General features: G+C 60.0%; 55 protein-coding genes (1 of these 55 only partly in view). 17 read left to right on the top strand and 38 right to left on the bottom strand.

Going from position 1 to position 55,939, the window contains the following annotated elements; all coding sequences use genetic code 11:
• The 4 genes from J5Y17_RS07640 to J5Y17_RS07625 form a co-directional block, all read left to right on the top strand.
• Positions 1–361 carry the 3' end of a LysR family transcriptional regulator gene (locus J5Y17_RS07640; protein WP_219784646.1) on the top strand. Its footprint begins 557 nt before the window's first position, so only the last 361 of its 918 coding nucleotides appear in the window; its start codon lies off the left edge, out of view; its stop codon occupies positions 359–361.
• Between the two features lie 140 nt (positions 362–501).
• The gene (locus J5Y17_RS07635; RefSeq protein ID WP_219784645.1) at positions 502–1,197 is read left to right on the top strand and encodes a response regulator transcription factor; all 696 of its coding nucleotides are present in this window, start codon (positions 502–504) and stop codon (positions 1,195–1,197) included.
• A gap of 36 nt (positions 1,198–1,233) precedes the next feature.
• Entirely contained in the window at positions 1,234–2,490 is a 1,257-nt protein-coding gene (locus J5Y17_RS07630) for an FIST N-terminal domain-containing protein (RefSeq protein WP_219784644.1), read from the top strand.
• A complete protein-coding gene (locus J5Y17_RS07625) occupies positions 2,487–4,709 on the top strand; it encodes a PAS-domain containing protein (RefSeq protein ID WP_219784643.1) in 2,223 nt (740 codons plus the stop codon). Before J5Y17_RS07630 ends, J5Y17_RS07625 begins: the two co-directional genes overlap by 4 nt.
• On the opposite strand, the gene J5Y17_RS07620 is transcribed toward J5Y17_RS07625, so the two are convergent.
• On the bottom strand, positions 4,684–5,490 hold the full coding sequence (locus tag J5Y17_RS07620) for an ABC transporter permease (protein ID WP_219784642.1): 807 nt from the start codon (positions 5,488–5,490) through the stop codon (positions 4,684–4,686). The two genes, J5Y17_RS07625 and J5Y17_RS07620, sit on opposite strands and share 26 nt — an antisense overlap.
• A gap of 98 nt (positions 5,491–5,588) precedes the next feature.
• Here J5Y17_RS07620 and J5Y17_RS07615 point away from each other — a divergent pair, with 98 nt between their 5' ends.
• The gene (locus J5Y17_RS07615; RefSeq protein ID WP_219784641.1) at positions 5,589–7,697 is read left to right on the top strand and encodes a 4Fe-4S binding protein; all 2,109 of its coding nucleotides are present in this window, start codon (positions 5,589–5,591) and stop codon (positions 7,695–7,697) included.
• A complete protein-coding gene (locus tag J5Y17_RS07610) occupies positions 7,694–8,578 on the top strand; it encodes an FAD:protein FMN transferase (protein WP_219784640.1) in 885 nt (294 codons plus the stop codon). Before J5Y17_RS07615 ends, J5Y17_RS07610 begins: the two co-directional genes overlap by 4 nt.
• 3 nt (positions 8,579–8,581) lie before the next feature.
• Here the strand turns inward: J5Y17_RS07610 and J5Y17_RS07605 are convergent, their stop codons facing one another.
• Together J5Y17_RS07605 and pedF are read right to left on the bottom strand one after the other, a co-directional pair.
• Positions 8,582–9,487 (bottom strand): ABC transporter substrate-binding protein, encoded by a 906-nt coding sequence (locus J5Y17_RS07605; protein ID WP_219784639.1) that lies wholly within the window; start codon positions 9,485–9,487, stop codon positions 8,582–8,584.
• Between the two features lie 3 nt (positions 9,488–9,490).
• A complete protein-coding gene (gene pedF, locus J5Y17_RS07600; protein ID WP_219784638.1) occupies positions 9,491–10,189 on the bottom strand; it encodes a cytochrome c-550 PedF in 699 nt (232 codons plus the stop codon).
• 149 nt (positions 10,190–10,338) lie between these two features.
• Here pedF and J5Y17_RS07595 point away from each other — a divergent pair, with 149 nt between their 5' ends.
• The 7 genes from J5Y17_RS07595 (at position 10,339) to J5Y17_RS07565 (ending at position 15,666) form a co-directional block, all read left to right on the top strand.
• Positions 10,339–11,517: an ABC transporter substrate-binding protein gene (locus tag J5Y17_RS07595; protein ID WP_219784637.1), complete on the top strand. Its 1,179-nt coding sequence runs from the start codon at positions 10,339–10,341 to the stop codon at positions 11,515–11,517.
• Positions 11,501–12,478 carry a YVTN family beta-propeller repeat protein gene (locus J5Y17_RS07590; RefSeq protein WP_255571956.1) on the top strand — a complete coding sequence of 326 codons (978 nt, stop codon included), beginning with the start codon at positions 11,501–11,503 and terminating at the stop codon, positions 12,476–12,478. The genes J5Y17_RS07595 and J5Y17_RS07590 overlap by 17 nt, the downstream gene beginning before the upstream one ends.
• Before the next feature lie 46 nt (positions 12,479–12,524).
• On the top strand, positions 12,525–12,965 hold the full coding sequence (locus J5Y17_RS07585) for a hypothetical protein (RefSeq protein ID WP_219784636.1): 441 nt from the start codon (positions 12,525–12,527) through the stop codon (positions 12,963–12,965).
• A gap of 20 nt (positions 12,966–12,985) precedes the next feature.
• Positions 12,986–13,702 (top strand): ABC transporter ATP-binding protein, encoded by a 717-nt coding sequence (locus tag J5Y17_RS07580; RefSeq protein ID WP_219784635.1) that lies wholly within the window; start codon positions 12,986–12,988, stop codon positions 13,700–13,702.
• Entirely contained in the window at positions 13,699–14,490 is a 792-nt protein-coding gene (locus tag J5Y17_RS07575) for an ABC transporter permease (protein ID WP_219784634.1), read from the top strand. The genes J5Y17_RS07580 and J5Y17_RS07575 overlap by 4 nt, the downstream gene beginning before the upstream one ends.
• Before the next feature lie 91 nt (positions 14,491–14,581).
• The gene (locus tag J5Y17_RS07570) at positions 14,582–15,151 is read left to right on the top strand and encodes a tetratricopeptide repeat protein (protein ID WP_219784633.1); all 570 of its coding nucleotides are present in this window, start codon (positions 14,582–14,584) and stop codon (positions 15,149–15,151) included.
• Between the two features lie 128 nt (positions 15,152–15,279).
• Complete coding sequence (locus J5Y17_RS07565) at positions 15,280–15,666, top strand: cytochrome c family protein (RefSeq protein ID WP_219784632.1); 387 nt, start codon at positions 15,280–15,282, stop codon at positions 15,664–15,666.
• 1 nt (position 15,667) lies between these two features.
• On the opposite strand, the gene J5Y17_RS07560 is transcribed toward J5Y17_RS07565, so the two are convergent.
• Positions 15,668–16,315 carry an ATP-binding cassette domain-containing protein gene (locus J5Y17_RS07560; RefSeq protein ID WP_219784631.1) on the bottom strand — a complete coding sequence of 216 codons (648 nt, stop codon included), beginning with the start codon at positions 16,313–16,315 and terminating at the stop codon, positions 15,668–15,670.
• 12 nt (positions 16,316–16,327) lie between these two features.
• Complete coding sequence (locus J5Y17_RS07555; RefSeq protein WP_219784630.1) at positions 16,328–17,311, bottom strand: ABC transporter substrate-binding protein; 984 nt, start codon at positions 17,309–17,311, stop codon at positions 16,328–16,330.
• Between the two features lie 214 nt (positions 17,312–17,525).
• On the opposite strand from J5Y17_RS07555, the gene J5Y17_RS07550 reads away from it, so the two are divergent.
• Positions 17,526–19,292 (top strand): PQQ-dependent methanol/ethanol family dehydrogenase, encoded by a 1,767-nt coding sequence (locus tag J5Y17_RS07550; RefSeq protein WP_219784629.1) that lies wholly within the window; start codon positions 17,526–17,528, stop codon positions 19,290–19,292.
• 98 nt (positions 19,293–19,390) lie between these two features.
• Here J5Y17_RS07550 and J5Y17_RS07545 read toward each other — a convergent pair whose 3' ends face one another.
• The 7 genes from J5Y17_RS07545 to J5Y17_RS07515 all read right to left on the bottom strand — a co-directional run bounded on the left by J5Y17_RS07545 (position 19,391) and on the right by J5Y17_RS07515 (position 27,154).
• Positions 19,391–20,089, bottom strand: coding sequence for an ABC transporter ATP-binding protein (locus J5Y17_RS07545; protein ID WP_219784628.1), 699 nt, complete (start codon positions 20,087–20,089; stop codon positions 19,391–19,393).
• Entirely contained in the window at positions 20,082–20,807 is a 726-nt protein-coding gene (locus J5Y17_RS07540; RefSeq protein ID WP_219784837.1) for an ABC transporter ATP-binding protein, read from the bottom strand. The genes J5Y17_RS07545 and J5Y17_RS07540 overlap by 8 nt, the downstream gene beginning before the upstream one ends.
• Positions 20,804–21,808, bottom strand: coding sequence for a branched-chain amino acid ABC transporter permease (locus tag J5Y17_RS07535; protein ID WP_219784627.1), 1,005 nt, complete (start codon positions 21,806–21,808; stop codon positions 20,804–20,806). Before J5Y17_RS07535 ends, J5Y17_RS07540 begins: the two co-directional genes overlap by 4 nt.
• A complete protein-coding gene (locus J5Y17_RS07530; RefSeq protein WP_219784626.1) occupies positions 21,808–22,761 on the bottom strand; it encodes a branched-chain amino acid ABC transporter permease in 954 nt (317 codons plus the stop codon). The genes J5Y17_RS07535 and J5Y17_RS07530 overlap by 1 nt, the downstream gene beginning before the upstream one ends.
• 90 nt (positions 22,762–22,851) lie before the next feature.
• On the bottom strand, positions 22,852–24,102 hold the full coding sequence (locus J5Y17_RS07525; RefSeq protein WP_219784625.1) for an ABC transporter substrate-binding protein: 1,251 nt from the start codon (positions 24,100–24,102) through the stop codon (positions 22,852–22,854).
• A 30-nt stretch (positions 24,103–24,132) separates the two neighbouring features.
• Positions 24,133–25,737: a GMC family oxidoreductase gene (locus J5Y17_RS07520; protein WP_219784624.1), complete on the bottom strand. Its 1,605-nt coding sequence runs from the start codon at positions 25,735–25,737 to the stop codon at positions 24,133–24,135.
• A 10-nt stretch (positions 25,738–25,747) separates the two neighbouring features.
• Positions 25,748–27,154, bottom strand: coding sequence for an aldehyde dehydrogenase family protein (locus J5Y17_RS07515; RefSeq protein WP_255571955.1), 1,407 nt, complete (start codon positions 27,152–27,154; stop codon positions 25,748–25,750).
• A 157-nt stretch (positions 27,155–27,311) separates the two neighbouring features.
• Between J5Y17_RS07515 and J5Y17_RS07510 the strand changes: the two genes are divergently transcribed.
• Positions 27,312–28,280 carry a helix-turn-helix domain-containing protein gene (locus J5Y17_RS07510; RefSeq protein WP_219784623.1) on the top strand — a complete coding sequence of 323 codons (969 nt, stop codon included), beginning with the start codon at positions 27,312–27,314 and terminating at the stop codon, positions 28,278–28,280.
• A 67-nt stretch (positions 28,281–28,347) separates the two neighbouring features.
• Here the strand turns inward: J5Y17_RS07510 and hpaD (J5Y17_RS07505) are convergent, their stop codons facing one another.
• The 11 genes from hpaD (J5Y17_RS07505) to J5Y17_RS07455 form a co-directional block, all read right to left on the bottom strand.
• Positions 28,348–29,205 (bottom strand): 3,4-dihydroxyphenylacetate 2,3-dioxygenase, encoded by an 858-nt coding sequence (hpaD, locus tag J5Y17_RS07505; protein WP_219784622.1) that lies wholly within the window; start codon positions 29,203–29,205, stop codon positions 28,348–28,350.
• Between the two features lie 116 nt (positions 29,206–29,321).
• Positions 29,322–30,635 carry a TRAP transporter large permease gene (locus J5Y17_RS07500; protein WP_219784621.1) on the bottom strand — a complete coding sequence of 438 codons (1,314 nt, stop codon included), beginning with the start codon at positions 30,633–30,635 and terminating at the stop codon, positions 29,322–29,324.
• 1 nt (position 30,636) lies between these two features.
• Positions 30,637–31,137: a TRAP transporter small permease gene (locus J5Y17_RS07495; RefSeq protein WP_219784620.1), complete on the bottom strand. Its 501-nt coding sequence runs from the start codon at positions 31,135–31,137 to the stop codon at positions 30,637–30,639.
• Positions 31,134–32,156: a TRAP transporter substrate-binding protein gene (locus J5Y17_RS07490; protein WP_219784619.1), complete on the bottom strand. Its 1,023-nt coding sequence runs from the start codon at positions 32,154–32,156 to the stop codon at positions 31,134–31,136. The genes J5Y17_RS07495 and J5Y17_RS07490 overlap by 4 nt, the downstream gene beginning before the upstream one ends.
• 169 nt (positions 32,157–32,325) lie before the next feature.
• On the bottom strand, positions 32,326–33,087 hold the full coding sequence (locus J5Y17_RS07485) for an aldolase/citrate lyase family protein (protein ID WP_219784618.1): 762 nt from the start codon (positions 33,085–33,087) through the stop codon (positions 32,326–32,328).
• 11 nt (positions 33,088–33,098) lie between these two features.
• Positions 33,099–33,899 carry a 2-oxo-hept-4-ene-1,7-dioate hydratase gene (hpaH, locus tag J5Y17_RS07480; protein WP_219784617.1) on the bottom strand — a complete coding sequence of 267 codons (801 nt, stop codon included), beginning with the start codon at positions 33,897–33,899 and terminating at the stop codon, positions 33,099–33,101.
• A complete protein-coding gene (locus J5Y17_RS07475; protein WP_219784616.1) occupies positions 33,899–34,774 on the bottom strand; it encodes a fumarylacetoacetate hydrolase family protein in 876 nt (291 codons plus the stop codon). The genes hpaH and J5Y17_RS07475 overlap by 1 nt, the downstream gene beginning before the upstream one ends.
• A gap of 12 nt (positions 34,775–34,786) precedes the next feature.
• Complete coding sequence (locus tag J5Y17_RS07470) at positions 34,787–36,235, bottom strand: NAD-dependent succinate-semialdehyde dehydrogenase (RefSeq protein ID WP_219784615.1); 1,449 nt, start codon at positions 36,233–36,235, stop codon at positions 34,787–34,789.
• A gap of 75 nt (positions 36,236–36,310) precedes the next feature.
• The gene (hpaD, locus tag J5Y17_RS07465; protein WP_219784614.1) at positions 36,311–37,291 is read right to left on the bottom strand and encodes a 3,4-dihydroxyphenylacetate 2,3-dioxygenase; all 981 of its coding nucleotides are present in this window, start codon (positions 37,289–37,291) and stop codon (positions 36,311–36,313) included.
• A gap of 87 nt (positions 37,292–37,378) precedes the next feature.
• Complete coding sequence (gene hpaE, locus J5Y17_RS07460) at positions 37,379–38,890, bottom strand: 5-carboxymethyl-2-hydroxymuconate semialdehyde dehydrogenase (protein WP_219784613.1); 1,512 nt, start codon at positions 38,888–38,890, stop codon at positions 37,379–37,381.
• A 10-nt stretch (positions 38,891–38,900) separates the two neighbouring features.
• On the bottom strand, positions 38,901–39,290 hold the full coding sequence (locus tag J5Y17_RS07455) for a 5-carboxymethyl-2-hydroxymuconate Delta-isomerase (protein ID WP_219784612.1): 390 nt from the start codon (positions 39,288–39,290) through the stop codon (positions 38,901–38,903).
• Between the two features lie 105 nt (positions 39,291–39,395).
• Here J5Y17_RS07455 and hpaR point away from each other — a divergent pair, with 105 nt between their 5' ends.
• Positions 39,396–39,878, top strand: coding sequence for a homoprotocatechuate degradation operon regulator HpaR (hpaR, locus tag J5Y17_RS07450; protein WP_219784611.1), 483 nt, complete (start codon positions 39,396–39,398; stop codon positions 39,876–39,878).
• A 106-nt stretch (positions 39,879–39,984) separates the two neighbouring features.
• On the opposite strand, the gene J5Y17_RS07445 is transcribed toward hpaR, so the two are convergent.
• From J5Y17_RS07445 to J5Y17_RS07375, 15 genes are all read right to left on the bottom strand, one after another.
• On the bottom strand, positions 39,985–40,710 hold the full coding sequence (locus J5Y17_RS07445) for an SURF1 family protein (RefSeq protein ID WP_219784610.1): 726 nt from the start codon (positions 40,708–40,710) through the stop codon (positions 39,985–39,987).
• 68 nt (positions 40,711–40,778) lie between these two features.
• On the bottom strand, positions 40,779–41,180 hold the full coding sequence (gene cyoD, locus J5Y17_RS07440) for a cytochrome o ubiquinol oxidase subunit IV (protein WP_219784609.1): 402 nt from the start codon (positions 41,178–41,180) through the stop codon (positions 40,779–40,781).
• On the bottom strand, positions 41,180–41,785 hold the full coding sequence (gene cyoC / locus J5Y17_RS07435) for a cytochrome o ubiquinol oxidase subunit III (protein ID WP_219784608.1): 606 nt from the start codon (positions 41,783–41,785) through the stop codon (positions 41,180–41,182). The genes cyoD and cyoC overlap by 1 nt, the downstream gene beginning before the upstream one ends.
• Positions 41,782–43,773 (bottom strand): cytochrome o ubiquinol oxidase subunit I, encoded by a 1,992-nt coding sequence (gene cyoB / locus J5Y17_RS07430; RefSeq protein ID WP_219784607.1) that lies wholly within the window; start codon positions 43,771–43,773, stop codon positions 41,782–41,784. The genes cyoC and cyoB overlap by 4 nt, the downstream gene beginning before the upstream one ends.
• Positions 43,766–44,842: a ubiquinol oxidase subunit II gene (cyoA, locus tag J5Y17_RS07425; RefSeq protein WP_255571954.1), complete on the bottom strand. Its 1,077-nt coding sequence runs from the start codon at positions 44,840–44,842 to the stop codon at positions 43,766–43,768. Before cyoA ends, cyoB begins: the two co-directional genes overlap by 8 nt.
• Positions 44,843–45,384: 542 nt before the next feature.
• On the bottom strand, positions 45,385–45,687 hold the full coding sequence (locus tag J5Y17_RS07420) for a hypothetical protein (RefSeq protein ID WP_219784605.1): 303 nt from the start codon (positions 45,685–45,687) through the stop codon (positions 45,385–45,387).
• Between the two features lie 98 nt (positions 45,688–45,785).
• Complete coding sequence (locus J5Y17_RS07415) at positions 45,786–46,172, bottom strand: response regulator (protein WP_219784604.1); 387 nt, start codon at positions 46,170–46,172, stop codon at positions 45,786–45,788.
• Complete coding sequence (locus J5Y17_RS07410) at positions 46,172–47,089, bottom strand: protein-glutamate O-methyltransferase CheR (protein ID WP_255571953.1); 918 nt, start codon at positions 47,087–47,089, stop codon at positions 46,172–46,174. The genes J5Y17_RS07415 and J5Y17_RS07410 overlap by 1 nt, the downstream gene beginning before the upstream one ends.
• Positions 47,086–47,553, bottom strand: a complete 468-nt coding sequence (locus J5Y17_RS07405; RefSeq protein WP_219784603.1) for a chemotaxis protein CheW — start codon at positions 47,551–47,553, stop codon at positions 47,086–47,088. The genes J5Y17_RS07410 and J5Y17_RS07405 overlap by 4 nt, the downstream gene beginning before the upstream one ends.
• A gap of 4 nt (positions 47,554–47,557) precedes the next feature.
• Positions 47,558–49,897, bottom strand: a complete 2,340-nt coding sequence (locus J5Y17_RS07400) for a chemotaxis protein CheA (RefSeq protein WP_219784602.1) — start codon at positions 49,895–49,897, stop codon at positions 47,558–47,560.
• Between the two features lie 10 nt (positions 49,898–49,907).
• Positions 49,908–50,273: a response regulator gene (locus J5Y17_RS07395; protein ID WP_219784601.1), complete on the bottom strand. Its 366-nt coding sequence runs from the start codon at positions 50,271–50,273 to the stop codon at positions 49,908–49,910.
• Entirely contained in the window at positions 50,270–50,551 is a 282-nt protein-coding gene (locus tag J5Y17_RS07390; protein ID WP_219784600.1) for an STAS domain-containing protein, read from the bottom strand. The genes J5Y17_RS07395 and J5Y17_RS07390 overlap by 4 nt, the downstream gene beginning before the upstream one ends.
• A 185-nt stretch (positions 50,552–50,736) precedes the next feature.
• Positions 50,737–51,711 carry a glucokinase gene (locus J5Y17_RS07385; protein ID WP_219784599.1) on the bottom strand — a complete coding sequence of 325 codons (975 nt, stop codon included), beginning with the start codon at positions 51,709–51,711 and terminating at the stop codon, positions 50,737–50,739.
• Positions 51,712–51,713: 2 nt separating this feature from the next.
• Positions 51,714–53,069, bottom strand: a complete 1,356-nt coding sequence (locus J5Y17_RS07380) for a GH1 family beta-glucosidase (protein WP_219784598.1) — start codon at positions 53,067–53,069, stop codon at positions 51,714–51,716.
• 207 nt (positions 53,070–53,276) lie between these two features.
• Complete coding sequence (locus J5Y17_RS07375) at positions 53,277–54,308, bottom strand: substrate-binding domain-containing protein (RefSeq protein WP_219784597.1); 1,032 nt, start codon at positions 54,306–54,308, stop codon at positions 53,277–53,279.
• Positions 54,309–54,631: 323 nt separating this feature from the next.
• Here J5Y17_RS07375 and J5Y17_RS07370 point away from each other — a divergent pair, with 323 nt between their 5' ends.
• A complete protein-coding gene (locus J5Y17_RS07370; protein ID WP_219784596.1) occupies positions 54,632–55,900 on the top strand; it encodes an ABC transporter substrate-binding protein in 1,269 nt (422 codons plus the stop codon).
• Positions 55,901–55,939: the final 39 nt, after the last annotated feature.

Genomic DNA, 55,939 nt, shown 5'->3' with positions numbered 1-55,939 from the left:
CGCCGAAGAGGATTACATCATGCTGACCGTCGACGAGGCGGCACATACCTCGATGAAATATTGGGGGCCAACAGGATTGGTGCCCAAGGTCAAACTTCGGACCTCTTCGACCGAGGCTGTGCGCTCCATGGTTGCCAACGGGCAGGGCGTGACGATCCTCTCCGATATGGTGCACCGGCCATGGTCACTCGAAGGGCGCCGGATCGGCACCGTGGTGGTGGACCGTGACATCCCGTCGATGGACGTCGGTCTGGCCTGGCGCAAGGGGCAGGAGTGGAGCGAGGCGACGCGCATGTTCTTTGACTATTTCAGCGAGGTGTTTCAAGCGCCACAGATGGGGCATTTGGGGGTGAGAGGCTAAGCGCGCAGACCGCGCAGGCGTCCAAAGCGGCGCCTATTCAACCAGAAAGCCTCGGCAATAAAATATAGACTTTTCGCCAATGTCCGGCAACGCTGCTCTCTGTTAGGCTGAGATAGAGACAGTTGAGAAATGGTTTTCCTATGAACGATAAGCCCTCCATCCGCGTCGAAGGTGCGCTGCAAAATGCCCTGATCATTGATGATCACCCGCTCTTTTGTGATGCCTTGTCGATGACCCTGAAAGCGGGGTTGGGGATTGAGCGTGTGCAGACCGCTGGCGCGCTCGAAGAGGCTTTGACGGTGCTGGAAGACGGGCTTGAGCCGGATGTGATCCTTCTCGATCTCAATTTGCCGGATGTGAACGGGCTCGATGGCTTGGTGCGTTTGGTCAAAATTTGCCCACGCACGCCGGTTGTAATCGTCTCCTCTATGGCGGAGCCGCGCGTGGTGCGCTCGGCCATTCGTGTGGGGGCGGCGGGTTTTGTGCCGAAACATTCGCCGCGCGATGTGTTCCGCAAAGCCTTTGAGCATATCGCCAATGGCGAAATCTACGCCCCCGAAGGTGCATACTCTGAAGGCGACGCCAATATGCCGTTGAGTTCCGGCGAAGAGGCGCTCATCCGTCTGTCACATCTGACCAAACAACAGGCGCGGATCTTGCAGCTGATCTGCGAGGGGCAGATGAACAAGCAAATCGCCTATGAACTCTCGATCGCCGAGACCACGGTCAAGGCGCATGTGACGGCCATCATGCGCAAACTGGGGGTGCAAAGCCGGACACAAGCCGTGCTCATCGCCCAAGAAGCCAATTTCAACAGCCTCTTGCCTGACACCTGACTTTCCGTCACCCTCTCATGAGGGACGGAGGACAGCATGAAACAACAGAACGCAGCTTTCGGTGCGACCTTTGGCGCAGGGAGCGGCTCGGGATTTGGCGCGGGCGCCCCCGTGGTGCACTCGGCCGAGGTCGAGGCAGATGATCCGGAGGCGATCCGGAAGTTGGTGCAAAAGCTCGGCAAGGGTCCGTTTTCTATCGTCCTGATGTTCATCGCGCCCAGTGTGGATCGCGTGGCTCTGGCGCGCCAGATCAAGGCAGAGGTGCCTTGGGGGCGGGTGATGGGCTGTTCGACGGCGGGCGAATTGACCGCGCAGGGCTATGACGAGGACAAGATCCTCGCAGTCGGCTTTCCGGTCGAACATTTCGGCGTCGAAACCATCCTTGTGCCTGATCTCAAGGCTTGCACGTCTCAAGACCTGATGAGCGGCCTGGTCCGGGCGCGGCAAATCCTGTCGCAACGCTACCCGCATTTCGAGCATGAATTCGCGATGCTCCTGGTCGATGGCCTCTCGGAGCGCGAAGACGCGTTGACCGCCGCCTTGGCCTCTGGGCTGGGGCCTGTGCCTTTGTTTGGCGGCTCCGCGGGCGATGGGGTGCGGTTCAAGGAAACCTTTCTGCTCAATGGCCGCCAGATCACCGAAAACGCGGCGATGCTGACGTTCTTCCGCACCCATTGCCCGGTGCGGGTGTTTTCTTACGATCATTTTCAGGTCACCGAAAAGCGCATGGTCGTCACCGAGGCCGAGCCGGACACCCGTGTCGTTAAGGAGATCAACGCGGAACCCGCTGCGGTGGAATATGCGCGCCTGATCGGGCAGGACCCGGCAGCTTTGAATGACCGCGTATTCGCTGCGAACCCCGTGGTGGTGCAGGTCGGCGGCAAACACCATGTACGGGCGATCAAATCGGCGGAGCCGAATGGCGATATGTCGTTCTTTGCCGCGATTGATCAGGGGCTGGTTCTGACTTTGGCGGAACCCAAGGACATGGTTGGCCATTTGAGCAACACGCTTGAAACCCTCTCAAAGCCTGCGGCGCCGGAAATGGTTCTGGCCTTTGACTGTATCTTTCGCCGCGTCGAGGCCGAGCAAACGCAGAAGAAATCCGAGGTTTCCGCGTTGTTGCGAAAACACAAAGTGCGGGGCTTCTCCACCTACGGCGAACAGATCGGTGCGATTCATGTGAACCAGACCTTCACCGGCGTTGCAATCTATCCCCCTAACTCCGAAATGACCGGAGGCGAATTGTCGGCCTGTTCAGGTGCCTCTCCTGCTGAGGAGACGAGCGCATGAGCCGTCCGTCCGATTTTGTCCTGAATCCGGCGGATACCCCGGAACGCTCCCGCGAAAAGCTGTTGAAGATTGTCGATGTGCTGATGAGTCAGACGGAACAGCGCTCGAACGAACATAGCGCCGCCTATGCCCAGTTTCAGCGCGCCGCCATGTTCGAGGAGCAGGTCCGGCAACGCACAGTCGATCTGGAGTATGCGCTCGATCTGCTCAATGTGTCGAACGCCCGGCTGGCGGAGGCGAACCGCGATCTCGACACCGCGCGGCGCAACCTCGCCAATGCGATCGAGACGGTGCAGGACGGCTTTGCGCTGTTCGATTCAGACGACGTATTGGTCATGTATAACTCGCGTTTTGCGAGTTTTTTGCCGGATGTGCGCGCAGCGCTTCATGAGGGGATCAGCTTTTCAGACTATGCCGAACTGGTCGGCAAATCCAAGCATCTCGATCTGACCGAAACGGACACGGCTTATGCCTGGGCGGAGCGTCGGGTCGAGCGGCACAGGGACCGGCATGTGGTGTTCAATATCCATGTGGAGGGCGACCGCTGGATACAGATTTCCGAACATCGCACCCCTGACGATGGCACCGTGATCTTGCAGACCGATGTTTCTGATCTGGTGCTGACCGAACGCGAAACACGGGGGCGGATGCTGGACGATCAGGCCCAGATGATCCGCGCCACCTTAGAGCACGTCTCCTTGGGGGTTTGCATCTTTGACAAAGAGGCGCGGCTTGCGGGCTTTAATCAACGTCTTGGCTATCTGATGGGCTTGCCGATGTCCTTTATGCGGATCGGTGCGCGGTTCGACACGATGTATCAGCGCGCTGAGACGGCCCTGAGCCTGAATGACGGGATGACGCCCGAGGCGCTGTTGAAATGGGTCTACGGTCAGGCGCCGCGCGTGCCGATCAGTTTTGAACTCAAACATGTCGACAACCGGGTGCTGGTGGTCTCCGCCGAAGATCTGCCGGATGGCGGGTTCGTGATGTCGGTGATGGATGTCACCGCCGAACGGCAAGCGTTAGAAGAGCTGACGCAGGCCAATGAGACGCTCGAGGCGAGGGTGATGAGCCGGACGCTGGACCTCGAAGATGCGTTGGGGCGGGCGGAACGCGCCAACGCCGCGCGCTCACGCTTTGTCGCCGCCGCAAGCCACGACCTGCTGCAACCCCTGTCCGCCGCCAAGCTCTTTGTAGCCTCTGCGGAGGATGATGTGACCAGCCCGCTGGCGCAAGAGACGCTGGCGAAGGCGCAAAACGCACTGGCCAGTGTCGAGAACATCCTCTCTGCGCTGCTCGACATTTCTAAACTGGAGGCCGGGCGGTCCGCGCTCGACATTATGCCGGTGCCTTTGGCGCCAATGTTGCTGCAGCTGCGCGAGGAATATCTTCCGGCGGCGCGCGCCAAGGGCATTGATCTGCGCGTCTTGCGCACGGATAAGATCGTCGAAAGCGACCCGACCTATCTGCGGCGGATTTTACAGAACCTGTTGTCCAATGCGATCCGCTACACAGACGAGGGGCGGGTGCTGGTGGGCGCGCGGCACAAAGCGAACGGGCGCGTGCGTCTTGAAGTGCGCGACACAGGGCCCGGCATTCCTGAAGTCTCCCAACAGGCGATTTTCCAGGAATTTCATCGCCTTGGCACCTCCGCCTCAGCCTCGGTCGGTATGGGACTTGGGCTCGCCATTGTGGATCGTGCCTGCGCACAATTAGGTCATCCGATCCATCTTCACAGCGAGGTGGGCAAAGGCACGGTGTTTGGCATTGATCTCGCCGAGGCGCGGCATGTCGCGGCGCAAAATCTTGCGAGTTTTCAATCTGCCCCCACCGCCCCGGATCAGGTTTTTGGGCTGATCGCGCTCTTGGTCGAAAACGACGAGGATGTGCGCCGTGCGATGACGCTTTTGCTTGAAAAATGGGGGCTGGCGGTTGTGGCAGTGGAAAGCGGAGAAGAGGCTTTGTCTCTGGTCGCCGAACTCGATGTGGTGCCCGATCTTATGCTGGTCGATTACCAGTTGGGCGACGGGATGGACGGGATCGAGGTCATCCGCCAGATGCGCGATCTCTACGGTCCCATTCCGGCGCGTCTTGTGACCGCAAACCGCTCGCCGGAGGTGGTGCAGCACAGTTTTGGCGCAGGTGTGAAAATCCTCTACAAACCCATCGCGCCGCAAGACCTTGAGCGCTTTGTCATGGCGCCGCAGTCCGAGGTTTGACGCTGCCCGTGCCGCTACCTGTGTCGCCGCGCCAGCGTCCCGCGGCGCGCTCCCACGGCTGGATGACTGCGAACTCGATCAAAAGCATCACGGCCACGAAACTGAGCGCATAGGCCAGCACATGTGCGGTTTGGAAGTTCTGGAAATGCAGGTGAATTTTGAAGCCTATCCCATTGGAACGGCCTAGAAATTCCACGACGAGCACGATCTTCCAGATCATCGCCAAACCGTTGCGTCCCGCGATGGCGAGATAGGGCGAGAGCTGCGGCAGAACGACGTGGCGTAGATAGCGCGTGCGGGGCATTTCGTAGAGGCCCGCCATCTCATCAAGCCGTTTGTCCCGCGCGCCTGTGCCATCGCGCAGCGTCACTGTCACTTGCGCCAGTTTGTTGAGCGTGACGGCGGTGATCGCGGCCACCTCATTGAGGCCGATCCAGAGATAACAGAGCACGATGACCACCAGTGCAGGCAGGTTCAGAAACACCGTCACCCAAGGGTCAAAGAGGCGATTGAGACGCGGAGACAGCCCGAGCAGAATTCCAAGGCCGGTGCCAAGGATCATCGCGGCGGAAAAGGACAGCAGCACGCGGATGAGCGTCGCCTGCATCTGTGGCCAGAGCGTGCCCTTCGCAATCAGATCGGCCAGCACCGCCAGCACGGCCATGGGCGAAGGCAGAGTTTCCGGATCGGCTTTCACCCAAGCCGCGAACGCCCATAGCGCGACCAGCCCCGCCAAGGACAGGGCAGTGTAGCCCGCCGAATATCTCCGCGTTTTCTGCATGAACTCCTCCGACCATGACTGTAGCGCGGGCAGGGTCGCAGGGCGTGCTGGACTTTGGTCGTATTCGCTGCGTGCACGGGCATTGTTAGCGTGATCAAATGCGCAGCCTCTTTGTCTCACTGCGGGCACTGATTTGGATCGTGCTCACCTCTTTTCCCCTGTCGGTCGCGGCCGCCGGACCTGAGCCGTTGCCGCGTGACGAAATCGCGAGCCTCATTGTCCCACCCTACGCCTTGGGCGAGGAAATCGACGCGCGAGGCGTCTATCATCTTTTGAATTCCGGCGGGGCCGAGGTGGGCTATGTGTTCGAAACCGGCCCGCTTGCGCCTTTGCCTGGCTTCTCAGGAAAGCCGATTAACGCATTGGTTCTTTTGGATAAAAGTGGCACATTTATTGATGTGCGCTTGTTGTCGCAATATGAACCGGTCTTTGTCTCGGGCCTTGGCGAGGCGCCGTTTCGCGAATTTCTGGCGCAATATCCCGGCCTCTCGATCACCCAGAGCCTTGTCGTCGGCGTGCCCTATGGTGCGGGCGGTGGCGGGTCCGATCTGGTCTACCTCGACGGGGTGAGCAAGGCGACAGCGAGCGTGCGGATCGCGCATGAAAGCATCCTCGCCGCTGCGCTGATCGTGGCTCGCGACAAGATGCAGGGGCTCGCAACAAGTACGCCCGCTCGACCGGATCCCGACTTCGATGAGGCGCTGACCTGGGCCGATCTCGTGGATCAGGGCATCGCGCGTCATCTCCATGTCACCAACGCCGAACTGGACGCCGGCTTTGCCGGTACGATTTGGGCCAATGACGACCCGGAGGCACAGGCCGATCCCGAGGGCAGCTACCTCGATCTCTGGCTCATCGACATCGGCGCGCCCTCGGTGGCGCGGGCGGTCCTGTCCCCCGGCACCTATGCCGAGGTGCAGCGGTTTCTCGAGGTCTCGCCCGAGGCAGAGCCTTTGTTGGTCATGGACTCCGGGCGGCACGGGTTGGTGTCGGAGGAGTTCGTGCGCAACACCGCGCCGGATCGGCTGTCGGCGGAGCAGGGCGGCTTTCCCGTCGCGCTGCGCGATGCCGACATATGGGTCGAGCTGGCCTCTGATGTGCCAGAACCCGAGACCGCAATGATCCTGCGCGCCGACCGGCGGCTGGGGTTCGATCCGATCTCGGAGTGGGTGTTGCGGGTGCAGGCCGTGCGCGAACATGGCATGTTCCAGCCAGAGATCGGCGACACGCATTTCGAACTGACTTACAAAGCGCCAGAGCGGCTTTACATCGTGCCCGAGGTCCACAAACCGCTGCCCGGCTGGCTTGAGGCGGCGTTCAATCGCAAAGCCGATCTGATCGCTCTCGCGCTGTTCCTGACCACGCTTTTGGTGCTTGTCGGCCCCTTGATGCACCGCTTTGCCGCTCAGCGGTATTTCACCGCGATGCGGCTCGGCATCCTCTGCGTGGTGATCGGGTTCATCGGTTGGTGGGGACAGGGGCAACTCTCCGTTGTCACGGTCTTGGCCGTTCTGCGCGCCGCCGTGGGGGATGGTAGCCTCTCTGTGCTCTTGTATGACCCGTTTTCGCTGATGATCTGGGCGGTCAGTATCCTCGGCTTTGTGCTCTGGGGGCGAGGGCTGTTTTGTGGCTGGCTTTGTCCGTTCGGCGCGATGCAGGAGGTGTTGCACCATCTCGGCAAGGCTTTGAGGCTGCGCCAACGCGAGGCGACGCCGCTCTGGGATCGTCGGCTCAAGAAAGGGAAATACGTCGCGCTGGCGGGGCTGATCATGGTGGCCTTCGTGGCCCCGGATCACGCCGAAAAAGCCGCTGAGATCGAGCCGTTCAAAACTGCCGTAACGGTCTACTTTCAGCGCGAGTGGATTTACGTCGCCTATGCGGTGTTTCTCTTGGCCACCAGCCTCGTCTTTTTCAAAGGATTCTGCCGCTATGTTTGCCCCTTGGGCGCGGTCATGGCGATCGGAGGGTTGCTCCGGGGCCGTGACTGGATCGCGCGACGCGAGGACTGTGGAAGCCCTTGCCAGCTTTGCCGCGTGAAATGCCGTTACGGGGCGATCAAGAAGACCGGAGAAATCCAATATGATGAATGTTTCCAATGTCTTGATTGCGTGAAAATCCATGATGATCCGACCCAATGCGTGCCACTTGTTCTGGCGGCGAAGCGGCAGGTCAAACCACAGGCCAAAGAAGAGGAATTTGCGGCATGAGACTTTCCCGGCGTCGGTTTCTGACCCTGTCCGCCTGTGCCTTGGCATCGCCTGCGCAGGCCACAACAGAACGTTGGACAGGCTCTGCCTTCGGCGCGGAGGTTTCGCTTGATTTGCGGGGAGCGAACGGGCTGATTGAGGCGGATTTACAGGCGGTGATCGCGGAAATCCGTGCCTTGGAACGGCGCTTTTCGCTCTATGATCCGGCCTCCGATCTGTCGAAGTTGAATGCGTCTGGGCAGGGGGCTTTGTCGCCCCAACTGCGCGAGATTTTAGCGCTCTCACATCAGGTCCATGCCGCCACGCAAGGCCTGTTTGATCCAACAATCCAGCCGCTCTGGGAGGCTCTTGCACAGGGTGAAGATGTCACAGCCGCCCGCGATTTGATCGGTCTGGATCGGGTCACGCGTGAGGTGGATCACATAAATCTGGGTGTGGGGCAAAAGCTCAGTTTCAACGGCATCGCGCAGGGCTATGCGACGGACCGGATCGCCGCTCTTTTAGCTGCGCGCGGCTATGGTGAGGCGCTGATCAATATGGGGGAATTCACCGCTTTGGGCGGGTCGTTCCGGCTTGGCCTGGAAGACCCCGAAGCCGGGCGCCTGGGCGCGCTTCACCTGAGCTCGGGGGCGATGGCGACCTCCAGTCCCGCGGCGATGACGGTGGGCGGTGAGACCCATATCCTGCACCCCAAAGGCGGCGCGCCCATGTGGTCGACCGTGACCGTGGTTGCAAAAGGTGCCGGCAAGGCGGCACTGGCGGACGCAGCCTCGACCGCCTTTTGCCTCATGTCTCTCTCTGAGATCGAGATGGCCAAGCAAAAGCTCGGCCTGTCTCGGGTCTATCTGGTGGATGTTGAGGGCAACCTGACCTCGCTGTAATCCTCACCGCTCGGGCGGCAGAAAGCTCAGGCCATGTTCGACAAAAATGGCTTCTATCCGACCATCCGCCAGCGCCTTTTCAATCGCGTAATCGACCGCATAACCCAGATCGCGGTGCTGCTGATTGACGGCCACGCCCACGGTCCAGCTGTTGCGCACCAGACCGGGCAGGGGCGGTTGATGGACGCCGAACCCCTCTTCAAGTCCAGCCTCGATCACCGCGAGGGGCGCCATGACGGCCATGGTTTCGCCCGAGGTCATGCCCTCGACGGCCGCATCCGAAGAGCGGTAGCGATGGATCGCGTCCCCGATCGCGCCGCGCCCGACAGAGGTCAGATAGAAATCCGACAGGCTGTCATTTTCTACCGCCACCGTGTCGAACCGAAAATAGGCAGGCGTCGGTTTAGCGTCGGGATAGTCGGCCTCGTTATAGCCGATGGCCAAGGCTTCGCCCGCATATTGCCCCGTGAAAACAACCTGTTCGATGCGACAGGTCAACTCGCTGTCATAGGGCACATGCAGCATGACGTCAGAGACGCGTCCGCCCACCGTGGCGCCTTTCCAGACGTAATTGCGCAGATCCGCATCGAGGGTTTCGTCGGCCTGCACGAGGCGGAACCGAGGCGTGACCCCCAAATCTTCGGCGATGATCCGACCGATTTCGACGTCGATGCCTTTGGCTTTCCCGCCCTCTTCATAGGACCAGGGCGGGAAATCTTCGTAGAGGGCGAACTCGATCCAGCCTTCGTCTATGATGCGGTCGAATTCGCGGCCCACATCCTGCGCGAAGGTGTTCTGTGGTTTCGGGCCGGGGACATAGTCCTCACAACGCGCCAAGGCCGGCCCCGCAAATGCGAGACCGGCGATGAGACCCAGAAGAGGACCAACTGCTCTATGCGGTGTGCCCATGGCTCACTCCGCAGCGGAGAGGCCAACCGTCAAAAGATCGGCCGTGTGTTTCCACGTTGCGGGATCGTCCGTCATATTGCGCGAGGCTTCGAACGCCACGCTGTCGGCGACCGGCGCGCCAGAGCCGGTTTCGACCTCGGCGGCGATGCTGGCGAGCTCTTCTTGCACGGAGGTCGGGTTTTCCACATCACCGGCCAGAAGGTGGTCGCGAATTTCCGTCAGACGAGCCATGTGGTCGTCGAGCGCACCATCGTCGGGGCGGGTTTCGACATAGGTTCTGATCGCCCAGGCGGCTTTCTGGCCGAGTAACTCGCCAAAGGCGGGCATCTTGGTGACGCCGTTCTGGGTCATGCCATGCTGAAAGCGTTCCACGAACCATTCGTCGCCATATTCCTCGGCCTCAAGATAACGCAGATCGGGGGCGAGACCGCCCGATACACCGCCCAGACCGTGACACCGCGCGCAGTTCTGGTTGTAGCCGGAGGAGCCGATCTCGATGGCCTTGAGCCAGACCTCCTCACCGGCGGCATCCACTCGGTAGGGGTTTTCGGTCAGCCACTCTTCACCGACATCGGGGAGCGCGTCTGTGTTCACCGCCTGCGGGGTCACATCGCCATGGGCGAAAGCGACAGTCGCAATGGCGGCGGCCAGAGTGGCGGTCAGTGTCGTAAGCGAAGCGGTGCGTTTCACAGTGCGGATCATAGGGTCCTCCCATCGTTTTCCAATCCATATCCCCGCCGCGAAGGCGGGCGCCATTAGACCTTGGTGCCACTGTCCGAATGGGCATGCGACTTTGGTCGTGGTTCGCCTCCGACTTTGCGCAGCATAGGATTTTTGGAGGGAGGACGACGATGATAAGGACCTGGTGTGCCATAGGTTTTATGGCCTGCGTCTCTGTGGTGCCCGGCGGTCTTCGGGCGGAAGAGATCGACATTTCAATCGGCTATCTGCGGCTTGAGATGCCGCCACGTCCGGTGTTGTCGGGCCTAGATCCGATACCGCCCGAGCGGGGGATCGAGGGGGCAAAACTTGCGCTCGCGGACAATCGGACGACGGGCGGGTTTCTCGGTCATCGCTATTCCTTGGATGTGGTCTCTGTCGCGCCGGAGGGGGATCTGATCGCGGAGGCGCAGGCGATGTTTGAGGGGTATGATCTCTTGCTGCTCGACATGGGGGCGGAGACCCTGTTGCAGGTGGCCGATCTGCCTGCGGCGGGGGCGTCCTTGATGTTCAATGTGTCGGAAAAGGCGCCCAGCCTGCGCAGTTCTGACTGTCGCGCCAACCTGTTTCACACCGTGCCGGAACTGGGCATGGAGGCGGATGCCTTGATGCAGGTTTTGATGGAGAAACGCTGGACCAAGCTGGCACTGATCGAGGGTCCAAGCGCGGAAGATGCGGCTTTGGCACAAAGTTACCGTGACGCCGCGCAAAAGTTTGGACTCAAGATCGTCTCGGAAGCGAGTTGGTCTTTTGACACTGACCTGAGGCGCGCGGCGGCACGCGAAGTGCCTTTGTTTACCCAAAAATTCAAGGCACATGACGTGGTGCTGGTCGCCGATGCGCATGACGATTTCGCCCGCTACATCGAGCACAACACATGGGAGCCGCGCCCGGTCGCAGGCGCTGTGGGCCTGATAGCAGAGGCCTGGGCGTCCGTCGTCGAACAATGGGGCGCGGCGCAGTTGCAAAGCCGGTTTGAAGACCTCGCGCAGCGCGACATGACGGCAGAAGATTATGCCGCTTGGGCTGCTGTTCGGGTGATCGGCGAGGCGGTGACGCGGACCGGATCGGCGGAGCCTGCGGTGTTGCGCGACTACATTTTGTCAGACGGATTTGAACTGGCGGCCTTTCAGGGCAGACCTTTGAGTTTTCGCAATTGGAACGGCCAGATGCGCCAACCGATCCCGGTGGTGAATGCCCATGCTCAGGTGGCCTCTGCGCCGCCGGAAGGGTTCGAACATGCCCGCAATCCGCTCGACACTTTGGGATTGGATCAAATGGAAAGTGAGTGCCATGCCTTTGAAAACTAAGATGTCTGCAAGCCTTCTGGCGCTGGCTTTTGCGTTGCCAGCGACGGCTTCCGAAATTTGGGTCAGCAATGAAAAGGACGACACGCTGTCCGTGATCGACATCGACACCTTGGAGGTCGTGCGTACGATTGAGGTGGGCGAACGCCCGCGCGGCATCACCTTTAATTCGGATCATACGCGGCTCTATATCTGTGCCTCCGACAGCGATGCGGTGCAGGTGATGGACCCAGAGACGGGCGAGATTCTGCACGATTTGCCCTCGGGGGAGGACCCGGAGCAATTCGTGCTGCATCCCGATGATCGTCACCTCTGGATCGCCAATGAGGATGACGCGGTGACCACGGTCGTGGATGTGGAGACGCGCAAAGTGGTGGCCCAGATCAACGTCGGTATCGAGCCTGAAGGCATGGCCGTGTCGCCCGATGGCAAGACGGTCATCACCACCTCCGAGACCACGAATATGGCGCATTGGATCGACACCGAGACGCACAAGATCTACGCCAACACGCTGGTCGATGCGCGGCCCCGACATGCGGAATTTGTGAAGGACGGCAGCGAGCTTTGGGTGTCGTCGGAAATTGGCGGCACGATCACGGTGTTTGACACGGCAGATCAAAGCGAGACCGGCAAAATCCACTTTGAAATTCAAGGCGTGCACCCCGACCTGATACAACCCGTGGGGTTCGAGCTGACGCCGGATCACAAGACCGCTTTCGTGGCGCTGGGGCCGTCGAACCATGTCGCGGTTGTTAACACCCAGACGCTAGAGGTCGAGGACTACATCCTCGTAGGCCGCCGGGTCTGGCACATGGCCTTTTCTCCGGATCACAGCCAGCTGTTCACCACCAATGGGGTGAGCGGTGATGTCACGGTGATTGATGTCGCCTCCCGCAAGCCGACTAAGACCGTCAAAGTGGGTCGCTTCCCCTGGGGCGCAGCTATGCGCCCCTCACAAATGTAATGGACGCGGCGGTCCGCCCATGACGTTCTATAAAGAGGGTTTTTCAATGCGTTACGCACCTTTCCTTGCGGCACTTCTTGCCGCCACATCCGCGGTTGCCGATGATCATGAGTCCCCGAGTTTCGGCCTCGCGGGCATCTTGTCGGCCACCAATTCCGAAGACCTGCCGCCGATCCTGCTTTCCGCCGGGCAGCCGTTGGCCGAAGCGCCGCTTCGCCTCAAATCCGGCACCTATTACGAGATCGAGATCGAGGCCGATGGCTCGCAGGAACTGGCGCTCGAAGGAGCAGGGTTCTTTCGCGCGATCTGGATCGATGAGATTGTGATCGAAGGGTTGGAAATCCGGCCTCTCGGCATCGACAGCGTCGAGTTCGACGAGGCGGGAACGATGGAGATTGGCTTTGTCGCGATCAAACCGGGCAGCTACGAGTTGCGTGTGCCGCAATCTTCGGGCGATCTGCAACGGCTTGAGATCACGATCGAATAAGTGAGCGCATGAGCGGGCGAATGACCGGATTAAACGTCGAAAATATCACCCACGATTGGGGCGCGAAACGCGCGCTGGATGGCGTGAGCTTTTCAGTTGCACCGGGTCAGTTTTGCGCGCTTTTGGGACCGAACGGGGCGGGGAAATCGACGCTCTTTGGGCTTCTCACCCGGCTGTTCACGCCTCGGTCCGGGCGGATTGAGATTGCGGGACATGATGTTTCCCGTGATCCGCTGGGCGCGCTTTCGAAAACCGGCGTGGTGTTTCAACAGCCGACGCTCGATCTAGACCTCTCAGTTTGGCGCAATATGCTCTATTTCGCGGGGTTGCATGGCATTACGGGTCGCGCTGCACGTGTCGCGGCCTCAGAAGCCTTGGACCGTTTGGGTATGGAGGAACGCGCGCGCGAGCGGGTGCGTGATCTCAATGGCGGGCACCGGCGGCGGCTTGAGATTGCGCGCGCGCTCATGCATCGCCCCGAGGTGTTGCTGTTGGATGAGCCGACCGTGGGGCTCGACGCGCAGACCCGCAGCGATCTGGTCGCGCATGTTCACGGGCTGGCGACAGACACCGGTCTGGCGGTGCTTTGGGCAACGCATTTGACCGATGAGATCTGGTCGGGTGATCGGCTTGTGGTCTTGCACAAAGGACGCGTGTTGGAGCAGGGGCCTGTGCCGGTCACGGGCGCGGCATTGACGGAGCATTTCCTGAACTTGACCGAAAGCGAGGGCGCATGAGACATGCCATGGCCGCACTTTGGGTGATCTGCCACCGAGAGGCGTTGCGCTTTCTGGGCCAGCGCGCGCGGATGCTGGCGGCGTTGGTGCGACCGCTGGTGTGGCTCTTTGTCTTCGCCGCAGGCTTTCGCGCCGCTCTGGGCCTCTCGATCACGCCGCCCTATCAGACCTATATCACCTATGAGACCTACATCGTGCCGGGGCTTTGTGGCATGATTTTGCTGTTCAACGGCATGCAATCCTCTCTCTCTTTGGTGATGGACCGCGAGATGGGGACGATGCGGCTCTTGCTCACGGCGCCGCTGCCGCGCTGGTGGCTTTTGAGTTGCAAACTGATCGCGGGCGCGCTGATCTCCGTGCTTCAGGTCTATGCCTTTCTCGCCATCTGCGCGCTCTACGGCATCACATTTGCGCCTTTGGGCTATGTCGCGATCCTGCCGGCGCTCTTTCTCACCGCTCTCATGGTCGGCGCGCTTGGCATCGCTTTGTCGTCCACAATCAAACAGTTGGAAAATTTCGCGGGCGTGATGAATTTCGTCATCTTTCCGATGTTCTTCCTCTCCACCGCGCTCTATCCGCTCTGGAAAATGGCCGAGGCCTCGGCACTGTTGGAGACGATCTGTCGCCTCAATCCGTTTTCCTATGGGGTCGAGAGCATCCGGTTCGCGCTTTATATGGCGCCCAATCCGCTGGCTTGGGGCGTCTGCGCGGGGGCGTTGATTGTCTTCATGGCTTTGGCGCTTTGGGGCTACGACCCGGCAAAACGGATGATAGGGCGCAAGATTTGAACTGCGACTTTGGTCGCAGGGCGCCTTGGACCTTTGTCTCATTCGTCCTGCGGGCCGCCTCTGGCATGCTCGCATGCGGGAGGACTGTCACATGAAACGCATTTGCCTTGGTCTGGCGCTGGTCTTTGCCGCGCCGTTATGCGCGCAAGACGTACCTATAGAGCTCGGCCCAGACACCCATATCGACGAACAGGGCACGCTCAACCCGCATGAGATGTCTATGGCGCAGGTGATGGAGAACATCCGCGAGGGCGACACCGGCATGGTGATCTGTTCACAGGGCTATCTGATTACGAAATCCGGGCGTCACGAGTTGGCGCGCGAGCTATTTTCCAAATGTGCGGACGCGGGCTGGACCGGGGCGATGACGTGGATGAGCCAGCTTGACGACAATGCTCTGGGCGGGCCGCAGGATCTAGAGGCCGCCGCTGAATGGAACCGCAAGGCGGCCGAGGCGGGCGATCCGGTGGGCAAGTTCAACCATGGGCTCGATCTGATGCGCGGCTGGGGCGTGGCGCGGGACGATGCGGCGGGCAGGGCACTTGTGGATGAGGCTGCCAAGGACGGCCTGGCTGTGGCGCAGCGGTTGCAGCGTGCGGGGTACGACCTCGACGAGGTGACGCCCGATGCCGATGAATGGCGCTATCTCAACCTGTTTTAACGTGAGACTACGACCAAAGTCGTAGAAGCCCCCCGACCTATGTCGGGGGCTTTTCTTGAGGCAGGTCAACCCTTTGGTGGGGGCTTTCGCGCGATGATCAATCAAACAGTCGCGTAGGAGAGACCCTCATGAAAGCCAAACATATCGCCTCAGCCGTGCTCCCGGCACTTTTTGCAACGGTTGCCTTTGCGGGCGAATATGATGCCATCAAAACCGCTGCGGGCGCCGAGTTCTTCGATAAAGAATGTCACCGCTGCCACTCCGTCGATGCGGACAAGGCGAGCTACGGTCCATTGCTGACCGGCGTTGTGGGGCGCAAAGCGGGCACGTTTGAGGGCTATCCCTATTCTGACGCGCTGAGCAACGCGGGCTTTGTCTGGACCAAAGGCGCGATCCGGGCCTGGATGGAGGACAATGACGCGCTTGTGCCGGGGACGAAGATGCGCCACGTGGGCGTGAGCGACCCGACGGTGCAGGATTTCATCGTCACCTATCTGGCGTCGATTTCCGAGTGATCTAAGGGATCGCGCGCAGAGTTGCGGGGCGTCCGTCGAGGCAGAGCACCCGATCCGCCAGCCTCGCGGCCTCCGCGCGGTCATGGGTGACCAAAAGCGTCGTCGTGCCGTGCTGTGCGCGCAGCGTCTCAAACAGATGCATCATCTCATCGGCCAGTCTGGGGTCGAGCGACACAAAGGCTTCGTCCATCAGCAACAGATCGGGCGAGGCCGCGAACGCGCGGGCAAGCGCAAGGCGGCGTTGCTGACCCAAGGACATTTGTGTCGGAAAGTGATTGGCGCGATCCGCGAGAGAGACGGCGGAGAGCCAGTGAAGCGCATGGGCTTTTGAAATTCCGCTGGTCAGCGTGAGGTTTTGCCAGGCGGTGCGCCACGGCAAAAGTGTCGGGCTTTGAAACACAGCGGAGAGCCGGGGCGGGCGCGTCACCTCGCCCTCATAGTAGTTGTGCAGTCCGGAAATGACCCGCAAAAGCGTGGTCTTGCCGACACCCGATGGCCCTGTGAGAGCGACGGTTTCACCCGCGCGGATGTCGAGTGTGATCGGCCCGAGGATCTGCGCACCATCCGTGGATACGGAGCGCAGATCAAGGCGCAGCAGGGCGGCCTTCACTGGGAAAGCCGCCTCGGAACGGTCCGATATGGTGCGCATGCAGGTCATGTCTCAGGACGCCGGGTCGTAGAATGTGCCTTCGGGCAGAGTTTTTGCCTGACCGACCAGATCCTCGCCGCCGAGCTGCGCCATGAGCACAAGCATTTTGGCGGCGTCTTCCTCGGACACCGGACCTTCGGCGGGGATACCCGCGATCCAACCGGCTCTCAATGCTTCGAATTGTGCATCGTTCTTGACGTTCATCCGGTCACGCAGGCGGTCCCATGCGGCGTTATCCGTGGCCAAAAGGTCCTTCGCCTGACGGGAAGCGGCGGCGAGGCCCGCAACGAGTTCGGGATGTTCGGCCAGCACCTCGCCCCGCACCACATAGCCCAAAAGCGGGGTGTCAGGGTTGAGGCCCAGAGCCAGAGCGGCGTCAGAGGTCGAACTCAAAAGCCGCATGCCGGAGGCTTCCATCTTAGCACCGAAATGCCAGAAATTGATCGCGCCATCGACTTCGCCCGAGAGCGCCGATTTGAAGATCAGCGGCGGAGCACCGAACACCTGTTCGGTCTCGGCGGCGAGGTCTTGGCCCGTCAGTTGTTCCGCATAGGCGCGCAGGATCAGCCAGCTTTTGTCATTGGGCCCGCCTGCAATGCCAATCTTTCCGCCTTTGAGATCGGCAAGGCTCTGCGCGGGGCTGTCTTTCGGGACATAGAGCCCGCCGACTGCCTTAGAGTATGGCACGAACACATAGTCTTTGCCCTCGGCGCGTTGGGCCGCAACCCAAAGCCAATCGGCCACGATCATGTCCACTTCGCCCGCCGCAAGGGCCACGCGCGATGCGGCGCCGCCCGCGACATCCATGGCGTCAAGCTGGAACCCCTGCGCGGTGTCGAATCCGTTGTGGCGGATGGTGTCGACCTCCCAGGCCACCGTGCCGGACATGTAGAGCGCGGCCTTGAGCGTCGGCATGTCTTCGGCCTTTGCCGCCAACGTGCCTGTAAGTGAAATCGCCGCCGCCAGTGCGGCAAGTCCTTTCGAGAATTTGGTCATGATCGGTCCTCCCTGACATGTGAGCCTAGGGCGGGGCGGGGGCGCGGGAAATACGACCAAAGCACAGGGAAAAGCAAGTCGCAGCCCGCCTACGACCAATGGCCAATATGCGGAACGGGCCCGCATGCAGAACATGGCGAGCTATGAGCCCTGTCCTTCGTGCTTGGTCTGTCACGCCGGGGGATCGCGCCTTGATTTCTATGGGAGGAACAAAATGAACAGGTTTGTCACTGCTGCCACCGCAGCCATCGTGAGCTTCGGGCTTGCAGGCGGCGCCGTTGCCGGGGTCACTGAGGAAGACCTACTGAACGACGCGGCCACCCCAGGCGACGTGTTGACCAACGGCATGGGGCGCGATCTTCAGCGTTATTCGCCGCTCGACACGCTCAACAAGGACAACATCCAGAACCTTTTCCCGGCCTGGGCATTTAGCTTTGGCGGCGAAAAACAACGCGGCCAGGAAACCCAGCCGCTGATCTACGATGGCGTCATGTATGTGACAGGATCCTACTCGCGGATGTATGCGATCGATCTCAAGTCCGGCGAGGAGCTTTGGCAGTATGACGCACGTCTGCCGGAAGGCATTTTGCCGTGCTGTGACGTGATCAACCGCGGCGGCGCGATCTATGGCGACAACATCTATTTCGGCACGCTGGACGCGCGCATCGTGGCGCTTGATCTCAAGACCGGCGATGTGAAATGGAACAAGAAAATTGCGGACTATAAAGAGGGTTACTCCTACACGGCGGCACCGCTGATCGTGAATGGACTGGTGATCACCGGCAACTCTGGCGGCGAATTCGGCATCGTCGGCGAAGTACAGGCGCGTGACGCAGAGACCGGCGACCTCGTCTGGACCCGTCCGGTGATCGAGGGCCACATGGGCACGCTCAATGGCGAAGAGAGCACGATGACCGGCACGCTCAACGCGACATGGCCGGGAGATATGTGGAAGACCGGCGGCGGCGCCACATGGCTTGGCGGTTCTTATGATGCGGACACCGACACGCTGGTCTTTGGCACCGGCAACCCGGCACCGTGGAACTCGCACCTGCGCGGGGCAGGCACGCCCAGCGAAGGTAACACTGGCGACAACCTTTATGCCGCCTCGCGTCTGGGCATCGACCCGGCCACCGGCGAGATCAAATGGCATTTCCAGACCACGCCGCGCGAGGGCTGGGACTTTGACGGGGTGAACGAGGTTGTGTCCTTCACCGATAAAGACGGCAACAAGCGTTACGCCACCGCCGACCGCAACGGCTACTTCTACGTGCTGAACCGCGAAGACGGCGCCTTCGTCAACGCGACGCCGTTTGTGTCCAACATCACCTGGGCCGAGGGGATCGACGAGACCGGCCGCCCGATCTTTGTCGAAGACGCACGTCCGGGCAATCCTTTGGAAGCCGACAAGGGTGAGATGGTGTTCTCTGTGCCGTCCTTCCTGGGGGGCAAAAACTGGATGCCAATGGCGCACAGCCAGAAGACCGGCATGTTCTATGTGCCGTCGAACGAATGGGGCATGGACATCTGGAACGAGCCGATTTCCTATAAAAAAGGCGCGGCTTACCTTGGCGCGGGCTTCACCATCAAGCCGATCTTTGAAAGCCACATCGGGTCTTTGAAGGCGATCGAGCCGGAAACCGGCGACATCAAATGGGACTTCCAGAACGACGCACCGCTTTGGGGCGGGGTGATGACCACGGCGGGCGGCCTCGTGTTCTTTGGTACGCCGGAAGGCGAGTTCATCGCGCTGGATGACGAGACCGGTGAAAAGCTTTGGTCCTTCCAGACGGGCTCCGGCATCGTCGGTCAGCCTGTGACCTATGAGTTCGAAGGCGAGCAATATGTCACCATCGTCTCCGGCTGGGGTGGCGCGGTTCCGCTCTGGGGCGGTGAAGTGGCCAAAAAGGTCAACTACCTGAACCAAGGTGGCACGGTCTGGACCTTTAAACTGCCGAAACAGCTGGCCATGGCGAACTGAGATGGCAACCTGAGATGACGAAACGAGATTAAGTCTCTTTCGACATGGAAAATGCGCCCTGAGAGTCAGGGCGCATTTTTTATGTGGGTGAGGGGGCTTTAGAAATAGGCCTCGGTGATCAGCTCACGGTTCTCGGCAATCGCCTCCGCCGTGCTGGCCAAACGCACCTGACCTTTGCGCAGCACAACAATGTCGGAGGCCAGTTGCAGCGCCACTTCGACGAATTGCTCCACGAGCAAGACCCCCACGCCAGAGGCGGCCAGTTCCGAGACCACGCCGACCAGACGTTTGACGATCAAGGGCGCGAGACCTAGCGACATTTCGTCGATCAACACGTAACGCGGGCGCGCCATGAGGGCGTGGCCGATGGCGAGCATCTGTTGCTGGCCGCCCGACATGGTGCCCGCGATCTGGCGTTTGCGTTCGGCCAATTCAGGGAAGAGCGCATAAACGCGGTCGAGCGCCTCTTTGGTCTCCGCCAAAGACAAAAGCGAGGCGGCGGCGCGCAGGTTGTCATCGACCGACAGTTTTGAGAGCACCTGATGCCCCTCCGGCACAGCGGCGACACCGGCGGCGCGGATGAGGTTCGGGGCCTGTCCGGTGATCGTCTTGCCATCGGCGCGGATTTCGCCGTCCGTGACGGGCAAAAGCCCTGCGATGCCCAACACCAGCTCAGACTTTCCGGCACCGTTGGCGCCCAAAAGCGCCGTCACCTTGCCGGGTTCGACGGTGAGCGAGACGTCTTTCAACACTTTCACGCCGTCTTTTTCGATGGTCACACCAGAAAGCTCAAGCATGCTCTTCCTCCACTTCGATGCCGAGATAGGCCGCCTGAACCGCCGGATCGCGCAGCACCTCCGAGGTTGGGCCAAAGGCGACACGTTTGCCGAAATCCAACACCAGCGTCTCGGCGCAGATGCGCTCGATCAGCTCGACGTCATGGTCGATCACAAGCACCTTTGCGCCGGTCAGATCGTGGATGCCGAGGATCAGATCGCCCAGACGTTCGGTCTCTTCGGGCGTCAGGCCGCCTGCGGGTTCGTCGAACATGATCATCTTCGGGTGGCCGATGACACAGCGAGCGACATCGGTGAGACGGCGTTCGAAGGTGTTGAGGTCACGGCCCATTTTGTCCAAAATCCCGGTGACACCGGCAAACTCCGCCGCACGTTCCAGATCGGCGCGTTTGTCGCCCCGCGAGCCGCGTAAGTGATCGGTGATCGCCATCAGGTTCTCGCGCACTGTCAGGTCATTGGCGATTTGTTCCTTTTGGAACGACCGGCGCAGACCCCATTGCACGCGCTTGTGGGGCGCGAGTTTCACCAGATCGGTGCCCTCGACAATCACATGGCCGTTGTGGGCGTCGAGAAAGCCGGAGATCACATTCATCGTCGTCGTCTTGCCCGCGCCATTCGGGCCGATCAGGCCCGAAACATTGGCGGAGAACTCGGCGCCGATGTGATCGAGCGCCACGACACCGCCGAAGCGCACGGTGAGATTTTCAATGGAAATCATGCCTTGGCTCCTTTTTTGTCTGATTTGGTCTCGGCGGTTTTCCCTCCGGGGATTAGCGCACGCACGGCGCCATTGATCTGACCGGCCAAACCATCCGGTGCGGTCATCACGGCGTGCAGCAGGGCCGCGCCAAAGATCACCAGAGACAGATCGGCATCGACACCCCAGTTGTTCAACAGCCCCGGCACGACGCGGAACAGCACGGCGGCAATCACCGCCCCGTACCAGAAGCGCGCACCGCCGACGATGACGAGGGCAAAGAGCATGACGCTTTCGCTGGCGCGGAAGGTGGCGGAGTCCAACAGGCCAAGGCTTCCGGCCAAGAGACCGCCGCCAAGACCGGCGAGCAGGCCCGACAGCCCGAAGGCCCAGGTTTTATAGAGCGTAACATTGACGCCAGAGGCCAGAGCGGCGGCTTCGGATTTGCGAATGAGCGCCCAGGCGCGGCCCGGGGCCATGCGGCGGTGCAGCTCGATCAGCACGAAGCCAATCACCAGCCAGACCATCGTGTAGCGCAGATAGGCGGCGTCGCTTTGGGCCAGAAGAGGCCGACGCATGTCGGCGGCAAAGGTTGTGCCAACGCCCCAAAAGCCCGCCGCGCCATTCGGGAATTGCTTGGCGGTGAAGACGATGTCGAGACCGGCGGCAAACATCAGGGTGATGAGCGCCAGATAGAGCCCGCGCATCCGAAGCGCCGGAAGCGCGATGAGATTGCCGAGAAACATCGTGACAGCGCCCGCGACCATCAGGTTGATCTCGAACGGAAAGTTGAAAGCATGGTTGAGGCGCAGCGTGACCCAGCCGCCCACGCCCATAAGGCCGACCTGCACGAGGCTAACCATGCCGAGGCGGGTGTAGAGGAACCCGGCCCCTGCGGCAGCCATGGCAAAGGTGGTGGTGGAGGTGAAAATCTTGATCCATTGCCCGCCTGCAAACGCCGGCAGCACAAGGATCAGTGCGAGGCCAAAGACGGCCCAGATCGTGTTGGTGGTCGAACGCATCAATCGTCTCCCGCGAAGGTCAGTCGGCGGCCCCGGTTCATCGCCAAAAGGACGAGCGCCGCGATCACGAAGGGCGCAATAGGGCGCACCTGTTTGAACGTGTCGGAAAAGGTGAGAAGGCTTTCGATCACCCCGATGGTCAACCCGCCCATGAGCACATCGGGGAGGCTTTGCAAACGGCCACAGATCGCGGCGGCGATGCTGGGGATGACCATAAAGGTGATGACGGAGGGCTCAAGCCGCACCAGATCGCCGAACATCAGCCCGGTGAAGCCGAACAACAGCCCCGAGAGGCCCCAGGCCATGGTCTCGACCTTCAGGATCGGGATGCCGATCAGCGAAGAAATCGAGCGGTTGTTGGCCAGCGCGCGCATCTGAAGTCCGACGCGGGTGACGTTGAGCGAGACGGTGATGCCGATCACCAGAAGCACGGCGGCGGCCACCACGATCAGACGGGTTACAGTGACGCGCAGACCGCCGATCATCACGGCCATATTGTCGGTCGGCAGCGAGAACTTGCGCGGCTCATCGGGGAAGATAAAGGCCACGACGCCAAGGATCGCGATGGCATAGCCCAGCGAGGCGACGGCTTTGACCACGGGCTCGCGCCAGGCCATCTGAGGGGCAATCATGCGCCCGTAGAACAGCGCCAGAGCGACACCGATGGCGAGACCCAAGGCCCAGGCCAGAGGCCCAAAGAGGCCCCATTGCGCGAATTGCCAGGCAGCCATGACCGAGGCCATGCCAATGGCGCCCGCCGAGAGGTTCAACACGCCGGTGGCGCGATAGAGCACCACAAGCCCGATGCCGCCAAGCGCATAAAGCGAGCCCACGGCGAGCCCGGAGACGATGAACATCCCCTGAACCATGACGGGTTTCCCCGATCCTAGCCAAAGCGCAGTTCCTGCGCAGACTGCGAGACATAGCGCAGCCGTCCGTAGCACTTGCCACATGATCTTTCCCCTGATTTCAAATGGGTGCCGCGCCCCCTGTTTCGGAGGCCGTAAAGACGCCAAGGAGCGCGGCGGGTCTGCGTTGGGAGGTCAGCGCAGGCCGAGCGCCACTTCCTGTTCGAAGATCGGCGCGAAATACGGGCTGTCATATTCGAAACAGTCGCGCACGGTTTCAAAGCCGCCGTCTTTCACGACAACCATCGTGCCAGCATGGTTTGGCATGTGACGGTCGGCCTCGCCCACGTAGAACGGCCCACAGACCAGATCGCTCTCATAGCCGCTGATCGCAGTGATGGCGTCCGTCACCTTCGCACGGTCGTCGAGATCGGCGGGGTCCATGCCCAGAAGCGTGTCGACAAAGATCTTGGCCGACAGGAAGCCCGCCTGGCTGAAGCTGTCGCGCGGGTCTTTCTCTTCGCCGTAAGCGTCCATCACGGCGAGCCAGTTGGTGGCATCCTCGCCGCCTTTGTCCCACGGCGTCATCTCGGCGCTCACGAAGAGTTTGCCATCCCAATAGTCGCCCAGAGCGGCCGGCACATCGCGGTCATAGAGCGGGGTGGAAGAGGCCCATTGGTAGGCGTCGCCCAGACCCTGTTCCTCGGCGGCTTTGAGCACAGCGATGCCGAGACCGGCGGGCAGGTTGACGATGATCGTGTCGGCGCCGGAGGCAATGGCTTCCAAGAGGCCCGAGTTCACGTCAGGCGAGGCCGGATTGAGGTAGACGCCGGTGCCCGACAAGCCTTTGGATTCCATGTATTCGACGGCAGCGCCACAAGACCACGGACCGGAGTTCGGGATGGTGAGCGCGATACAAGACACGTTTTGTGCGCCTTTTTCCTCGACCATATACATCGCCGCGCCGATGGACGACGGAAGCGGACCTTGGTTCGTCGAGACAATGTTCGAGCTTTCGAAACATTCGGACGCGGCGCAGGCGGCGGCCATGGTCATGACGTTTTGGTCTTTGTAAAAGCCTGAGTTCACCGACATTTCCACGAAGGAACCGTTGCCGACGAGCGCTACGACGTCTTCGTCGACCACCAGTTTGGAGGCCGCTTGCGACGCCAGTTCCGGGTTCCACTGGTCGTTTTCGACCAGATACTCAATCGGGCGACCGTTGATCCCGCCATTGGCGTTCACACAGTCGAAATAGGCTTCTGCCGCGGCGGTCGAGGACGAGAAATCGCCCGGGGCCGCGTTGCCGTGGATGCCGCCCACTTTGATCGGCGTGCCTGTGGCGGCCTCGCCGGTGTTGGCGCCACAGTTCGGGGCGGCAAAGGCCGCACCGGCTGCAAAGATCAGGCCCATCGCGGTGCCCGTGGTTTTGAGTGTCTTCAACATGGTTTTTCCTCCCTGAAATTCGTTGCGGCCTTATGCGACCGCAACACTCTCTTTGCCGGTGATGAAACGCGAACAGCGTTCTGCGATCATGATCACCGGAGCATTGGTGTTGCCGGACACGAGCGTCGGCATGACGGACGCATCCGCCACACGCAGCCCTTCGAGACCGCGCACGCGCAACTCGTTATCGACGACCGACATCTTGTCGCTTTCCACACCCATCTTGGCGGTGCCGCTGGGGTGGAACACGGTTTTGCAGGTCTGGCGCACGTAGTCGCGCAGCGCGTCCATGTCGTTTTCCAGGCCCTCTTCGGGCAGGGCGCGACGTTTGATGAATTTCTGCATCGCGGGCGCGTTCATGATGTCGATGGCCTTGAGCACACCGCGGGTCAGCACCTCGAGATCGTCATTGTCGCGGAAGGTCGCGGCATCGAAGAGCGCCTTGTCTTTCGGGTTCGACGAGCGCAGACGGATAGAGCCGCGCGATTTCGGACGCAGGAAACAGGGCGCGATCTGGAAGCCGTGGGCTTCGATCGGCGCGCGGTCGACCCAGCCCGCCATGAAGGGGATGCAGTGGAATTGCACATCGGGCTGGCCCGCGCCGGAGACGTCGGCAAAACCGCCGCATTCCACCACGTTGGAGGCCACAAGTCCGGTGTTGGTCAGGAGATAGCGCAGCATGTGACGCACGGCCTTGAGACCTTTGTCCTCGCGGTAGAGCGAGATCGGCTCATAGGTTTCGCCCTGCACGGTGCTTTCCATGTGGTCCTGATAGTTCGAACCGACACCCGGCAGATCGGCCACGACCTTGATGCCGTGTTCGCGCAGATGTTCCGCCGGACCGACGCCCGACAGCTGCATCAGACGCGGGGTCTCGATGGCGCCGGCGCAGAGGATGATCTCGCCCTTCGCGGTCATTTTGCGCCCGTCTTCCAGCTCGACGCCAGTGGCGCGTTTGCCTTCGAACAGGATCTTGCCGACGCGGGTCTGCGTCATGATCGTCAGGTTCTTGCGCTTTTCCGCCTTGCGCAGGAAGGCCTGCGCGGAGGACCAGCGGCGACCATTGTGTGTGGTGGATTGGTAAAAGCCCACGCCCTCTTGCTCGGCGCCGTTGAAGTCGGGGTTGTAGGGCAGACCGACCTCCTGGCCCGCACGGATGAAGGCGCGCGACAGCGGGTGTTTGTTCGGCGCCTCGGAGACGCGCAATTCGCCGTCCGTGCCGTGGAAGCCATCGGAGAAGACCATGTTGTTCTCAACATCGCGAAACGCGGGAAGCACGTCCTCATAGGACCAGCCTTTGTTGCCGAGCTGCGCCCATTGGTTGTAGTCGTTGGCATGGCCGCGAATGTAGATCATCGCGTTCACCGACGAGCCGCCGCCGATGACATGGCCTTGAAGCACAACGGATTCACGCCCGTTCACGCCCTCGTCGCGTTCTCCCACATAGGGGACGATGTCGCGGCCTTTTTCGATGACTTTGAAGAAGGTCGACGGGATGTGGATATAGGGGTGGCTGTCGCGATGGCCGCTCTCGATCAGAAGGACGCGTTTGCTGCTGTCTTCCGAGAGGCGGGAGGCCATGACACAGCCCGAAGACCCACCGCCGACGACGATGTAATCGAATTCCTGAGACATGATTTTTCCCTTAGATATGAAGGACCTGGATTTCGGTGTTCTCGAAGAGACCCTCTTCGCCGAACTCCCGACCGATCCCGGACATTTTGGCGCCGCCGAAGGGGGCAACCGGGTTGAGACCGCCGTGGCTGTTGATCCACGCTGTCCCGCATTCGAGCCGCAGCGCCAGCGCCTTGGCTTTCTCGATGTCTTTCGACCAGATCGAACCGCCGAGACCGTTTTCGCTGGCGTTGGCGGCTTTGATCGCCTCTTCAACGTCGGTGAAACGGATGATCGGCAGGGCGGGGCCGAATTGTTCTTCGTGAATGAGCGGCGCGTCGTCCGGCAGATCGGAGATCAGCGTGATCGGGAAGAACAGGCCCTCGTCCGGGGCGCCGCCCAAAAGGACATTGCCGCTCTGGACCGCATCGGCGACCAGCTCGCTGACCTTATCGAATTGCATTTTGTTGGCGACCGGGCCCAGAACGCTGGCCTCATCGAGACCGTTGCCCATCTTGACCGAGCGGGCATAGGCGACGAGGGCGTCACAGACGGCGTCGTGGATGTCGTCATGGACGTAAAGGCGTTTCATCGCGGCGCAGGTTTGCCCGTTGTTGATGAAGGCGCCCCAGAACAGCTTTTCGGCGATCTCTTCGGGGTCGCAATCCGGCAGGACGATGCCCGCGTCATTGCCCCCGAGCTCGAGCGTCAGGCGTTTCATTGTGTCGGCGGCGGATTTCATCACGCGCGCGCCGGTGGCACAGGAGCCGGTGAAGACGATCTTGCCAATGTCCGGGTGGGACGACATTGCGGCACCGATGTTGTCGAGCGTGTCGTCGGAGGTCACCACGTTCAGAACGCCCGCCGGAAGCGTCGCGGCCATGGCGGCGACGACCTGAAGCGTGGAGAGCGGCGTGAAGGGGGAGGGTTTGATCACCACGGTGTTGCCCGCGCGCAGCGCTGGCACGATGTGCCAGATCGCGATCATCACTGGCCAGTTCCATGGCGTGATGGAACCTACGACCCCAATGGCTTTGCGGTGCAGTTCGACGCGGCCTTCGTTGTTGTCCTGAAGCACTTTCACCGGCAGCTCAAGGCTTGCGGTGTGACCGGCCCAAGCCATTGCGCCGCCCAGCTCAAAGCGCGAGCCCATGCCGTTCAAGGGCTTGCCCTGTTCAAGCGTCAGCGTGTGGGCGATCTCGTCGGCATTGGCCTCGATCGCTTTCACGAGACCGGCGCAGAGCGCCTGACGTTCCGCATCCGGCAGCGCAGCCCATGCAGGAAAGGCGGCTTTCGCGGCAGCAACGGCACGGTTCAAATCGTCCACCGTCGCATTGGGCGCGCGGCCAACCAACTCACCCGTCGCGGGGTTGAATACATCAAAGGTTTTGGAACCGAGGACGCTTTGTCCGTCGATGGTCATGCCGAGTTCCAGCATAGTCTCTCCTCCCATATTTCACCTGTAACAATGCTGCGACACGCGCGTTTGGTCTTGGACTCTGGCGACATGAAACCTTGCTGTGTGCGACAGTGAATTGTCGCATTGACGCATTAATTAACTTGTAAATTAGAAGGGCGCGCGGCATTGTCATTCCATGTTGCCCCCTGTGAAATATCCCGAGACTTCGGTCGACGCTTTTGTCGCGGATTTGCGCTCTGTCTGCGGGCAGTTCGACGTGCGTCCGGGCAAGGAGCGCACCAATATGCGCGGTGGCGCCCTGCTGGAACACCGGGCCGGCATCGAGATGGCGCGGATGGCGATGGACGTGCAACAGGTTGTGCGCACACAGAAATCCGTGAAACAGGAAAGCGGCGAGCACTATTTTCTGATCGTTCAGGAAGAGGGCAAGGCGCTGATGAGTCAGGCCGATGTCTCGGTGATGATGTCGCCGGGGGACATGGTGCTGATCGACAGCGCGGCGCCGTCGGAATTCACCTTTTTCGGTCATTTCAACCGCCAGCTATCGCTGCACCTGCCGCGCGCGGAACTGCATTCGCGATTCGGCTATGATCTGTTGCGGGGCGGGCTGAGCCTGCCGCGACACGATCCCACGAACATGGCGCTTTATGGCGTGTTGGCGAAAGTGTTCAGCACGACCGAGGCCAACAATTCGACCAGCCATTACCTGCGTGAAGCAGTGATGGGGCTGTTGGGCGCAATGTTGCATGAACGCTCGGGGCGCGAGGATTTCGCGGGGATCGAAGCCGATCTTGGCAGTTCGCATGCGCTCACTGCGGCGCAGGCCTATATCGATACGCATTACCGGAATCCCGATATGTCGGTGCAACATATGGCCGACGATCTGTGCATGTCCGTGCGTCAGATCCAGCGGGGCTTTGCCTCCATCGGCACGACGCCGACGAAATATCTCATGCTCAAACGGCTGGAGCACACCCGGCGCGGGCTTGAAGATCGCAAGGCCGGACGGCGCGACGATCTGATTGCCTCGATTGCCTATGAGGCGGGATTTTCAGACCTGTCTTATTTCAACCGCTGTTTCCGGCAGGCCTTTGGCCAGACGCCGAAAGAGTTTTTGAAATTGGACGTGGTGCCACTGTCCTAACCTCAAGCTCTCCGAAAAAAAACGCCCCGGAAAAACCGGGGCGCTTTTTTTATGATGTGATCCCGGATCAGAGCGGGAAGAAGACGTTGACCTGACCGGTGCCCGAAGAGGGGAAGTAGTCGGTGACGACCTCGGCCTTGCCTTTATATTGGTCCCAGCCAAGTGCGCCGTAGAGCATGATGGTGTCATGCATGTCGCCTTCACCGTCGCAATATTTCGCGTAGTCGGGCAGCATTTCGAGGAAGAGTTCGTGCTCACCGTTCTGCCAGAGTTCCAAAACGCGGCGGTCGACCACTTCGTTGAATTTCGACGAAATGGTGAAGGTGCCGTTGTTCTCCGCATAGATGTCGTTCGGCCAGATTTGGTGGCTGAGCGAACCGGAGGCGATGAGCGCGACTTTGCTGTCGGATTTCTTGATCGCTTCGGCAATCGAGGCGCCGAGGCGACGGGATTGGGCGAGCGAGTGCACGGTGCACATGGCAGCGACGGAGACGACCTTGAGGGACTCGTCGTGATCCATGTTCATGTAGCGCATCGGTACGAGGGTGCCGTATTCGAGATCGAGACTGTCGACCTGGTGGCTCAGCGTGTAGACATCATTGTTGCGCGCGGTTTCGGCGATCAGATCGCCAAGCGCGGCATTGCCTTCATAGGTGTAGGGCATGTCCTTGATGAATTGCGGGAATTCATGCGAGGTGAACATGCCTTCGAAATGATGGTTGGCGTTGATGTGATAGGCGGCGTTGACGAGCCAGTGCGTGTCGAGCACGACAAACGTGTCGGCGCCAGCTTCGCGGGCGCGGCGGCCCAATTCGCGATGCCCGTCGATGGCGGATTGACGCACACCCTTCAGCGGACCGTCCAGTTCGGACATGACCATCGTCGGAACGTGCGTGACCTTAGCGGCCATTACGATTTCACCCATGGTATCCTCCCAATTATAGTGAACATGTTAAGCATATGGAGCGAAGGCCCTCCCGAATTCCTTGATCCAAATCAAGTTGGATGTGTTTTCCGGGAGGGAAGGTTGTTTTGTCGTCGTCAGTAGGCGACCAGCCAGAGCGAGATGGCCGGGAAGGCAATCAGGATCAACAGGCGCAGGATGTCAGAGATCCAGAAGGGCAGGATGCCTTTGAAGATCGTCTTAAGCGGCAGGTCCGGGAGTGTCGCCTTGAGCACAAATACGTTCATGCCGACGGGCGGCGTGATCAGTGATACTTCGGTCACCACGACCACGATGATGCCGAACCAGATCAGCGCGTATTCCGGGTCGTAGAGAATATCGAGACCGAAATCGAGTTGATACATCAGCGGATAAAAGATCGGCACGGTCAAGAGGATCATCGACAGGCTCTCAAGCACGGTGCCGAGGATCAGGTAGATCACGATGATCATCGCCATGACGACCCAGGCGTTGACGTCGAGACCCTCGACGAAAGAGGCCAGCTCATCCGGCAGACCGGCGAGATTGATGTAGTTGGAAAACACCTCGGCGCCAATGATGACGAGAAAGATCATCGCGGTGCTAATTGCGGTTTCCATCAGCGATTGCCAGACTTCGGCGAATTTGGCGTGGCCGGTGACGACCACCATCAAAAGTGCCATGCCCGCGCCCATGCCTGCGGCCTCAATGGGGGTGAAGAACCCGCCATAGATGCCGATCATGATGAAGGCAAAGAGCGCGACGGAGAGGATCACGCCGTAAAGGCCCTCAACCGGATGGTCATCGAGCTCATAGTCCTTCGGCGCCAGTTTCGGGTTGACCAGAACAGCGGCCCAGACGGCAAGAACATAGCCCAAAAGGCCCAAAAGACCGGGGATGATGCCCGCGAGGAACAACAGCCCGATGTCGCTTTCCGTGAGGATGCCGTAGATGATCAGGATCACCGAGGGCGGAATGAGAATGCCGAGCGTGCCGCCTGCGGCGATGGCACCGGCGGAGAGGCTGTCGGAATAGCCGAACCGGCGCAGCGACGGCATGGCGACTTTCGACATGGTCGCGGCGGTCGCAAGAGACGACCCGGAGACCGCAGAGAACCCGCCACAGGACAGCACAGCCGCCATGGCCAAACCGCCCGGCAGACGGCGCACAAGGCGCTGGGTGGCAGAGAAGAGGCCTGAGGCCACGCCCGAATGGGCCAAGAGGTTGCCCATGAAAATGAACAGCGGGATCACCGACAGAGAATAGGAGAACACCGTGTCGAACGCAGTGGTCGACAGCATGGTCAGGGAGACGGGCACACCGCGCAACAGCGCAAAGCCAACGGTGCCGACCACGATCATGGCGATGGCGATCGGCACGCGGAACACCGCGAGCCCCAGCAAGATGATGGTGGCGATCAACGGTTCTAGCATGTCAGACCTCCTGACGCATATGTTCTGGAATGAGCGCGACCATGCCGCTGAGCAGATAGGTCAGCGCCGCAAGCGCCGCCACGGGCCAGACGGGCAGGGCGAGATCGTTGGTCCGCGCACCTTCTTCCATCAGGCCAAGCCCATGCGAGGCGACGGTCCAGCTCAGGATGAAAAACACCACGGCCATCATCGTGCCGCCAAAGCGTCCGGCGAGACGCTGGGTGTTGTTGGACCAAACCTGGCTCAAAAGATCGACCTCCACATGCGCGCCTTTGAGCGTGGTCAAGGGCAGGGCAGTCAGCACCAGATCGGCCAGAAGGATTTGCGTCAGTTCGAACGCGCCGGGCAGGGGACGGTCAAAGACATAGCGTCCGACCACGTCGAGGACCGTCACCGCCACCATCATCAGGATGAGAGCGGCGGCAAAGGCCGGAAGCACGCGTTCCACGAAGAAACGAAGCCCCCGGAGGGGCTTCGAATTGAGGCTATCGAGAGAGCTCATTGCGCAGGCTTTGCAGTCTGCATGGCGGCCAAAGCGGCGGCGCCGTCAAAGCCTTGCTCGGTCACGGCAGCGACCCAGGCCTCTTCGAGCGGAGTTGCCACGGATTGGATTTGTGCCAAGACGGCCTCATCCGCCGGGTAGACATTGATGCCTGCCTCGGTGGTGGCCTCATAGCCGGTGGCGTCGGCTTCGTCCCAGGCGTTGCCCGCCAGTTCGGAGAAGGCGGCACCGGAGACGGACATGATCGCCTCTTGGTCTTCGGCAGAGATGCTGTCCCATTTGCCTTCGTTCATCACGAGGAACCAGGACGTGTTGTAGAGGCCGCCCGGCACCGTCATCACATCGGTGATGTGTTTGTCGAGTTTGAAGGCGCGTACGGAGTCCATCGCCATGCAAAGCCCGTCGATCACGCCACGGGTCAGTTTTTCGTAAACTTCGCCTGAGGACATGAACAGCGTGGTGGCGCCGACGCCGTTCATCAGATCGGCCGGGTAGCCGCCGGGGGTGCGGACTTTGAAGCCACCGAAATCATCGGGTGCTGCAAAGTTGCGGTCTTTGGACAAAAGCACGCCCGGACCGTGGGTAAAGAGACCCAAAACATGGGTGCCTTCGTGTTCACCGGCGGCGTCGAGGTCTTGCGTGTAGACGTTCCAGAAGTTGGTTGAGGTGGTCACCGCATCGTCGCCAAGGAAGGAGAACTGACCGACGCGGGAGCGCAGGAAGCGGTCGTCGCTGGTGAAGCTGTGCAGACCGTAGGTGATGTCGGCGACGCCATCGCGGGCCATATCGAAATGCGCGGGCGGGGCGCCCAGCGGCTTGGCCAGCACGCGGATGGTGACGCGGCCTTCAGTCACTTCTTCGACCTTCTCGGCCCAGGGCTTGATCGCGCCGACGACCAGCGGGTGGCGCGGCGGCAGCCAGCTGGAAAGCACGAGCTCGGTTTCCGCGAAAGCGGGCATGGCGCTCAACGTCGCGGCGAGAGCCGTACCGGCGAGAAAGACACGTTTGGTGATATTCATTCTGATCCTCCCAGATGTGAAGTCACGGGGATCGGCGCTGATCTTGGTGTTTCGCGGCCTCCGGAGCATCGAAACACAGGCCTCTCCCAGTTAAGTTATCAAGCGTTAAGTTAACATGTTAATTGTAGGGCAAGCAAGCATCGCACGCCCCACAGAGGTCACATTGACGTCAGGAAAACTTGGCTTTGAGCCCGGTCAACCCGGCGCGCAGCACACCGACATCGGAACCAACGGCGAGGAATTCCACGCCCAGCTCGCGATAGGATTGCGCAAGTGGTTGATCGGACGTCAGAATGCCCGCTGCCTTGCCTGCTGCTTTGATGCGTTTGAGGGTCTCGACCACCACGGCCTGCACCTCGGGCGCGCCGGGTTTGCCGAGATAGCCCATGTCAGCGGCCAGATCGGCGGGGCCGACAAAGACGCCATCGATGCCTTCGATCGCGAGAATCGCGTCGAGCGCTTCGACACCTGCCATGCTTTCGACCTGAACGAGGACGCAGACCTCGTCATTGGCGGTTTGCAGGTAGTCGGGAATGCCGTTGTACTCCGACGCGCGCGCCAAAGCCGCGCCGACGCCACGCACACCTTGCGGCGGGTATTTCATCGAGCGGACGACCTCGGCGGCCTGATCGCCGCTTTCAATCATTGGCACGAGTAGGGTCTGCGCGCCGATGTCGAGCATCTGTTTGATCTCGGCGCGGTTGTCGTCGCGGGTGCGCACGACAACCTGGCTTTTGTCCCCGGCGCCGCGCAATTGCGCGAGCACATCGCGCAGACCGTTGGGCCCGTGTTCGCCGTCGATCAAGAGCCAGTCAAAGCCGATCCCAGCGGCCAGTTCGGTCGCCGAGGGATCGCCCAAGCCGAGCCAGAGGCCAATCTGAACGTCACCCGCCTTGAGACGGGCTTTGAAGGTGTTTTTCGATGCAGGCATGTGGTCCTCCCTTATTCGAAATTGACGGACACGGTGCCGAAGGGGCCGTAATCGGCCTCGATCTTGGTCCCCGAGGGGCATTCGATCGGCGCGATGAAGGAGCCCGCGAGGACAACCTGACCCGCCTCGATGCGCTGGCCGTATTGGCCCATACGCTCGGACAGCCAGACGATGCCCATCACCGGATCGTTGAGCACAGCCGCGCCTAGACCGGTGGCGACCACTTCGTCGTTTTTGGTCAGGATCGCACCTACCCAGCGCAAATCGAAGGCCTCGGGCGCGTGTTTCTGCGGCCCCAAAACGATGCCCCCGTTGGCGGCATTGTCCGACACGGTGTCAAAGATGACGCGCGTCTTGCCGGTCTGAGGGTCAGCGCGCAAGATGCGGGTGTCGAGGATCTCGATGGCGGGGGCCACGAAATCGGTGGCCGCCAAAACGTCCTCGCGCGTGACCTTGCCCTCAAGCGGGGCTTTCATGACAAAAGCGATCTCGGCTTCGATGCGCGGCTGGATAAAGCGGGTGGCAGGCACAGTGCAGCCATCCGCGAAATCCATATCGTCATAGATCACGCCGCTGTCGGGGGTGGAAATCCCCAGAGCGTCCTGCATAACCTTCGAGGTCAGGCCGATTTTCCAGCCGATGATCTCGCGGCCCTGCGCCAGTTTCTGCGCCATTTGCGCAGATTGGATCGCATAGGCGTCGTCCAGCGTGATCTCCGGGTGCTGCAGCGACAAAAGCCCGATCTGTTCGCGCGTCTCTTCTGCGGTGAGCAGGGCGGAGGCTGCCGCATCAATGTCGGATTGGGCGAGCATCACTCGTCCTCCACACCGTTGCGCAGGATGCCGATGCCTTCGGCTTCAACTTCGACCACGTCGCCCGGCTTGAGCCAGATCGGCGGATCAAAGCGCGCGCCAGCCCCCGTCGGCGTGCCGCAAACGATAACGTCACCCGGCACCAGCGTGCAGTAGGTGGAGACATAATTAACGATGTAGCGGAAGTCATACATCATGCGCGAGGTGCGGTCGTTCTGGCGCACTTCGCCGTTCACGCGAGTGGTCAGTTCGATATCGTCGAGCTGATCAGCGGAGCGGAAGGGGACGAGCCACGGACCGATGGAACCGGTGCTGTCCCAGTTCTTGCCTTGAGTCACGTTGAATTTCGCGTGGCGGACCCAGTCGCGGATCGTGCCTTCGTTACAGAGCGTCAGCGCAGCGATGTGATCGTAGGCGTCTTCTTTCGCGATGCGGCGACCGCTTTTGCCGATCACGATGGTGACCTCGCCTTCGTAATCGAGCTGCTCGCTCTCCGGCGGGCGCACCATGTTGCCGTTGTGGCCGGTGAAGGAGCGCGGGAAGCGGATGAACATCGACGGGTAGGATTTCGCGTCCGTGGTGCCGTCTTTGTATTCCGCGTTACGATCCGGGAAGTTCACGCCGATACAGATCAGCTTTTCCGGTTTCGCGATCGGGATGAGGTAGGTGACATCTTCTTCGCGGTAGGTCGGAGCGCGGCCTTCAGAGGATGCAAGCACCTCTTCGAGCGCACCGGCCTCGACCACGTCTTGCAGCGTGGCGAAACGGCTGCCGTATTCAGGCGTCATGTCGATGATGCCATCGTCGGTCACAACACCATAACGGTCGGCGCCATTGGCGTGAAAGGCGGCAATGCGGGCTGGAATGGGTTTCATAGGGCGTCCTCCTCAGACGATCCCGCCGAAGCAGAGATATTTGATTTCAACGAATTCCTCGATGCCGTATTTGGAGCCTTCGCGGCCCAGACCCGAGGATTTGATCCCGCCGAAGGGGGCTTCGGCAGTAGAGATGAGACCGGTGTTGATGCCGACCATGCCGTATTCGAGCTGTTCGCCGACCTTCCACGCGCGTGCGAGATCGCGGGTGTAGAAGTAGGAGGCGAGGCCGAATTCGGTGTCGTTGGACATCGCCACGACATCGGCGTCCTTGTCGAATTTGAACAAAGGCGCGACTGGGCCAAAGGTTTCTTCGGTCGCGACCGCCATGTCCTGGGTCACGCCCTTGATCACGGTCGGTTCGAAGAACAGACCACCCAGAGCGTGCGGCTTGCCGCCCTGCACGACGGTGGCGCCCTTGCCGGTGGCATCCGCGATATGTTCCTGCACCTTGGCGACGGCGTTGTCGTCAATGAGCGGGCCGAACACGGTGTCCGCGTCCATGCCATCGCCGACTTTCAGCGTCGACAGGCGCTTGCCGAGTTTGTCGGCAAAGGCGTCATAGACGGCAGATTGCACATAGATGCGGTTGGCGCAGACGCAGGTCTGGCCGTTGTTGCGGAATTTGGAGATGATCGCGCCTTCGACCGCCGCGTCGAGATCGGCGTCTTCGAACACGATAAACGGCGCGTTGCCGCCCAATTCGAGCGCGAGCTTTTTCACGGTCGGCGCGCATTGGCGCATCAGTTCGACACCGACTTCGGTCGAGCCGGTGAAGGTTAGCTTACGCACCACATCCGAGCTGGTCATCACGCCGCCGATCTCACGCGCGGAGCCGGTGAGCACAGAGAAGAGACCGGAGGGCAGGCCGGCACGTTCCGCCAGAACCGCCAGAGCGATGGCGGAGAACGGCGTTTGACCGGCGGGTTTCAACACGATGGAGCAGCCCGCGGCCAGTGCCGGGCCCGCTTTGCGGGTGATCATCGCGTTGGGGAAGTTCCACGGCGTGATCGCGGCGACAACGCCGATGGGCTGTTTGATGACCACGATGCGCTTGTCTGCGGCATGGCCCGGAATGACGTCGCCGTAGACGCGGCGGGCTTCTTCGGCGAACCATTCGATGAAGGAGGCGCCATAAAGGATTTCGCCCTTGGCCTCTGCCAAAGGTTTGCCCTGTTCGAGGGTCAGGATTTCCGCCAGATCGTCGGCGTTTTCCACCATAAGATCGTACCAGCGGCGCAGCACGGTGGCGCGCTCTTTCGCGGTTTTGGCAGCCCAGTCCTTTTGTGCAACTTCTGCGGCGGCAATGGCGGCTTCGGTCTCTTTCGCGCCCAGACGCGGCACGCGACCGATCACCTCGCCCGTGGCCGGATTGGTCACTTTGATCCCGTCGTCGCCAGCGGCGATCCACTCGGCGCCTACGAGGGCGGCCTCTTTCATCAGTGTCGGGTCTTTGAGCATGGGGATGTCCTCGAAAACAGGTCTTGTAGGGAAGGGACAGGCACGGAGGCGCCTGTCCCGGAGGTGTGATGTCGCTTACGGAGCGATGATCGGGGAAGCCGCGAGCGTGCTTTCCTGCGGCTCGATGCCTTTGAAGGTGGAGCCATGCTCGAACCAGCTGCGCGGTGCGGGCGCGCCCCAAAGCGTCTGACGCTGCGGGTCTTTGAGGTCCCATTTGATCGCTTCGAGATCCGGGTCGACCGTCTGGTAGTCGGAGCAATAGATCTCGATCCGGTGCCCATCGGGGTCCAGAATGTAGAGGAAGAAGGCATTGGAGATGCCGTGACGGCCCGGACCGCGCTCGATGTTGGTCACGTAACCGGTGGTGGCCATCAGGTCGCACAGATCGATGATGTTCAAAGGTGTCGGCACCCAGAACGCGGTGTGGTGCAGGCGCGGGCCCAGACCGTTGGTGAAGGCAATGTCATGCACGCCGCCCTTGCGGTGGGTCCAAGCGGCCCAAAGCTTGCCGCTCTCTTCGTCCTCGGTGTACTCGGTGACGCGGAAGCCAAGTTCGTTATAGAAAGCAACGCTTTCGTCCACGGAGGGCGAGTAGCAGTTGAAGTGGTCGATGCGCAGCGGCTTCACGCCTTTGTAGAGCTCGTACTTCTGGTGGATCGGCGACAGGCGGTCCATTTTGAAATAGAATTCAATCGGCATGCCGTAGTTGTCGACGGTCGCCAGTGTGCGGCCTTGATAGGGACGCTCGACCCACTCGGTCGCGTGGCCTTTGGATTTGAAGAACGCTTCTGCCTTGTCCAGCTCTTCTTCGGAGAAGACTTTGAAGGACAGGGATTTCACTTCGCTGACGTCGGATTTCTGCAGCACCATGCAGTGGTGGCCGCGCTCTTCGAGGGCGCGCATGTAGACGGTGTCTGCCGTCTCATCCGTGACCTGAAGGCCGAGGATGTCGACGTAGAATTTACGAGACGCGGCAACGTCTTTGACGCCGAACACAACGTGGCTCAGGCGGATGATGTTGAACGGGGGATAGAGATTTGGGGCCGGGATGGGCATGTCTCTCACTCTCTTCTTTTTGTGCGATTGTCGTTTTGGTGGGGGAGGCAGCGCTAAGCCACCTCCCCATGTTTGGTTTCGGACGCGTCAGCCGCCGAGTTTCGGCACCTTGTGGTATTGACGCGGGAAGGAGACGTTGACGGTCTCCATGTAGAAGTCGAACGACCAGTCGCCACCGTCACGGCCGATGCCGGAGGCTTTGACGCCGCCGAACGGCGAGGGCAGGTGACGGACGTTTTCCGAGTTCACCCACATCATGCCGGCTTCGAGGTTGTCGGTCATGTACATGGCGCGGTTCAGGTCGTTGGTCCACAGGTAGGCGGCCAGACCGTATTGCACGTCATTGGCGAGTTTCAGCGCCTCTTCGTCATCCTTGAACGGGATGGCGGTCAGAACCGGGCCAAAGATCTCTTCTTGGGCGATGTCCATGTCGTTGGAGGCGTTGGTGAAGAGCGTCGGGCGCACGAAGCAGCCTTCTTCGCCGACTTTTTCACCACCAGCAGCGATGGTCGCACCGGAGGCTTTGGCTTTGTCGAAGTAGGACAGAACCTTGGTCTCGTGTTCCGGGTGGATCAGCGGGCCGACCACGGTTTCCGGGTCGAGCGGGTGACCGACCTTGATGCGGCTGGCGACATCGGCGAGTTTGTTGGTGAACTCTTCGTAGATGTTCTCCTGCACGAGCACGCGCGAGGACGAGGTGCAGCGCTCACCGTTCAGCGAGTAGATCATGAAGGCGGCGGCATCGACCGCGCGTTCCATGTCAGCGTCGTCGAAGACGATGACCGGGTTTTTACCGCCCAGCTCAAGGTGGAAGCGCTTCAGAGTGTCTGCGCCCTGTTTCATGATCAGCGAGCCGGTGCGGCTTTCGCCCACAAAGGCAATCGCTTTGATGTCTTTGTGCTCGGTCAGGGCTTTGCCGGCGTCTTCGCCGAATCCGTTGACGAGGTTCAGAACACCTTTCGGCAGACCGGCTTCTTCGGCGATTTCAACCAGAAGTTTTGCGGTCATCGGCGAGAATTCGGCGGGCTTGTGCACAACGGTACAACCGGCGGCCAGAGCGGGCGCGATTTTCCAGGTCGACAGCATGAAGGGCGTGTTCCACGGGGTGATCACGCCGATCGGGCCGATCGGGCGACGCGAGGTCACGTTCATCTGGTTCGGGTTGCGCAGTGCCAGACCGTCTTCTGCGGTCGGGGCCTGATCCGCGAAGAAGCGGAAGTTGGCGGCACCACGGATCGCGGCTTTGGACATAAAGCGCAGCGCCTGGCCGGTGTCCATGCACTCGGTGAAGGCGATCTCTTCGGCGCGGGCCTCGATACCTTCGGCAACTTTGATGAGAATGGCCTTGCGCTCTTTGCCCGGCATTTTGGACCAGGTTTTGAAGGCTTCTTTTGCGGCGGCGACGGCGGCGTCGATGTCGCTTTCGTCACCCTTGGCAACAGAAGCAAGCACTTTGCCATCGACCGGCGAGGTGGTCTCGAAGACCTTGCCGGATTTGGCGGGCACGCTTTCGCCGCCGATGTGGTTCATGACGCCGGTTTCGGCGAATTTAGCCATATAGGCCTTGGCTTTGGATAGGTTCTCTTCGAGAGCGCTCATCGTCTTTCCTTCAGCTTTTGCCCGATAGGCGGGCGTGAATGGGGGTGTCTTTCCAGCTCAGTTCCGGGTTGATTTCCCGGATTTCGAGCGAGAGGGCGAAATGAGGGGTGGAGAGCGGGCCTTTCAGCGCCTCCTGCACGGCGGCAAAGATCATGTCGCCAGCTTCTTTGAGCGCTTCGGTCGAGCGACCGGCGCCCACCGACAGGGTCATTGCGGCAAAGTCGTTTTCCGGCAAAGCATCGCCCACGATGGCCACATCGGCCTTGTGCGCGCGGACACGAATCCCGGCTTTCGGAAAAATTCCGGCGGTGAGCATGGCCTCATAGGCTTTTTCACAAACGCCTTTAATATCAGCACGCGCCTCCAGGCCCGCCGAATATTCAATCGCTAAATGCGGCACGATTCTCTCTCCCTTACTTGTTGCTTAACATGTTAAATGTAATTCTGCTTGTCAACCCGCCCACAATCTTCGATGGAAAATGACAAAAAAGGAGAACAAGACCTGATGGCGCCCCAAAAACATCCAGAGACGCAACCCGATACGCATAAAGATGGTTTTGGCTTGGCGCGCACGCACCGAACGCTTCCCATAGCACTGTTGCGCGCACGCGAAGTTGTGATGGAGCGGTTCCGCCCCATGCTGGCCGCCAATGAGGTCACCGAACAGCAGTGGCGCGTGATGCGCGTGCTCGAAGAGGCCGGGGAGACGGACGCGAGTTTTCTGGCGAACAAGGCCTGTATCCTCGCACCCTCACTGACTCGGATCATGCGCACGCTGGAGGCGCGCGGCTTTCTTCAGGCGCATCGCGATGAGGCGGACGGGCGGCGCATGTTGGTGGGGCTGACGGAGGAGGGCCGCAGTTTCATTCGTGAGCTGGCGCCGCAAAGCGCGCAGATTTATGCGGAAATCGAAGACAAGATCGGCGCCCAGAATATCGAGAAACTGCTCGACCAGATTGAGCATTTGCTTCAGGCACTCGAGCCCTGACCGGGCATTTGGTTGCCTGAGTTTGTGGTCGCAAAATATTGTTTATAAATATTTTTGATGGATAAAAGAACCGGCTTCGTGCCGGTTCGTTTGTGTGATGGTCGCGTCAGTCGTTGCGGCGAAAGTGAAGCCGCAGCACGAGGACGTAGCCAATCACCATGACCGCGGCCAACGCGAACCATGTCAGCGCGTAGCTCAGATGGGAGTTGCGGAAACTCACCACGGTTTTGCCGCCACGCGGCCAGCCGCGTGGGTCGGTCAAGTCTTGGTCTACGAAATACGGCGCGGCTTGCGCATAGCCCTTGGCCTCGGTGATCGAGGCGATATCGCGGCGATACCAGTTACCGCCTTCGGGGTCGTTGTCGCGCGAGAACAGCCAGCCTTTGTCTTCCGAGAGGCGCAAGAGGCCGGTGAGAGTTGTCTCGCCGATGATGCGGGTGAAGTCCCCCGAGAGGCCGCGCTCTTGCGGGACGACGCCGCGGTTGACCATGACAATGGTACCATCCGGGCGCTCGAGCGGGGTCAGCACCCAATAGCCGGGGCCGAAATCTGAGGGCGTGTAGATCAGAACTTCGTCGTCATTGAGAAAACTGCCGGTCAAGGTGACGCGGGCATATTCGTCTTTCTCCGCCGTGATCGCGGGCCACTCGGAGGGGCCGGGGGCCGAGACGGGATCGGCGGCCAAGCGCGTGTCGACCCGCTCGATCAGGTCGAGTTTCCACGACAGGCGTTTGACCTGCCAGATGCCGAGGCTTGTGAAGCCGACGAGGCCGATGGCGGCGATCAGGGTGGCGACGATCAGTTTGACAGAGAAAAAACGGGCAGGGCGCATATCGGGTTCCTTGATGGCAAACCGGGGCCACGTGGGCCCCGGCGTTTGGTGTGCGCTGAGAGGAGAGATCAGCCCTGTTGGGACTGAAGGCTCTGCATCTCTTCGATCATCTGATCCATTTCATGCTCGGGCATCATGTTCTCGTTCATATTGTGCATGACCCACAGAGAGCCCGCCAGAACGATGACGAGAATGATCACCGCCAACATGGTCGACATGAAAGTGCTGCCCTCTTCGGATTTCGTGCTCAGGTGCAAGAAGAACACCAGATGCACGATGATCTGAACGGCGCCGAGACCCATGATGATGCCGACCAGAGCGGTGCGGCTCATCTCTACCTCGGCCATGACGAGGTAGAAGGGGATGATGGTCAGGATCGCGGCCAGCGCGAAACCGATCATCAGTTGACCCATGGTGCCGTGGCCGTGGCTGGCGTGATCGTCGTGGTGCGTATGTGTATCAGCAGACATCAGATCAACCTCACGAGATAGACAAAGGAAAACACGCCGATCCAGATCAGATCGAGGAAGTGCCAGAACATCGACAGCGTGCCGAGGCGACGCATGTTCGCGGTGGTCAACCCGTGCGCCTTGATCTGCGTCAGAAGCGTCACGAGCCAGATGATACCGCCTGTCACGTGCAGACCGTGGGTGCCCACGAGTGCGAAGAACGACGACAGGAAGGCCGAGCGATCCGGACCTGCGCCGATGTGGATCAGGTGGCGGAACTCATAAAGTTCCATCGCGATAAAGCCCGCGCCCAGAAGGCCGGTGATCACCAGCCACATCATCGTGCCGTCGCGTTTGCCCTTGTCGGCTTGCAGCATGGCGAGGCCGAAAGTGATCGAGGAGAACAGCAGCAAAGCCGTCTCGATGGCGACGAACCCAGGCTCGAACAAATCCTTCGGCCCCGGCCCGCCCGCGAACCCGCCGCCCAAGACGGCATAGGTCGCGAAAAGCGCACCGAAGATGATGCAGTCGCTCATCAGGTAAATCCAGAACCCGATGGGCGTGGGGCTTGCGTGGTGCACCTCGTGGTCGGCGACGCGCACGCTTGCGGTTTGGGAGTGGCTCATACGGCGGCTCCTTTTGCTTCGGTTGCAGCGACTTCATCGACGGGGATGTAGTAGTCGCGCTTGTAGTTGAAGGTATGCGCGATCCCGATGCCGACCATTGCGGCAAAGCTCAGGATGGCGAGCCACCAGATGTACCAGACCATGGCAAAACCAAAGATCATCGCGATCGCAGAGAGCACCACACCGGTCGCCGTGCCTTTCGGCATGTGGATCGGCTTGTAGTTCTCAGTCGGCCATTTGAAGCCTTGCTGTTTCATGGTCCAGAACGCTTCGCGGCCTTTCACTTCCAGATCGAAGGGGAAGTTGTAAGGGGCGGGCGGGGACTGAGTGGCCCATTCGAGCGTCCGTGCATCCCACGGATCGCCACCCACAAGGTTCTTCTTCCGGTCCCGGATCGAGACGTAGAAGTTCATGAAAGTACAGGCGATGCCCAAGAGGATCAGCACGGCGCCACAGGCTGCGATGATGAAGTAGGGCTGCCATCCGGCGTCGACATAGGAGTTCATGCGGCGTGTGACGCCCATGAGACCCAGTGCGTAGAGCGGCATGAAGGCGACATAGAATCCGATGAACCAGAACCAGAAGCTGCGCTTGCCCCATTTGTCGGACATCTGGAAGCCGAAGGCTTTCGGCCACCAATAGCTCACCGCCGCGTAGACCGCGAAGACCACGCCGCCAATGATCACGTTATGGAAGTGCGCGATCAGGAAGAGCGTGTTGTGGAGCTGGAAGTCGACCGGCGGCACGGCCAGAAGCACGCCCGTCATCCCACCGATGGTGAAGGTGACGAGGAAGCCAATGGTCCAGAGCATCGGAACTTCGAGACGCACGCTGCCTTTGTACATGGTGAAGAGCCAGTTGAAGATCTTCACACCCGTCGGCACGGCGATGATCATCGTTGTGATGCCGAAGAAGGTGTTGACGCTTGCGCCGGAACCCATGGTGAAGAAGTGGTGCAACCACACGACGAACGACAGAACCATGATACAGGCTGTGGCCCAAACCATCGTCTTGTAGCCAAAGATCGGCTTGCGCGAGAAGGTCGAGACGATTTCCGAGAAGACACCAAAACAGGGGATGATCAGGATGTAGACCTCCGGGTGACCCCAGATCCAGATCAGGTTGATGTACATCATCGCATTCCCACCGAAGTCATTGGTGAAGAAATGGAAATCTGCGTAGCGGTCAAGCGTCAGAAGCGCCAGAGTTGCGGTCAGCACCGGGAAAGCGGCGACGATCAGCACGTTGGTGATCAGCGCGGTCCAGGTGAAGATCGGCATGTCCATGAGCTTCATGCCAGGTGCGCGCATCTTGAGCACCGTGGCGATCAGGTTGATCCCTGACAGCGTGGTACCGACACCCGCGATCTGCAGCGCCCAGAGGTAGTAATCCATCCCTGGCCCGGTCGAATAACTCGATCCCGACAAGGGCGGGAAGGCCAACCAACCCACGCGTGCGAATTCACCGATAAAGAGCGAGATGTTGACCAAAAGCGCGCCCGACACCGTCATCCAGAAGGAGAAGTTGTTCAGGAACGGGAAGGCCACATCGCGCGCGCCGATCTGCATCGGCATGACGTAGTTCATGATGCCGGTGACGAAAGGCATCGCCACAAAGAAGATCATGATCACGCCGTGGGCGGTGAACACCTGGTCATAGTGGTGCGGGGGCAACCAGCCCTCTGATCCGCCGGCGGCCATCGCCTGTTGGGCGCGCATCATCAGCGCGTCGGCAAAGCCGCGGATCATCATGACAAAGCCCAGCACCATATACATGATGCCGATTTTCTTGTGGTCGACAGAGACGATCCAGTCGCGCCACAACGGGCCCCAGAGTTTGAAGTAGGTCATCAGCGCGAGGACCGCGAGGCCGCCCAGGGCGACGCCCGCGAAAGTCGCGACGAGGATGGGTTCGTGGATCGGAATCCACTCGAACGTCAGACGTCCGAAGATAGGCGAGAATGTTTCCGCCGGTTGTGCGTTAGCCATTGCTTTTCTTCTCCGCGAAAACGAAATCCGGGCGACAGATTGCGTCGGGGTCATTCCAGAAGGCTTCGTGGAAGGCCTTCACTTCAACTTCGGGCAAATCAATGAGATTGCCGAAGCCGTCGATGGTGCGGGCGCGGTCGTAGCTATAGGCCTCCGCGTGCGGAATGCCCTCAAGGCCACCGCCGCCCATTTCGTCCTGCATCATCATGTGGCCCATGCAGACCTTGCCGTCTTCGACGCACATTTCGACGATCCGGCGGAACAGGCCTTCTTCGACAGAGGCGTAGCTGTGCACGGGCTCGTCGATGGTCGGCTTCTCAAGTTCGAGGTAGCTTGCGCGGTCCAGCGTGGGGCCGTCGGCTTTGATTTCTGCAACCCAAGCGTTGAAATCCTCGTCCGTCATCGACAGCGTGTCGAAGGTCATGTGCGAGAACCCCGGACCTGAATAATGCGCGGAACGGCCCGGGAAGGTGCCGGTCTCATCCGCGATCAGGTGCAGTTTCGTCTCCATGCCGGTCATGGAATAGACCATGCCGCCAAGCGCCGGGATCGACAGCGTGTTCATCACGGTGGACGACGTCAGCGAGAAATTCACCGGACGGCCTGCAGGGATCGCCAACTCGTTGACGGAGGCCACACCGAATTCCGGGTAGATGAACAGCCATTTCCAGTCGAGCGATACGGCCTGCACCTCGATCGGATCGCCTGCCTCGAGGTGATCAAGCGGGCGATAGGGGTCGAGACGGTGCGTGTACACATAGGTGAACCAGCCGAGCGCGACGATGATCAGGATCGGCACACCCCAGATCGCGACTTCGATCTTGTTGGAATGTTCGAAGGTCGGATCGTAATCGGAGGTATCCTCGCGGTCAGCACGGTATTTCAGCGGGAAATATACCGACATGACCAGCACGGGGATGATGACGATGAGCATGAGCAGGGTCGAGATGATCAACAGATTGCGCTGTTGATCGCCAACCCAACCCTGAGGCGAAAGTACATGGTACTGACACCCGGACAGCGCAATAGCGCCGGCGAGGGCCAGCAGGAGGGTCCTGAGTCTAAGCAATGTGCGTGCCTTTGTTTTTGTCCGGCAGATCCGGCGACTCTTTGCGTTGGTCACCGGCACGCCGACCATGAGTTTGTGCGGCTTGGGGGCTACGCCTCTTGGCCCCGAGTCTCAAGCGCGACGCATTGACGCAGCGCAGCATTCTCGGGGTTTTTCCCTGAATTTTCACGCCGAGTTTACGAGAATTCACATGAAAGTGTGTGAGGGGTCGTTGATAAGGGTATGTTTTATATGGATTAATATATGAATTTTGGAATGGGTTTGGGCGAGGAGATCTCGCTCGCGGCCTTGTTCTGCACCTGCAAAGATCCGGTCGTGACGGATTGGGCTCGGAGCGGGGAAGGCAGCAGAGACAGAGCGACGAAGGCGACTTGGGATAGGGGCGCGCAAGAAGCCTTCCGCGTTCTGGATCTCAATTTCTTCGTCAAATCTGGTATGAAAATTTCGAAAGATCGCTCACGTTCTTGACCTCCAGACCGGACCAACGAATGAACATGTGTGTCTCATCTTTCATACTGATGGGGTCGTGCGGGGGGAACGGTTCAGAACCAAGCAATCTCGCCAGAGTCGTCCTCGGACAAAGCGAAAGGCGCATCGATATTGTCGAACAGTTTGTGCGCCAGATGTCGAAGGCGAATGACTTCGCTCAAGGGGGCGATTTGGACCGTGGCGGCTTCGGATTGCTTCGCCAGATGTCCCATCACACGTTGCAGATCGTCGATCGTTTGATGTAGCCGGTCAATCGCTTGCAGACTGCGCTGAACCGCCGGAGAGAGCGACTTCGCCTCTGCCAAAGTCGGTCCCAAAGCGATCTGAACCTCAGCCGCGAGAATAACAAGTGCCACCATTTCATCTTGGATACGTTTGTTGAGAGTCCCAAGAGAAATGACAGCAGGCGCATTTGTGCCGCTTTCTTGCGGGGAGTGTTCAGCGAAGGCTTTCATTAGAGTTTGCCCACAATTGCTTCGATTGCCCCGCGCAGCCCAGCTGGGTCAAAGGGCTTTTTAAGAAAGTTGTTCATGCCCAGGCGTTTGCCCATATCGATAATTTCGCGGTCCGCTCGTCCGGTGATCAACAGAAACCCGATACCACGTGTGGCGCCATTGGAACGCAGAGCGTGCAAAAGCTGCAGACCGTCCATGCCCGGCATGTTGTAATCCGAGATCACGAGGTGCACGGGATAGGCCGCCAGTTTTTGAAGTGCCGACGGTCCATCTGCTGCACTGGCGACATTTCTGATGCCATACGAATCCAAAGCGTTCGTGATGAGCCCACGGCTCGTGGACATATCATCAACGACCATGACACGGAGTTGATCTCTAAGTGCCATCAGACTGGTCCTTTACTTTCATGCGCACCAACCGGTGCGGGTGACGCGATAGTTTCTTTTGTTTTGTAGGTTGTTACGCCCGTGCTTTCGAAAAGTGGTATGACGCTCTCGTTGAGACGCTCGGAATGTCCGAGCATCAGCCAGCCTCCTGGTTCCAGGATGTTGGCGTAGCGTCGATACAAACGAATTTGAGTTTCCTCATCGAAATAGATGACGACATTTCGACAGAAAATGACGTCAAACTTGCCCTTCATCGGCCAATCGGCGTGAAGGTTGAGTTGGCGGAAAGAGACCATGTTTCTGACGTTCGGATTAACCGTCAGGGCCTGCTCTCCATCAAGGAGGCTTTTCTTGAAAAAACTCGCAATTGTCGGGTCCGTGAGGCCCGTTGTCAAAGAACCGACATATTGCCCGCTTTTGGCACGGGTAATAACTTCGGGGTCAATGTCCGTCGCCAGAATCTTGAGGTCTTTTTGGGCCAGATCGGGGGCCGCCCGCAAAAGCGTCATCGCGATCGAATACGGTTCCTGACCGTTTGAACACCCAGCAGACCAAATCCTAACTTTTCCGCCGCTCGCCAGCTTTTGTTTCAATCGGGGAAGAATCGAGCTCTCCAAATATTCAAAGTGGTGATTTTCTCTAAAGAAATGGGACACATTCGTTGTCAGAGCAGAAATGAAATTGTTCATTTCTGTTCGGTCTCCCGAGGCTTCAAGGAAATCGAGGTAGTCGTCAAAACTGGACATTTTGAGTGCACGCAGGCGACGCGTGAGACGAGATTTGACCATAGAAACTTTTGATGCAGACAGAACGATCCCGGCTTCACGTGCCGCTATCGCTGCGATGCGCGAAAAGGCGCGATCAGAGATCGCGCTGGCCATTTGTGGTCGGCCTTGAATGGGAGACAGTTCGCTCAAGCGACCTCCTCGCCCTGCGGGGGCATGACGGCCTCGAGGTCCAGAATGCGGATCATGCGGCTATCAACGATAGTCAAAGCAGACACAAAAGTTTTCGCCTCGTCGGCAGCGAGATCCGGCGGGGGTTGCATTTCTTCCGAGGGAATGGCGAGGATGTCGGATACAGCATCGACCATCAGACCTGCTGTGCGTTCGCCAAGGTCAACAACGATGATCACGTTGCGCTCCGTGTCTTCGCCGCTCTGAAGACCAAGTCGCGCCGAAAGGTCGATAATTGGAAGCACCGTGCCGCGCAGGTTGATAACGCCTTTGACGAAAAAGGGCGCATGTGGCAGGGACGTGGCTTTCGCAGAACCGCGAATTTCTCGAACGGACATGATGTCCACGGAGTAATCCTGGCCGCCGACGCGGAAGGACAAGAGTTCGATCGAAGTGGAACCGGTCTGTTTCTCGGTGTCAGTCATGATTTTATCCTACGAGTGCGTGTTGTGGCTGACGGACCCGTGTACGCCCGGAAGCCTGACCCACCAGATCGGTCGGATCGAGAATTAGAGCGATTTGTCCGTCGCCTAGAATGGTGGCCGCCGCGATGCCGGGGATGCGCCCATAGCTGCCTTCCAGGCCTTTGATGACGACTTGGCGTTGATCTTCAATCGCATCGACAGCAAGCGCGGCCCGGTTTCCGTCCTCTTGGCCGATCAAGAGCACGATGCCGCCGACATAGCTGTCTTGTGGCTTGCGGTAGCCAAGCTCTGCCCCAAGATCGAGCAGAGGGACGAAGCCACCGCGGATCTGAACGACATGTGTTTCGGGCCCTAGAGCTTTCAGATCGGTCTCCGTCAAGGTCAGGGTCTCGAGGATGGCATTGAGCGGCACAACGAGCGTTTCGTCCGCCACACGGACCACCATCCCGTCCAGGACGGCGAGGGTGAGGGGGAGGGATATCGAAAACGTCGTGCCTTCGCCCTCATGTGAGGTGATGCTGATGCGACCGCCAAGAGCCTGTATCGAGCTTTTGACCACATCCATGCCAACGCCACGACCGGACAGGTTGGAAATTTCAGCTGCCGTCGAAAAACCTGGCAGGAACAAAAGGTTGTCGATTTCGCTGTCACTCAGTTGTGCGTCGGCCGGGATCAGTTCCTTCTCGATGGCCTTCTGCTTGACACGTTCACGATTGATGCCTGCGCCATCGTCGCTCACCTCGATGACGATGCGGCCGGAACGGTGTTGGGCTGTCAAAGTGACATGGCCCTCGCGGCTCTTGCCTCTTTCAAGGCGTTTTTCGGTGCTTTCCAGGCCGTGGTCGACGGCGTTGCGGATCATATGGGTGAGCGGATCGGCGAGCCTTTCAATCACGGTTTTATCAACTTCGGTGTTTTCACCATCCGTATAGAGGCGCACATCCTTGCCGACGGAGGCAGAAGATTCCCGAACGATCCGGCCCATGCGCTGGAACAGCGACTTGATCGGCTGAGCGCGGATCATCATCACCGATTCCTGGATGTCGCGGGTCAGTTGGAGGAATTCTTCGAGTCCTGTCGAAACTGGAGAATTGGGCGGCAGGCCGGCTTCCGTGACCGATTGGCTCAGCATTGCTTGATTGATGACCAACTCGCCGACGAGGTTCACAAGGCGGTCGATCCGTTCCAGATCGACGCGCACCGTTGCCCTAGGCTGCGTCGGCGTGCCGGTGGCTTTGATCGGAGCGAAAGACCCGCTCTTTTCGTCTTTGGGAGCTTCGTCCAGCGTGTCGTCATCAGAGTCCACTGGGAGCTTTGCAACGGGTGCTGGCTTAGGGGTTGGCGCGGGTGCGGTGACCATTTTGATCGACACTGGGGGCTTTTGAGGGGATGCAATCGGTGCTGCTTCTGGGGCTGCGGTTTCGACAGCTTTCTCGACGACTTTCTCTACGACGGGAGCCGATGCAGGAGCGATCATGGCAGCGGTTCCGGTGAGAGGTTTGATCTCGAGCACACAGAGGCCATCGACGAATTCAAAAACTTCGCGCACGGATTGTTCGGATTCTTCGGTGTGAACCGTCACATCCCAGGACAGGTGACCGGTGTCCGGATCGAGCTGATTGAGGTTTGGCAGGTCGCCACAGTGGCAGGTGACGGAAATATCGCCGATGTCGCGGAGGGCGCGGAACAGATAGAGCGGTTCATTGCCCGACGCATAAAGCGCATTTTCTGGCTTGAAATGGACCGTGAAGCCTTTGGTCGTGGTTTCCGCCAAGGCCTCTGCAGTAAGAGCAGGCATGTCGGCGGGCAGGTCCAGAGACGGCAGCCCCTCCACGGAAGAGGCCGCGGCAGGCAGGGCACTCAGGTCGGGGAGATCCGGCAGGTCCAGCAGGCCGTCGCCAAAATCCAGCGATAGTGTTGCGGGCGTGAAGTCGAGGACTTCCTCCTCTTCCTCTTCGAGGCCCACAAGTTTGTCGAGTTTTTCGAGGACCGGACCTGTCACAGCGTCATCAACCTGATCGTCATCACGTGCGGCACGGACGAGATCGCCCAGAATGTCGGCACAGGCAAAGAACAGGCGAATGGCCTCGCCATCGGGATGGAAACGACCGGCACGGACCTCGTCCATGGCGGTTTCGAACCGATGCGCAAAACGGACCAGATCATCCAGGCCGAAGGCGCCGGCGCCGCCTTTGATCGAGTGCACGGCGCGGAACACGATGTTGATCGTTTCCGGGTCTGTGTCGCCATCATCCATGAGCTGAAGGCCATCCTGGAGGCTTTCCAGGAGTTCCTCGCATTCGATGAAAAAGGAGGCGCGGATTTCTGCCATCGGATCGGACATAGGGAACCTCTTAACCAGCCACCATTTGCAGGGCCTTTACGAGTTTGGCCGGGTCGAACGGCTTCACGATCCAGCCGGTTGCGCCTGCGGCGCGGGCCTTGGCCTTGAGCTCATCTGCGCTTTCGGTGGTCAACACGAGAATGGGGATGCGGCTCCATTTCGCCTCCGCGCGCACGGCGTCGATAAAGCCGAACCCATCCATGCGCGGCATGTTGATGTCGGTGATGATGACGTCGGGGTGGATGTCTTCGAGAACTTCAAGACCGTGTACGCCATCTTCGGCGAGATGGGCGGTGAAGCCGGCAGAGGAAAGAGCGAGATTGAGCATATCGCGCATGGTGCGGCTGTCATCGACAGCAAGAACTTCCAGGCTCATGTCCAAGCCTCCGTTTGGGTCAGGGTTTCAGGAGAAAAGCCAAAGAGGCTCAGGATATCGACGCAACCATCGGAGGCATTTGCCAAGCGGGTGTGTTTGCCCTGTGCGGCCCGTTGTTTCGCGGTCGCGAGGATCACTTGCAGCGGCAGCGCGCCAAGATGGCGCACGTTGGCCGCATCAATCACCAGCTCGTCGTCGGTGATGGTTTTCAATTCTTCCATGAGGGGCGCCACGGAGTGATAATCGAGCCGGTCGTGGAGTTGCACATGTGTTGTCATGTCGGCACTCCGGAATGTCGGCAGGGGTGAGGCATCTCAATTTTCCCTTACATCTGCGTTCTCTTGGACTCTGTGTAAGGGGCAGGGAGTTAAAACGAGGTTACGTCGATCAAATTTTGTTCGAGGCAAAAGAAAACGCCCCCGCCGAGGTGGCGGAGGCGTCTTTGTTTTGGTTCTAGAAAGTCTTATGGATACATGTGATGCATGTGAGAGGCGCATCCAGTCAGCGCCGCGTAGTCGTCCTCGATCACCGACACCGAAAAATTCTTCATGAAACCGGCAAAACGGCCCTTGTCGCGGAAAGCCTCGTCAAAGCCGAAACGATCGAGGTAGGGCGCTATATGACGCGCCACGCCGCCGACCAGATAGACGCCGCCAAAGGGCAGTTGCACCAGTGACAGGTTGCCGACGACGGTGCCGAGAATCTTGACGAAGAGCTGGGCCGCGGCGATCGCACGCTGATCGTCGCCGCTCTCGACGGAGGCCATGATTTCGGCGGCGGATTTCTCATGCGCGTCGCCTTCTTCGGTACCCAGAAACAGGTAAACGCGCTCAAGGCCACGGCCCGAAAGCACATCTTCGACTGCAGGGAAACCATGTGCGGTTTCAACGAATTTACAGAGCGCCAGCTCATGTTCATTGCGGATCGGAAGGTTTGCGTGGCCACATTCCGACGGTGCGACAAGTCGGCCCATTCCGGTCTCGAACACGGGTGCCGCGTTAAATCCAGTGCCAATGCCAACCACGAGACGCACGGCCTGCGGCGAGGCCTCGGGCGCGGTGATGATCGAGCGAATGTTGTCTTCGTTGACAAGGCCCAAAGCGTGCCCCTGGGCCTGAAGATCGTTGAGGATTGCCACATGTTCGGCCTGAGTGGCGCGGCGCAGCGTGTCCTTGTCGATGGTCCAGTCGAGATTGGTCATGGTACCGACACCATCGCGCACAGGTCCTGCCACGGCGACACAGGCGCCTTTGCAATCCACATCGCCTTCTTCCGCGATATATTGCCGGAGCACGGTCTCAAGACCCGGGAATTTGCGGTTGGAATAGCGCCGGATTGTGTCGGGCAACAGTGTCACCCCATCTGCCAGCGCCACGCGGGTGTTGGTCCCGCCGATGTCGGCCAGAAGGGTGAGGGTGTCGGCGGGATGTTTGGGCATTTTCAGCTCCGTTTAATCAGGTCTTTCAACATGTGATACGAGGCTTTGGGGGTGCGCTGCAATGTTTCAAAATCCACATGCACCATGCCAAAGCGGCGTTCGTAGCCGAAAGCCCATTCATAGTTGTCTAAAAGCGACCAGTAGAAAAAGCCTTTCAGGTTCACGCCCTCCGCAATGGCCTGATGCATCGCACCCATGTGATCGGTGATATAGGCGCAGCGTTCCGGGTCGTGCACCACGCCGTTTTTCACATGATCGTCCCAGGCCATGCCGTTTTCCGTCACCATGATCGGCAAATCGCCGACATAGCGGTCCTTGAGGTTGACCAAAAGCGCGCGCAGGCCTTCGGGGCAAATCTCCCAGCCCATTTGCGTGGTGGCCAGATGGCCCTGCGCTGGCTTCGTGTGGGGCCAGGGCGAGGAGCCGTCATGGGCGACGAGTTGGCGGAAGTAGTAGTTCACGCCGAGCCAGTCGATGGGCTGGGAAATAGCGGCCATATCGTCTTGCCAGCCTTTCGGCAGATGCGGCTCAAGGCCCGCGAGCGCTTCCTGCGGATAGTGCCCCTTGGCGATGGCCTCAATGAACCAGCGATTGTTGGTGGCGTCCTGCGTGGCGGCGGCTTGGATGTCATTCGGATCGTCGCTTGCGGGCTGAGTGTGTTCGAAATTGATCACAATACCAAGGTTCTTGCGGCCTCGGTCGCGCAGGCGGGCGATCGCCTCGCCATGCGCTTTGAGCACATGGTGCATGGACCGGGCGGCGGCGCGGATGTCGCGGCGGCCTGGGGCGTGATGACCCAGGAAATGGGAAAGATAAGAGACGCACCAAGGTTCATTGATGGTCGCAACCGAGGCCATGCGGTCGCCGATCTTATCGTCAATCACCTCGACGAAATCGCCAAACCACAGGTGCACATCCGGGTTGGTCCAGCCGCCCAGATCGGTCAGAGCCGCGGGCATTTCCCAATGGTAGAGCGTCAGATGTGGCTCCAGCCCGCGTTCCAGAATGGCGTCGGTGAGACGATCGTAATAATCAAGCCCCTCGCGGTTCACGGCACCGCGCCCCTCCGGGATCACCCGCGCCCAGCTGGTGGAAAAGCGATAAGCGTCAAAGCCGCCGTCTTTCAACAGGTCCATGTCCGCGCCGTATCGATGATATTGATCGCAGGCCAATGCGCCGTCCTCTGCGCGTAGCACGTTGCCCGGCGTGGCGGCGAAAGTGTCCCAATGCGTCGGGCCCGCGCCGCCGAATTTATGGCCTTCGACCTGATAAGCGGCGGTGGCGGCACCAAAGAGAAAGCCGTTCGGGAAGTCTTTGCGGGTCAGGGCAGATCGAGCGAGCGGGGAGCTGGATGTCATGGGGCCTCCTTGGACTTGGGGTCTTGCGCGGCGGCTGAAATTGGCGTGGGTAGCGCTAACTTTTCTGGGCGGATAGTGCCCTGCAACGCCCCGCGTTTGTCCTTCACTTAGCCTCTAACCTGCGCTTGAAGCAACCCCAAAGCGCTTTGGTTTTGTGGTGTCACAAAAAAATCTTCGGAAAATATCGAAGCGGCTGCGGCGTGGGACTTAGTCCTTCGGCGCCGGTCCGGTGGTGTGGCCGATGATCAATTCCGCATCCAAAAGCACGTGGCGCAGGGGCCGGTTGGGATCGGAGATTTGTTCCATCAAAATCTCAGCGCAAATTCGTCCGGCCATGCGCACAGACGAGCGGGTCGCTGTGTAAATCGGCTCGTTCGAGCCGTTGCGCAGATAGGACAAATCATCGTCATGCACGATCAGTGACACATCCTTGCCAATCTTGAGGCCGGAGGTGTCGAGCGCACGACGCACACCAAACCCGACAATGATTGAAGAGGCTAGGATCGCGGTCGGAGGTTGGTTGAGTGCGAGCATTTCCATGGTCGCAGTGAACCCGTATTCCTCTGTCATTTCAGAAGAGTAGCAAAGGTCTTTGTGCTCTTTGAGCGCCGCAGACGCCAGCGCCGCGCGGTAGCCTTCGCGGCGTTTCAGGGCGAAATCCATCGTCTCCAACCCGTTCAAAAGCCCAATGCGGCGATGCCCTAGGTCAATCAGAAACTCGGTGGCGCGCTCGAAGGCACGGGTGTTGTTCATATCGACCCACGAATATTCGCTTTCCTCAGCAATCCCTGAACGGCCATGCACGACAAAGGGCATGCCGATCTCGCGCAACAGGGCGATGCGGGGATCATTGGCTTTGGGGCCATGCACGATGACGCCATCGACCGAACCTTTGGCGGCGATTTTGCGATAGGCGTCGGCTTCCGTGCTGTCGGGCACGATCGACAGGATCATGTCGTAATTTTCGCGCGAATAAATTTCCGAGGCGCCGGCGATGAAATCGGTGAACACGGGGTTCACCACCTCATGTTCGGTCGACAGCGGGATCACATGGCCCACCGCATGATTGCGTCCGGTGGCCAATCCTCGGGCGCGGGTATTGGGGCTGTAATTGTGCAGCTTGGCGGCCTTCATCACCTTGTCACGGGTCACCTCGGAGACTTCGGGGTAACCATTTAAGGCCCGCGACACGGTGGTCTGGGACAGGCCGAGCAGGGTGGACAGCTCTTTCAGGTTCATCTTGGGCCTTTTTATTCGTGCACAGCGTGCACAGGATTTCCCTATGCTAACCGCGGCTTAGGGTCGCGGTAAAGTCTCTTCGCTCTGGCCGTGCTGGCTGGGGGATCTGTGGCTCTGACGTCAGGTCGCTTCGCTTCAATTGCAGAGGTTTTGCATGCTGAGTTCACTTGATGCTTGATCACGGTCATTGACTCCCAGGTTCGCTTCGGCAAGGCTTGGAGAGATGCCAAAGCGCTTTGAGTTCGGGGGAACCATTTGATTTCCCATCTGATAGCGCTAGGGTCGAACTGCCCATGTCCGGGTATGAAAACTGGGAGGTTTACATGAAAAAGACACTTTATTCCGGTGCCGCCACGCTCGCTTTGGTTGCGGGTGCCGCGCAGGCACAGGATTTGACGATTGCCGGTCCGTGGATCGGCGCCGACCAAGAGATGGTCGAACAGGTTTTGGCGGTTTTCGAAGAACAGAGCGGCCTTGATGTCGCCTATGTCGGGTCCGACAGTTTTGAACAGCAGATTGTGATTGATGCCGAAGCGGGCTCCGCGCCCAACATCGCCGTTTTCCCGCAGCCCGGTCTCGCCGCCGATATGGCGCGCCGTGGGTTCCTCACGCCGCTGAGCGAGGGGACGGATGAATGGTTGAAAGAGAATTACGCGGCGGGCGAAAGCTGGACCGCTTTGGGGACGTACACGGGTAAGGATGGCGCTGATCACCTCTATGCGTTTCCCTATAAAATCGACGTGAAATCTCTGGTTTGGTATGTGCCGGAGAATTTCGAGGACGCGGGCTATGAGATCCCCGAAACCATGGAAGAGCTCAAGGTGCTGACCGATCAGATCGTCGCAGACGGCGAGACGCCTTGGTGCATCGGTCTGGGATCGGGGGCGGCGACCGGCTGGCCCGCGACCGACTGGGTCGAAGATTTGATGCTGCGCACGCAGACACCGGACGTCTATGACGGCTGGGTCACCAATGAGGTGAAATTCGACGATCCGCGCGTGATCGAAGCCATCGAGGAATTCGGGTGGTTTGCCCGCAATGACGCCTATGTCTCCGGCGGGTCCGGTTCCGTGGCCTCGACAGATTTCCGCGACAGCCCGAAAGGCCTCTTTGCCTCGCCGCCGCAATGCTACATGCATCACATGGCCTCCTTCATTCCGGCCTTCTTCCCCGAGGACACGATGTTGGGCGAGGATGCGGATTTCTTCTACTTCCCGGCCTATGAGAGCAAAGATCTCGGCCAGCCGGTGCTGGGTGCAGGCACGCTTTGGGCGATCACCAACGACAGCCCCGAAGCGCATCAGTTCATGGAATTCCTGAAAACCACCGATGCGCATGAGGCGTGGATGAAACAGAAAGGCTTCCTGACGCCCTATAAGGCGGTGGACACCTCTGTCTTCTCCGACCCGACGCTGAAGAAAATGAATGACATTCTTCTCGGCGCGACCACCTTCCGCTTTGACGCCTCCGACCTGATGCCGGGTGGCGTGGGCGCTGGCTCCTTCTGGACCGGCATGGTCGATTACGCGGGCGGCGAACCTGCTGCGGATGTTGCCAAGTCGATCCAGGATTCCTGGGACGCTCTCAAGTAAGCGTTTGATTTGAAAACACTCCGGGCCCGTCTGGAAATG

It is taken from the genome of Celeribacter sp. PS-C1 (assembly GCF_019429625.1).
Classification (GTDB): domain Bacteria; phylum Pseudomonadota; class Alphaproteobacteria; order Rhodobacterales; family Rhodobacteraceae; genus Celeribacter.
Note: the sequence above shows the minus strand (reverse complement) of the source record. Positions and strands in the feature narration are given on the sequence as shown.

Excerpts from the sequence above, each read along its gene's own strand:
- J5Y17_RS07635 (WP_219784645.1), top strand. The coding sequence starts at position 502 with ATGAACGATAAGCCCTCCATCCGCGTCGAAGGTGCGCTGCAAAATGCC.
- J5Y17_RS07630 (WP_219784644.1), top strand. The coding sequence starts at position 1,234 with ATGAAACAACAGAACGCAGCTTTCGGTGCGACCTTTGGCGCAGGGAGC.
- J5Y17_RS07625 (WP_219784643.1), top strand. The coding sequence starts at position 2,487 with ATGAGCCGTCCGTCCGATTTTGTCCTGAATCCGGCGGATACCCCGGAA.
- J5Y17_RS07620 (WP_219784642.1), bottom strand. The coding sequence starts at position 5,490 with ATGCAGAAAACGCGGAGATATTCGGCGGGCTACACTGCCCTGTCCTTG.
- J5Y17_RS07615 (WP_219784641.1), top strand. The coding sequence starts at position 5,589 with ATGCGCAGCCTCTTTGTCTCACTGCGGGCACTGATTTGGATCGTGCTC.
- J5Y17_RS07610 (WP_219784640.1), top strand. The coding sequence starts at position 7,694 with ATGAGACTTTCCCGGCGTCGGTTTCTGACCCTGTCCGCCTGTGCCTTG.
- J5Y17_RS07605 (WP_219784639.1), bottom strand. The coding sequence starts at position 9,487 with ATGGGCACACCGCATAGAGCAGTTGGTCCTCTTCTGGGTCTCATCGCC.
- pedF (WP_219784638.1), bottom strand. The coding sequence starts at position 10,189 with ATGATCCGCACTGTGAAACGCACCGCTTCGCTTACGACACTGACCGCC.
- J5Y17_RS07595 (WP_219784637.1), top strand. The coding sequence starts at position 10,339 with ATGATAAGGACCTGGTGTGCCATAGGTTTTATGGCCTGCGTCTCTGTG.
- J5Y17_RS07590 (WP_255571956.1), top strand. The coding sequence starts at position 11,501 with ATGCCTTTGAAAACTAAGATGTCTGCAAGCCTTCTGGCGCTGGCTTTT.
- J5Y17_RS07585 (WP_219784636.1), top strand. The coding sequence starts at position 12,525 with ATGCGTTACGCACCTTTCCTTGCGGCACTTCTTGCCGCCACATCCGCG.
- J5Y17_RS07580 (WP_219784635.1), top strand. The coding sequence starts at position 12,986 with ATGACCGGATTAAACGTCGAAAATATCACCCACGATTGGGGCGCGAAA.
- J5Y17_RS07575 (WP_219784634.1), top strand. The coding sequence starts at position 13,699 with ATGAGACATGCCATGGCCGCACTTTGGGTGATCTGCCACCGAGAGGCG.
- J5Y17_RS07570 (WP_219784633.1), top strand. The coding sequence starts at position 14,582 with ATGAAACGCATTTGCCTTGGTCTGGCGCTGGTCTTTGCCGCGCCGTTA.
- J5Y17_RS07565 (WP_219784632.1), top strand. The coding sequence starts at position 15,280 with ATGAAAGCCAAACATATCGCCTCAGCCGTGCTCCCGGCACTTTTTGCA.
- J5Y17_RS07560 (WP_219784631.1), bottom strand. The coding sequence starts at position 16,315 with ATGCGCACCATATCGGACCGTTCCGAGGCGGCTTTCCCAGTGAAGGCC.
- J5Y17_RS07555 (WP_219784630.1), bottom strand. The coding sequence starts at position 17,311 with ATGACCAAATTCTCGAAAGGACTTGCCGCACTGGCGGCGGCGATTTCA.
- J5Y17_RS07550 (WP_219784629.1), top strand. The coding sequence starts at position 17,526 with ATGAACAGGTTTGTCACTGCTGCCACCGCAGCCATCGTGAGCTTCGGG.
- J5Y17_RS07545 (WP_219784628.1), bottom strand. The coding sequence starts at position 20,089 with ATGCTTGAGCTTTCTGGTGTGACCATCGAAAAAGACGGCGTGAAAGTG.
- J5Y17_RS07540 (WP_219784837.1), bottom strand. The coding sequence starts at position 20,807 with ATGATTTCCATTGAAAATCTCACCGTGCGCTTCGGCGGTGTCGTGGCG.
- J5Y17_RS07535 (WP_219784627.1), bottom strand. The coding sequence starts at position 21,808 with ATGCGTTCGACCACCAACACGATCTGGGCCGTCTTTGGCCTCGCACTG.
- J5Y17_RS07530 (WP_219784626.1), bottom strand. The coding sequence starts at position 22,761 with ATGTGGCAAGTGCTACGGACGGCTGCGCTATGTCTCGCAGTCTGCGCA.
- J5Y17_RS07525 (WP_219784625.1), bottom strand. The coding sequence starts at position 24,102 with ATGTTGAAGACACTCAAAACCACGGGCACCGCGATGGGCCTGATCTTT.
- J5Y17_RS07520 (WP_219784624.1), bottom strand. The coding sequence starts at position 25,737 with ATGTCTCAGGAATTCGATTACATCGTCGTCGGCGGTGGGTCTTCGGGC.
- J5Y17_RS07515 (WP_255571955.1), bottom strand. The coding sequence starts at position 27,154 with ATGCTGGAACTCGGCATGACCATCGACGGACAAAGCGTCCTCGGTTCC.
- J5Y17_RS07510 (WP_219784623.1), top strand. The coding sequence starts at position 27,312 with ATGTTGCCCCCTGTGAAATATCCCGAGACTTCGGTCGACGCTTTTGTC.
- hpaD (WP_219784622.1), bottom strand. The coding sequence starts at position 29,205 with ATGGGTGAAATCGTAATGGCCGCTAAGGTCACGCACGTTCCGACGATG.
- J5Y17_RS07500 (WP_219784621.1), bottom strand. The coding sequence starts at position 30,635 with ATGCTAGAACCGTTGATCGCCACCATCATCTTGCTGGGGCTCGCGGTG.
- J5Y17_RS07495 (WP_219784620.1), bottom strand. The coding sequence starts at position 31,137 with ATGAGCTCTCTCGATAGCCTCAATTCGAAGCCCCTCCGGGGGCTTCGT.
- J5Y17_RS07490 (WP_219784619.1), bottom strand. The coding sequence starts at position 32,156 with ATGAATATCACCAAACGTGTCTTTCTCGCCGGTACGGCTCTCGCCGCG.
- J5Y17_RS07485 (WP_219784618.1), bottom strand. The coding sequence starts at position 33,087 with ATGCCTGCATCGAAAAACACCTTCAAAGCCCGTCTCAAGGCGGGTGAC.
- hpaH (WP_219784617.1), bottom strand. The coding sequence starts at position 33,899 with ATGCTCGCCCAATCCGACATTGATGCGGCAGCCTCCGCCCTGCTCACC.
- J5Y17_RS07475 (WP_219784616.1), bottom strand. The coding sequence starts at position 34,774 with ATGAAACCCATTCCAGCCCGCATTGCCGCCTTTCACGCCAATGGCGCC.
- J5Y17_RS07470 (WP_219784615.1), bottom strand. The coding sequence starts at position 36,235 with ATGCTCAAAGACCCGACACTGATGAAAGAGGCCGCCCTCGTAGGCGCC.
- hpaD (WP_219784614.1), bottom strand. The coding sequence starts at position 37,291 with ATGCCCATCCCGGCCCCAAATCTCTATCCCCCGTTCAACATCATCCGC.
- hpaE (WP_219784613.1), bottom strand. The coding sequence starts at position 38,890 with ATGAGCGCTCTCGAAGAGAACCTATCCAAAGCCAAGGCCTATATGGCT.
- hpaR (WP_219784611.1), top strand. The coding sequence starts at position 39,396 with ATGGCGCCCCAAAAACATCCAGAGACGCAACCCGATACGCATAAAGAT.
- J5Y17_RS07445 (WP_219784610.1), bottom strand. The coding sequence starts at position 40,710 with ATGCGCCCTGCCCGTTTTTTCTCTGTCAAACTGATCGTCGCCACCCTG.
- cyoD (WP_219784609.1), bottom strand. The coding sequence starts at position 41,180 with ATGTCTGCTGATACACATACGCACCACGACGATCACGCCAGCCACGGC.
- cyoC (WP_219784608.1), bottom strand. The coding sequence starts at position 41,785 with ATGAGCCACTCCCAAACCGCAAGCGTGCGCGTCGCCGACCACGAGGTG.
- cyoB (WP_219784607.1), bottom strand. The coding sequence starts at position 43,773 with ATGGCTAACGCACAACCGGCGGAAACATTCTCGCCTATCTTCGGACGT.
- J5Y17_RS07415 (WP_219784604.1), bottom strand. The coding sequence starts at position 46,172 with ATGGCACTTAGAGATCAACTCCGTGTCATGGTCGTTGATGATATGTCC.
- J5Y17_RS07405 (WP_219784603.1), bottom strand. The coding sequence starts at position 47,553 with ATGACTGACACCGAGAAACAGACCGGTTCCACTTCGATCGAACTCTTG.
- J5Y17_RS07400 (WP_219784602.1), bottom strand. The coding sequence starts at position 49,897 with ATGTCCGATCCGATGGCAGAAATCCGCGCCTCCTTTTTCATCGAATGC.
- J5Y17_RS07395 (WP_219784601.1), bottom strand. The coding sequence starts at position 50,273 with ATGAGCCTGGAAGTTCTTGCTGTCGATGACAGCCGCACCATGCGCGAT.
- J5Y17_RS07390 (WP_219784600.1), bottom strand. The coding sequence starts at position 50,551 with ATGACAACACATGTGCAACTCCACGACCGGCTCGATTATCACTCCGTG.
- J5Y17_RS07385 (WP_219784599.1), bottom strand. The coding sequence starts at position 51,711 with ATGCCCAAACATCCCGCCGACACCCTCACCCTTCTGGCCGACATCGGC.
- J5Y17_RS07380 (WP_219784598.1), bottom strand. The coding sequence starts at position 53,069 with ATGACATCCAGCTCCCCGCTCGCTCGATCTGCCCTGACCCGCAAAGAC.
- J5Y17_RS07375 (WP_219784597.1), bottom strand. The coding sequence starts at position 54,308 with ATGAACCTGAAAGAGCTGTCCACCCTGCTCGGCCTGTCCCAGACCACC.
- J5Y17_RS07370 (WP_219784596.1), top strand. The coding sequence starts at position 54,632 with ATGAAAAAGACACTTTATTCCGGTGCCGCCACGCTCGCTTTGGTTGCG.